Below are 57,671 nucleotides of genomic sequence, written 5' to 3'. Positions count from 1 at the left end.
TTGGTGAATAACTCCTTTTCTTGTTGCGAATAATGAAAAGGCTCAAAAGCTTGCTCATGGAAATACAATTGAGACATGGTGGTAACAACAGGGATTTGCGTTTCTACTAATCGCATTCTAGTCTCTTGACTGATAGCGTATCCGTGTTCAATAACATCTACATTTCCATCTATCGCTAAGTTCACTGCGTCTTCTCCAATACAATGTGCACTTACCTTCACATGATTAAAATGTGCTTCTTCCGTTATAACTTTGGTTTCCTCCAAACTATATGCTGGTAAGTTTGTATAAGGATCATCTCCCCATGAGACATTCAGGTCACCTAAAGCTCCTTTGGATAATCCTATCTTTATCACATCTGCTCCTTGGCTGATTCGTTGTCTCACTCGTTTTCGTACTTCTTCTTTTCCATCGGCAAATTCATGCGCCGGTGTAATATCATCCCACGTCCCACTAGTTGAAATAATAAAATTTCCAGCTGCCACCATTCGCGGACCGGGAGTCAATCCTTCATTAATAGCTCGCCGTATGGTTGGTGTGACATTAGAACCAAGGCATCTTGCCGCTGTAATCCCTGCCTGCAACATCTTTCCTGCTTCTTCCGCTCCTCGAATCGCTCGATATTCTGTAGATTCGGTATGCATTTTATATAATTCATGACTAGGTATGGCAAAGAAATGCATATGCGCATCTACTAATCCCGGAAGGACTGTTTTATCTCCTAAATCAATGATTTCCGCATGATCTGGTATATGGACACTTGTTAATGTTCCGATTTCGATAATGGTATGATCTTGAATGACGATTGCCATATTTTCTTTTTTTGGAGCTCCCGTCCCATCTATAAGTCCTTTTGTCTTAATTACTTTGTGAACAGTCATGCTTATTACCCCCTTTTCTTCTATTGAATCGCTTTGTTGTGTCACGTTTTTGAATAAACACCTCCATCACTATTCTCTTCCATAGAGCATTCATTTCAATCGGTATGCCGTTTTCAAAGAATAATCATAGAGATTGCTTCTCTTTCTTCCATTTGATATGAAATGGTTACTACATCACACCTTCCTTTCTAAGATCTGATTATGTATGCGTCTATCCTCCTTTTCTTGGTACGCTATTGCGTACCACCAATGAAAATAGTATATGATATATTTCCATTAAAGTCAAACCCATTTTAAAGGTGACCTATGGATAAATATATAGAAGTAAAAATCAATGACCTGATCGATCAACATAATATTTCCTTGCGAGAGTTATCACGACTAACCGATATTCGTCACGCTGCTCTAAGCGAACTGGCCAACCGCAAACGTCAGAATATTAACTTTGGTCATATTATCAGAATCGCCGAAGCTTTTGACATATCGGATATTCGCGAGATTATTGATTTGAAGGATAAGGAATAAAAAAGATACTCCAAAAATTTTTATCGACTTATTCTGGATGGCATATAATCTTTGCCACCCCCTCTACTTCCAGCTATTCCTGCCAACGGTTAAACCAGATAACTGTTGGCTAATCATTAGCATGCTTCTTTCTCTACCGATGAACCCGCCTTCCTCATAATTCTGTAAAAAATGAATGGCTGATTCCGTAGCCTATTATTATTAAGACCTTCATTTCTACCTGCTTCACCAGACCCTTCCATCTCTCGTTCGTTATTTATATGCTTTGCCCTACTGCTCGTTTATTTAACTCTAATTTGAATTCGTTTCTTCTCTACCTTTGTGTTTTCTTCCTTCACTTGTTTTTTACCCAACTGAAAAGAGGTGTTCTGTTCTCTATGCAAGGTTTTGGATGGCGACTTGAAAACCTACGTGAGAACTATGGATATTCCAAAAAAGATGTAAGTTCAAAGCTTGGATTCACACAAAATGTCTATGGTTCTTACGAGCGAGAAGAAAGAAGACCATTACTAGAAACAATAATTACACTTGCAGAAATCTATCAAGTTTCACTCGATTACCTTTTACGCGGCGAAGCATTCCATTCCAATAATCAAGAGCAGGCAAATGAAGAAATCTTACGTGAGGTTATCCAAGTCTTTACCGAAAAGGAAATTAGTAATCCTTATATTCTTCAACCTGACAAATGGGCTATATTAAATAACCAAGAGATTCAAACACTGGAAAGTCATTTTGAATGGATGGTCGATAATGCGAAATCGAGAGAGGGATGAGCAAAGTTTCGTCTGCGAAATATCTGTCGAGAAATCGCATCAGAGGTGTATAGATGGAAACATTAGCTAAAAGATTAAAACAAGCGAGAAAATTAACCAGACTATCGCAAAAACAAGCTGGTGACACAGTAGGTTTAGCCAACGGTACTATATCTGGATATGAAAGAAACTATAGAGACCCTGATACACAGACTTTATTTGAACTTGCTGACTTATATGAGATTTCCATTGATTGGTTATTAGGGAGAGATTCATTCCAACAGGAAAATGCAGACCTTACTACCGAAATGAACAAACGATTGAAGCAATATGGTATGACGCAATCAAGTTTACTAGATATAGAACGATGGAAAAGAATGGGCGAGAAAGAATGGAAAGAGCTTGAGCATTACTTTAAATATATTACGGATACGGCACAGTATGGGGATGATTGAGTTCATTAAGACCAAAGAACAATTAAATTAGCATGGAAGCATAATAAAAACGAGATGAAAATATTTTCATCTCGTTTTTCGCATCTATGATATTTTCAACGGCTATCTCTCTTCATTTAAACAACTCCCGAAATGTCGCCACACCAGCCAAACCATCCACTTTCAAACCACTTCCCCGCTGAAAACTCCGCAAAGCAGCCACTGTCTTTTCCCCCAATATCCCATCCATACCTTGAGGATCAAACCCGCTGCAATAAAGCAGTGCCTGCAAAATCCATGTCAGATTTCCTCTGGCACCAGGATGTAAGGTAACAGAAGCAGCACTGGTCTTCGGTCCCCACACACCATCCACTACAAGATTTGCACCAAATTGTTTGTTCAATTCGGTTTGATAGGCTTTCAACAACGCCTGTTTCGTCTCCGGGCCAAACAAATCATCTATTTTCAGCGAAAACCCATAGCGGCTCACCAGTGTGGATTGAATGTCAGCAATAGGAGCTTTCTTACTGGCAGCACTTTCACCCAAATTAGGCTTCGCTCCATTTCGCAGTTGCACCAAACTTAATCCGTCTGTCATTTGCAGATGAGGATAATCCTTAAAGGTCTGCCAGTCGCCACCCCATTCAAAACCAAGTGATTTCGCGATCGCTGCAACACGCCGCCAATCGCTGTTGACCTGCCATAACGCCTTCTTACCATCCGGACTCAACAACACATAATCCACGGCCAGTCCATAATTATGATAGGATTGACCACCTCTGGCATTGGTGACGACCTTACCCGGCTTGGTCCTCCCTTGTGTATACAATTCATTTTGTCGGGCATGACTGCGGTATCCCTCGGTGATTCGTACAAAAATACCTTCCGCATACGCCCGCCGAATCGTCTCTAACGCCTTTTCCCTCACCATAGGATGCGTGCAGCTTCCCATTTTCTCCTTCGCCTGCTTGAGCAATGTTTGTAATGATAAATTCATGTTATCGTCCTCCTTCGATTACAGCTTCCTGCCAGAGCTGCTGCAGTTTCGGTCGTGCATTCTTGCCCCAATTCTTGACAGCATTCTCACTGACTTGGTGCTCCTCGGCAATATCCTTGACGGAGCGATCCTGACAAATATAGCCGACAAACCACCACCATTGCTTTTCAGATAAACGTCGGCGGGCCTCCCTAAGTAGCGCCTGATCCAATGGCTCATCATCTTGCGTCGTCACGTCTGCCATGGTTGTTTGCTGCTGCCAATTTTCCAGCTGCTCCCGCTCCCGATTTTCTTTTTTCATCTTATTGATCAGCCGACGGGACACACAGCTATAGGCATAGGTGGAAAATTTCGATTTGGTTTCGTCATAACTTTGGACGGCATGCCAGAGAGCAATTAGTCCTTCCTGATAAAACTCCCCTTCCACATCCCGAATCTGGTACTTGTGAATCAAGTGGTAAATGATACGTCCATGTTCTATTAATGCTTCTTCATATTGCATGTTGCTTAGCTCCTGAAGATAAGCGCTTATCAATTATTCCGCGGTGATTACAGCATAGATCATACTCTCCTCACACGCACATCACCGTATTTCGTGGCACGCCCATGAAAACAGGATTTTCGATTCAAGTTTTTTGCTTTTGTTCCTGTAAAAATCAGAAAATAGACCTACCTGCAAGAAGTTTGCATCTATTTTTTGAAACGGAGTGTGAAAAGAACATGACAAAGCGAAATTATCGAATTACCAAGGAAACACTGGCCATCCTGCCAAAGTATGATATGGAGTATTCGGCGACGATTATTGAACAAAATGGGGATGTTGACCGACAAGAAAAACCACTGGATATTATCAAAGAGAATTGCCTGCATTATGGAGCAAGTTATCAAGGGAGAAAAGAGTCTGTGACCTATCGACTGGGCTATAAGCAGAAGGTACCTATACCGATTAGCCCAGAGCGTGGGATTTATGCTTTTCCGACAAAATCGGCTACAGCAGAGGGATGTTGCTGGTTGTTTTTACATGCGATTGTTGCGGTGGAAGTGGTGAATAATGAGGTGGTGGTTTGGTTGGTTAATGGGGAGAAACTGGTTAGTGATGTGTCAAGGTATGTGTTGGGGGAGCAGATGAGGAAGGCTGGGGCTTGTGGGGTGGTGATAAAGTGACTAAATATATATTATAGGCATTATAAATTAAAGTGGAAAAAACACTATTTTTGTCGAACGAATAGGAATATTGACTTATTGATTGTATAATTATATTATTAGCCACAATGAGGATATAAATTATCTTTTTCCACTAAGCATAGAACAAAAATTGTTTAGAATTCTTTATGCGAATCTCATTCCTTGGGACAAAGTGGAAAACGCTTATCTTCATTACTTAAAGGATGTCACGCAAGGAAATAAGGCATTGCCTGTGCAAAAAGCGCTAGGATCCCTCTTGATCAAAGAACGGATGAACTGGAGTAACGAAGAAGCTGTGGAAAAAATCAAGGAAAACCCTTATTTGCAGTACTTCATAGGTCTGTCTGCTTTTCAAGAAAAGGTACCATTTGTTTCTTTCTTGATAACCCATTTCTGCAAACAGCTAGATGAATGCATCCATCATTCATCAGGTAAATAAATGGATGGTGGAAACCCAAGCACAGGAAGAGGGGGGCTAACGATCAAGATAACGATGATGATCCTCCCCAGGAAGGATCAACGCTTGAAATACCTACGAGTTCACACGAAGATCTTGCAGAAAAACCATCCCATCAAGGAAAGGTGTTGATCGATGCCACTTGTGCGCCAGCGGGTATTGCTTATCCCAAGGATCTCCAGTTGTTGAATCATACCCATGAGAAACTGGAAGAGATGATCGATACGCTGCATCTTCCTTTTCGGGGGAAAGCAGCCCAAGCTGCGTACCTACCGAAAGAAAGCACTCAAAGCTTATTCGTCAGTGGCCAAGCAACGGAATCCCAGACGCAGAACCCTGCACAAGGTGATCGGGAAACAACTAATTTTCATCCGACGTGACCTCTAGCATGTAACCATACTTGCTAAACAAAGTGTACTAGAGCTTTTGAGCAGTCGGCAATATCATCAGCTGTCGGTGATTCAAGAACTGTATTGGCAACAGCAAATAATATATGAAACCAAGACGCACCGGATCGATGACTGGATTGTCAGCATCTGACAGCCACACATATGGCCCATTTTGCGTGGGAAAGCACATGCAAATGTAGAATTTGGAGCCAAGTTTTCCGTCAGCATGGTGAACGGTTTTGCCTTCTTGGACAAAATAGACTGGAATGCCTATCATGAAGGGAATTACCTTCAAGCATCGATCACGTCCTACCACGACCGATATGTCGTCTATCCGAAAGCTGTCCTCGTTGATCAAATCTACCGGACACGATAGAATCGCGCATACTGCAAGCGGCTTGGCATCCGGCTTAGTGGTCTAAAGCTGAAGCGTCCTTCTAAAGATACAGAGGTGATTGCCGCCGTAAAACAGATCGCCTATCAGGATGCTGTGGATCGAAATCCCATGGAAGGGAAATTTAGTGAAGGCAAACGCGAGTATTGTCTTGACCGTATTGTCGCACGCTTTCAAGAGACCAGTGAAACGGTTATCTCTCTACAACTTCTGGTAATGAATCTTGAAAAGGTCCTCTGGGATACCTTTTTGTCCATTTTCTCGATGTGGATGAGACCATTACGTTTACAAGATGCAAGCCAGTCGATCATGATTTTTACAGAAATAATGGTTGTTCAGGAAACTCTAGTTAACTTTTTATAGCATATTTTTGGTATATTTTGGACAATTTTTACCCTTTTTGGGGGCTAACCATATTATAAATACTGAAAAATTTTCAAGGAGGCAACAAAAGAGTATGTACATAAGCAAAGTAAGAATAAATAACTTTAGAAATTTTGACGAAACCGAAGTTGAATTAAAAAAACAAATAGTCATTGTCGGAGAAAATAAAATTGGAAAATCTAATTTTCTACAGGCACTAAGATTAATTTTAGATCCATCGTTATCCGATTCAAGACGGTTATTGCAGCTTTCCGATTTTTGGGATGGATTACCCCATCCTTTAAATGATGAAGAAATTAGAATAGATGTTGAGCTTACTGACTTTGAACAAGATGTAAAGTTAAAATCTGTTCTTTCTGATTATTTAGTGCAAGATTCACCATTAACTGCAGGATTAACATATAGATTTTTCCCTGAAGATGAAGAAGGAAATAAAATTTACAATTTTAAAGTTTTTGGAACAAAGACAGGTAATATTTTTAGTTATGAACAAAGAAAATGGTTGCCGTTTGAGGTACTGTCGGCACTAAGAGATACAGAAAATGATTTATCAAATTGGAGGAAGTCACCTTTGAGACCGTTAATTGAAAGGGCGGTCGAGATAACTGATAAGGACGAACTAAATAGTGTTGCTGAGGAAATTACTCAATCAACAGACTCTTTAAAAGAGCTAGATGAAATTGAAGCTTTAGCTGAAAAAATAAATACCCAACTAGAAAACATTGTAGGAAACAGACATGCTCTGGAAACCAGTTTGGGCTTCTCTCCTGCTGATGCTACAAAATTATATAGAGCAATAAAGATGTTTATTGATGATGGAAATAGAGGAATTAATGAGGCAAGTCTGGGATCTTCAAATTTACTCTATCTAGTATTGAAACTTCTTTCTTTAGAACAATATGTAGTTGAAAATGAACGTGCTCATACTTTTTTAGCTATTGAAGAACCAGAGGCACATTTGCACCCTCATTTACAAAGGTTGCTTTACAAGTATTTATTGAATCATGATCAGGTGGTAGTTGAAACTTCTCAAAATCATAATCAAATTTATAGTGTTTCTAACATTTTAACAACTCATTCACCTCATATTGCAAGCGTTGCTCCATTAAGATCTATTGTTTTGTTAAAAGAAGCACACGAAGAAGATAAATCTACAAAAGTGGTTTCTACTGCAAATGTTGATTTAGGTGATAAAGATGTGAAAGATTTAGAACGTTATATTAATGTTACTAGAGGGGAAATTTTGTTTGCTAAAGGTGTTATATTGGTTGAAGGAGATGCTGAAGAATTTCTACTATCTTCCTTTGCAGGATTACATGGAATTGATCTTGATAAACTTGGGATTACTGTATGCTCAGTTTCGGGTACTAATTTTCTTCCATATATAAAACTTTTAGGGAGTAAAGGGTTAGATATTCCTTTTGCAATACTTACAGATTATGATCCGCAGGAAGGCCTACCTTTAATTCATAATCGCTTAATTAAGTTACTAAGTTCTATGGATAATGAACATGCAGAACAATACAATAGTCTAAGCACTAACAAACTAATTTTATGTGGGGAGCAATTTGGCATTTTCGCTAATAGACATACTTTAGAAGTAGATTTATTTGATACAATGTATGTTGAGATTACAATGACATTAATTGAATTGACATCAAATCAAAATGCAAAAACTAGAGCTGAATCATGGAAATCATTTGAAAGTATTGATGAAGAGGAAAAAATATATCTAGCTGACATAGGAAATATAGGGAAAGGAAGGTTTGCTCAAAGATTAGCAACAAATCTTACCGATTCTTCAGTTGTTCCTAATTATGTGAAAGGGGCTTTAGACTATGTCGTCAGTAGAATTTGATAAGACACTGTATAGAGAAGTCTCCAAAGATTTAGCAAATAACAAAGAGCAACTAAAGGTTTATAATTCTACAGGGAATTGTGTCGTACTCGCAGGTCCAGGTAGCGGAAAGTCTAAAGTTCTTACATTAAAATTAGCTAGAATTTGGAATGAAGATATAGAACCACCTCAAGGGATTGCGTGTTTAACTTATAATAAACAGGGTGCGAAAGAACTACAAGAGAAGCTGTATAAATTAGGAGTTCTTGAATCATCTTCAATTTTTGTCGATACTGTTCATTCTTTTTGTTTAAATCATGTAATTAAACCATATAAACATTTAGTAAAGACAAATTTACCTGAGCAAATTAAGGTAGCCACTTCTAGAGAAATATCGGAATCTAAACTTCAAGCTTTTCGCTTAATATTTGGAATGAACGAACGGTATACGAATGAATTATTACAAGCATTTGATGTTTATAGAAGAACATTTACAAAGAGAAATTCTTTTGAATGGGAAAACAATGATAGCGAAATAGCAGCATGGATTATTAACTATGAAAATTTATTAAGGAGCAAAGGGTTAATAGATTATGACGATATGGTTTTAAATGGATTATGGATGATTGAAGAAAATCACTGGATTCAAAAATTGTTACAAGCTAAGTTTCCCGTTATCGCAGTTGACGAGTACCAAGATTTAGGTGTACCGTTAGATGAAATAATAAGAGTGCTTTGTATAGAAAATGAAACTCGTCTTCTAGCAGTTGGAGATCCGGATCAATCAATATATGGATTTACAGGAGCCAACCCTAGTTTATTAAATGATCTTGCTCATCAATCAAATGTTCTAAAAATAAGACTTAAAAAAAATTACAGATCAAAAGGAAATATTGTTAAAGCTTCGATTGCTACATTATTGGAGGAAAGAGAATTTTTCTCAACCAGAGAAGAAAGTGGAAATATTAATTTTTATGGCATTAAGGAAGGGATCGATGCACAATGTGATTACATCTGTACAAATCTGATTCCTAAAATTCTTACTTTAGATTCCTCCAATACGCTTGGGGATATCGGAATATTGTATATTGATAAAAATGATGGAAACAAAATAGCTGATAAAGTGGCACTAGAAGGTTTCCAATATGTTAGAGTGGATGGAAATGCACCGTATAATAAAAACCAATTAACCGTATGGATAGAAAAATGTGCAATGTGGTGCTCCGGAGGATGGTTGAAGGGTAACCCAAGATTTTCTGATATTCAGCGTATTTTCAGTTCGTTTTTATCAAAAACAAATATTTCAAAGGCAAAACTAGAAAGTAAAAAATTAAACTTATTTAATTTTTTATTTCGGAATAGAGATATCGACTTAAAATTAAGTGACTGGCTTAAGGATTTTAATGATAATATTATTTATGAATTATTAGATTGTTTTATAGAAGTACCAGAAATAATAAAAGAATATAATAAATTAATTGAGTCTGCAAAAAAAGGGCAACTAAAAGATTTTAAAGTATCATCTTTATCTCGACAATTGGGATCTAAAACTCACTTGAATTTATATACATTGCACAGTTCTAAAGGATTAGAGTTTAAGTATGTTATTATGCTTGGTTTAGAACAAGGTAGGATACCTTGGCTAAATGTTAGTATTGAGAAAGAAGCTGAATTCAGAAGGCTTTTTTATGTAGGACTAACAAGAGCAAAAGATGAGGTTCATCTGTTGTGTTCAGGATGGTACTTTGATTATTATGATAATGTGAGGCGTTATGGTGCTTCTCAATATGTAATAGAACTTAAAGAATTTGCGGATAAGAATTTCCTGTAACTTAGCAAGCTGATATTCCCATAGAATAAAAGTTACACGCAACATTTTATAAAATTTGCCACATTGTGCACATAGCGTTTCAGTAAAGCCATAAAATCGCGGTTACCTGAGCCAGGTGAATCGCGATTTTATGAACCAGTTTGGTCGGAACTATTTGAGCCATTTTTCATTCTTAGAGAGTCTCCATAAACATAGAAAAGACAAGGATTGGAAACTGTACGATCTAGTATTGCATCTGCTATCGCTCCACCGCCTAGCTTTTTATGTCATTCCCCCTGTTTCCATTTGAGAAGAAATAATGATAAGTGAACGACCTCCGCTTCTTAACTCAATAACTTTCATTTAAATATTTCTGCTCATGTTCGGTTATAGCAATCAATAGAAAATAATCAATTTATTGGTTCTCAGTTTCAACATTCACTTCCCTCCCCACATCAATAAAAATAATCAAACATAAAATAAACACAGATTAAATACACCACCGGAATGATTGTAGACACAATCGTAAGCGTCATATAATACACACCTTCTTTACTCATTCAATGCGTGAGATAATGTCATTACATTAAATCTTGTAGGAGGTTAAGCCATGACATTATCGGACAAAAGAATAGAATGGGAAGCTCGCATGAAGGAATGGAAAGAGAGTGGACGAAACGTAGCCCAATGGTGTAGAGAACATGATGTCAATGTTCATCAAATGTACTACTGGAAGCAAAGGCTTCAAAAGGAAAATGCGGACACCAAAGAGACAGCCAATTGGCTGCCCGTGCAGGTTACAGAAGGTTCACCTGTCATAAATAGTAGTCCTATTTTTATTCATGTACATGATTATGCAGTGGAAGTTCCTGTTGGTGCGGAATCCCGTTCAAGTAGCTGAAATCCTTCGTGTTATCTCCTAATCATGCTACATAACAGAAGTTATGACCGGGTATACTTAGCGCAAGGAAATACCGATCTGCGAAAATCAATAGATGGATTAGCTGTCATTGTTCAAGAGAGTTTTGAACTCGATCCCTTTTCCCCTTGTCTATTTGTGTTCTGTAACCGCAAACGCGATAAATTAAAAGTATTAGAATGGGAACATAATGGTTTTTGGTTGCATTACCGACGACTAGAACGTGGAAAATTCCACTGGCCTTCAGGTGATAAAACTGAGGCTGTGTCTATTAGTCATCGCCAACTTCGTTGGCTCTTGGATGGTTTGCCCATTCATCAACAACATGCACATCGAGAAGTAAAAGCACGTACTATTTTATAAAATAATTATAAAAATGATGAGGATCCGACTAGTCAATTCGGATTCTTTTTCGTATACTTATGGTATGAAAAATTCATCCACTAACCCAGAATCAATTGAATATTTTAAAGAGCGTGCCGAAAAGCTTGAAATGGAAAAGGAAGAGTTGGAGGCAAAAGTGAAATGGTATGAGGAACAGTTCCGATTAAGCCAACAACGCAGGTTTGGTGCTTCTAGTGAGAAAAGTAATCCAGATCAACTATCTCTTTTCAATGAAGCAGAAGATACATCCAATAAAACAGTGGATGAACCAACTGTCGAAACGATTACATATAAACGTAAAAAGCAAAAAGGTCAACGTGAAGCGAAACTGGAAAACCTGCCTACGGAAACGGTGGAATATCGTTTATCCGAAAAGGAACAGGTTTGTTCATGTTGCGGTGGAAATTTACATGAGATGAATCAACAAGTAAGAAAAGAATTAAAAGTAATTCCAGCGCAAGTAAAAGTAGTGGAGCACGTTAATCACATCTATAGTTGCCGCCATTGTGAAAAGCATGAGATAGAGATGCCGATCGTCTCAGCACCTATGCCACAATCGGTATTCCCAGGAAGTTTAGCCTCGCCATCGGCGATGGCCTATATAATGTCACAAAAGTATGTGGAAGGATTGCCACTCTACCGACAAGAGAAAAACCTTGAACGATTCGGCGTTTTTATTCCACGACAGACACTAAGTAATTGGATTTTACATGGGGCTCATACCTGGCTGGAACAGATTTATGATGAAATGCACAACCAACTATTGCAACACGATGTTGCACATGCGGATGAAACAACCTTACAGGTTTTATCTGAACCAGAGAGGCCAGCGAAATCCAATTCGTACATGTGGTTATACCGATCTGGTCATACCGATAATCCTATTATTTTATATGATTATCAACAAACCAGAGCCGCCAAACATCCACGACGTTTTCTGGATGGGTTTCAAGGATTACTACATGTTGATGGGTATCCAGGTTATAATGGATTACCCAATGTCACATTGGTTGGATGCTGGTCGCATGCTCGTCGAAATTTCCGGGAAGCATTGACAGCATTACCAGAAACAGCGACTACCACCAATACGAAAGCACAAGAAGGATTAGCCTTCTGTAATAAACTTTTTGATATAGAACGTGAATTAAAGGACACAAGTCCAGAAGAACGGTATGAAAAACGTTTAGAACGCAGTCAGCCAGTACTGGATGCTTTTTCAGCATGGCTTCGTGAACAAACACCACGTGTGTTGCCAAAAAGTGCATTAGGAAAAGCAATCAAATATTGTCGTAATCAATGGGAACGTTTAGAAGCTTTTCTGATAGACGGACGTTTGGAGATAGATAATAATCGTGCGGAGAGATCTATCAAACCATTCGTGATAGGCCGCAAGGCCTGGCTTTTCAGCAATACCATAAAAGGTGCAAAAGCTAGTGCCATTACTTACAGCGTTGTGGAGACAGCGAAGGAAAATGGATTAAATCCATTTCATTATTTGCGCTATCTTTTTGAAGTTCTTCCCAATATGGATACAACAAATAAAGATCAAGTAGCTATTCTCCTACCTTGGTCCAAGACTTTGCCGCAAGAGTGCTACGTTCCTAATGAAACTAAATAAAGCATACAATAAGTCCACATCTAATTTCTAGGTGTGGACTATCTTACGCTTACCCTTGTTCTTGAGATTTCCTCACATACTCTTCATGAAGTAATGTTAAGGTAACATGTGGTTTGGCCAACTCTTGATGCAGGTAATCAAAATCAATCATATATCTGCCGGAAGCTTCTAGTTTTTTCTCAGGATAGAGAAAATCTTCAATCCAAGCATCCGTCATTTCTTCATCTAACGGACACTTCAATCCTCTTTTTTCCGCTAGCCGTATGACTTCTGTTACTTTTTGACGTGAATGCCGCGTCATCGCTGCGATATTTCGTAAACTCCTTTCCTCATCATATAATTTCAGCATCTGTCGATAGGGGAACATAAAAAACCTCCTGTATTCCTAATGTCATGCTGCTTGGCATGCATATTAAGTATACAGGAGGCGTTGAACTGGTAAAGCCTTCCGCAAAAGGTGGTAAAACTCTCCGCATTTGGTGGTAAAAAAGATTGCAAGGCTGGTACATTCTGAATGCAATATTCACTCTAGCTGCAGCTTATCTGTAGAAGCATAGGTTGCCGGTACATCACCTAGCTTGATGAGTTCGAATTGTTTTTTGAATGTCATTTCTTTGACTAGTGATTTACTCATGCATTTCTCTAATGTTTCGATAAATGTGTTTCTCTATTTGATATTATCAATGTTGTATACCTCGTGTCTCATTACTGAATATTGACTTCTAGGATGTTGTAGAAACCGTTTATATTGCTTTAAAATTGTAAGTATATCTATACAACTACTTACTCACTGGAGCTGGCCGTCCAATAGAATAATATTCTACCTCATTATCAGCCATCTCTTGTACGTCATATATATTTCTACCATCATATACTAGTGAAGAGCGCATCAGATTTTTGTATTGATCTGGTGTGATGGCTTTTACTTCATCCCATTCTGTAAAAACAAAACATATACTTGCGTCTGCTAATGCTTCTTCTGGGCTGGTAACATAAGTAATACTGCCTTTACCATGTTCTCCTTCTGGATAGAATTTCTGAAAGTTATCTGCCCCCACCGGATCATAGGCATAAATGTCTGAGCCTTCTTTTAAAAGCAATGGGATATTCTCTAATGAAGGAGCCTCGCGCAGGTCGTCTGTATTTGGTTTAAAGGTTAAGCCAAGGACAGCCACTTTAATACCGGCAAAAGTAATAACCCGGTGCCTCGCCTTCTCATATAATTTAATTTTTTGCTCTTCATTCACATCAATGGTTGCATTCACTGTTCGCATATTGTAACCATGTTGCCTGGCGATATATTCTAAGGCGCTGGTATCCTTTGGAAAGCATGACCCACCATAACCAATACCGGCATTTAAAAATTTATTACCAATACGGTCGTCATAACTCATTCCTTTTGCCACGTCTTGAATATCGGCACCAACTAATTCACATAGGTTAGCAATATCATTCATATAAGAAATCTTTAACGCCAGAAAATCATTCGAGGCATACTTAATCATCTCAGCTGAACGACGATTGACAGATACAATCGGAAGGCCAAATGGTGTATAGATACTTGTCAATATCTCCTCCGCCCACTCAGACTCTGTACCAATCACAATACGATTTGCTTCCAATGTATTCCGGACTGCTGATCCTTGTGCCAAAAACTCCGGATTGGACGCAACCTCCACCCTTACATCATGGACGAGAAAGTCATTGATAAATTGCTGTACCTTATCGTTAGTTCCAATAGGCACTGTCGATTTCACCACAACAAGGCAGTCATGCTCAACGGATTCCGCCACTTGTCTGGCCACTATTGCAATATATTTTAAATCCGCAGAACCATCTTCTCTCTCTGGCGTACCTACACCAATGAAAATAGCGTCCGCTTCCTTATACGCAGTTTGATAATCAGTAGTAAAGTGCAATCTGTCTGCAGCGATATTCTTTTGCATTAATTCTTCTAATCCATCTTCAAAGATTGGAGAAATACCCTGACTCATTATTTGAACCTTTTGCTCGTCAATATCTACACAAGTTACGTTATGACCATTTTCCGCCATGCATACACCGGTTACGAGGCCGACGTAGCCAGTGCCTGCTATTGCTATTTGCACAATAAAAATCCCCTTTAAGAACATTAATTTTCATGCATTAAATTATATGGCTTGTAAGTTAGAAATATAATTGTAGTTTACAAATGTTTTGATAATTTGATTAAACTACAACCCTTACTCTGCATTATAATGTTCTTTTATTAAGGGAATAATAAATTGATGTAAATTTTGATTTTAAATTAATAATGAATAATATGGGGATAGCTGGTGTGCCAGAGCTTTTTGGAGAGCTTCTAACACAAAATCCAGTTCCAACGTCTAATCCAGCTCCCAACTCACCACATAACGAGAATACCAGTCTATCAAGGTAAGCAGATACATCCATCCACGTTCCAGTCGAATATAGATGATATCGGATTCCCCATACTTGTTTCGTGTGAGTGATATTCAGCCCTCTTAGAAGATAGGGATACGTGCGATGCGCTAGGTTCCGCTTACTGAGATTGGGACCAGGACAAATACCTGCAATCCCCATCTCCCTCATATGCCGCTGAACCGCTTTTCGATTAATCGGTACACCACTTTGATTCAGTACCACGGTGATTCGTCTCGACCCGTAGAAGGGGCATTTCATATACATCTCATCAATGTGATGTTTGATCCATATTTCTTCCGCAGACGGTTCCACCGGCTTATAAATAGTACATGCTGGGCCGATTAATCCCGAGTAAGTCTGCTTCCGTCTTGATGGACAGCTCTCTATCTTCCCAATCCACCATTTGTATGCGTTCTTCTCTACTCCTTAAAGCCAGATTTTTTTGAGCCATGACAATTGCGTGGTTAGACGGCCAACTTCTGCGTAGCGATTTTCAATCTGTTTTTCATAATCCTCCTTCATTTGGTTGGCTTGCTTCTTTTCTCTCGTGAAGACGGATAGCATCTGTTCTAAAAATGCTTTCCGTCATTGACGAATCTGATTGATATGGATACCATGTTCCGAAGCTATTTCATTCATGGACCTTTCTTCTTTCAAGAATTCTAGCACGATTTGAGATTTAAATTCTGGTGTGTATCATTTTCTTTTCATATACCTACTTTAACATCTCCAACATCTCTTTTTTTCGTGTCTAGTTTCTTGGGTCCATTATATTTTTAATTCCCACAAAGAAAAGAATTTCACTTTAGGAATTTGCTTGAAATAAAAAGAAGACAGGGACACTCCTTGGTGCATTAACGGACAGGGAGCTACCTCTTCCTATCTGTTTCTAAGATGTCATACAATAAAACGGAATTCAAGAAAATGAGGAACATTTGTTTCGATTGAATTTTCAGATCGACACTGAATTTTTTAATTTTTGACTAATGCACAATATCTTCCATGTTGGACATTACTAATATCCAACATGGCATTGCCAGGATCACCTCGATTTCTATTTTATCAAATAGTATAGCCCTTGTTGTTTTGGAAGTTGCCATAGGAATCTACTCCATCTGTCATTACCTTCAATTAATAATGGCCCTTTTTCCGTTATCGCAACATCCCACCCTACACATCTAATATCTGGTACCTCAAGTGCTGCTTTCTTGCAAATTCCAACAACTTCTTCCCAAAATGGTATAGGAAAATCCATTAAAGTATGATTTGTGATTGGGTGTTTTTCATATCTTATTCCACCATTTGTGTATGCAGTACTGTTTATTTTACCATTTGAAATATCAACTGATACATATATTCCACCATTATCTACATAATTTCCATTTCCCATCCTTAAGCTTGCTCCCAATAATTTAACATTATTATTTTCAACTAGTGTTATAAATCTAACCGTGTTTATGGAGTCTGGATACAGTTCATTCATAGCAGGATGTTGTACTATAGCTTCTTCTATAATATCAAGACCGTTATTTAAACAGTATTGAATAGTCTCGTTAACATCCTCTACAATTAACCTAGTTACGCTTCTCCCTTGTACTCCATTACTAGGTTTTGCGAATACAATTCTCATATTTTCTAACCATATTTTACCTTCTTCTGCATTCCTACCGTTTAAATCTAACTTGAATAATTTTCTACCTAGATATTCTGAAAAAACATTAGCAAATTGATTTTTATCTTTAAAAATATCTGCCTTATCCTTATTATTAACATTGTCAAAGAACTTGTGTAACTTTCTTCCTGTTACATATGATTTTCTTTCTTTATAATTTTTATTATAAAATTCAAACAAAAGATAATCTTGTAAAGTAGTGCCATGAATCATAATTGAAGAAAAAAAGTCTAAATATTGTATAACTTTTGGTCTTTTTGCTAACAAATGACTTTTTTTCATTTCTGGATGGTTTAACCAATCTTTTACAACCATAATTTTAGACTTCATTTTCTGTATTCCAGATCCATATACAATTTTATTATAATTTTTACCCGTACTTGTCTCCACCATCTATTCTCCCCTAACATTCCTAATTTAATATCGTTATACTCAATATATACTTTTTTAAAATGCATTTCAATATTACATTGGGGATAATATTATATCTTTTCTAAAACGTATTTGTACCATACTGACCAATTCCCGTTCTCGTCGGAATGTCTAAAATATTTTTGGGGCTTTAAAGTAATATAATGGTGTAAATTCATTTATTTCAGGGGTATTATCGACTAAGCCCCACTGCTCCTTCATACTCTAGAAGGCTGTGTAAGTGTTCATACATCTGCCTATAAATATTTCTGTCTTTATCATATTCCAGATGGTGAAGCAAGCCCGTGATAGATTGTTTGTTTTCTCTGTATGTTTTCTTGTTTAACCAGACTCCCAACGTGCAACTAATCTCATCATCGTTTCCTGAAAAGTTTACAATACTTAGATATGCAATCGGCACAACCAGACCACTTTCCAATGTTACATCGCACTGCATTGGCATTTTATTTCCACCTCCCGATTGCTAATAAATAAACAAGTGATGATTTGTTAGAAGAAATTGGGAAAAATATATTAAATCTACAAGATCGTGTGCTATGCTGCTCTGTTACATCTCCCCATCTATTTGCAGTAGAAACGGATACAGACACGACCAGATCACTGGTATTTATTCTCGTGGAAAATGCCATGTTTCTGATTGCGGACCCTTCATATGGCTCCTGACACCATATCCAGTGTCAGGTTATTTCGAATAATTGTATACCTACAAATCATTGTCCCGTCATCGTATTTTACCCAATATCCACCTGAGCCGCCACCGGAAGTATACATCCCTCTTGTACTTGAATAAAATACTTCGATATCTGTTATCTCTTCTAGATCGTCTCCGACATCAAACTGCTGGTAAACTAAAAATTCTGATGGAATAAATGCGTTTATAGCTTCAAAAAAGATATGGACAAACAACTCTCTGTCACTATACAGATACAGTCCTTCGGTCCCATCATCAAGTTCCTTTGCATAAAATTAAAAGTTTGAACTATACTTGTCAATACCTGTAACGCGTTTTTTATCGTCTTATCACCTTTTATGTTACTATTCACAGCCGCCTTACTTCAGCCCATGCCAAATAAACTGATGAGCGCCTCCTTTTCATCGGTTTATTTGGTTTACCAATATTTCTTTTAATGTATATGGATTCCCCTCCATCGTTTTTTTCAAAACGTCCACGATATTCCAATCATGTCGTTTACAGGTTTCCACATGCGTACGAATGGTTGCGTAGTTTTGCGCCGAGATAATCGTCTGAAATTGTCCCTCTATTTTCATTTTGGACTTTATCCCTCGTAAACTGCGCTCACTCGTATTGTTTGAAAAAGGAACGTCGAAGTAGAACACCCAATTAAAGTACGCTAGTCGGTACTTCATAAGCCGGTTGAGTAAAGCTCGTTCTTTCTTTGCGCCATAAAGGTTCTGTAAATCTTAATAAATTAAAATCCGGTACTAGTGCTATATTTGTACCAATGAACCAACCGTTGAAATCATCTGCTGAATTCAATTTATTGATAATTAATTAACTCACCTAATAAACTGCACGCCTATCGAAACGCCAAGTCGATCATTTTGGATCTGGATTCCACCCATGCGGATACCTATGGTGAGCAGGAAGATGCCACGTTTAACACGCACTATGGAACGATCGGTTTTCATCCTTTAGTGGCTTTTGACGGTATCACGGGCGATTTTTTGAAAGCCAAACTGCGCCCAGGCCATATCTATACGTCCAACGGCGTGGTGGATTTTATCCAGCCAGTCATCCAACATGATAATGAGCAGTTTCCAGAATCCATCCCCTTCTTGCGCGGGGACAGTGTTTTCGCCGTACCAGCACTCTATGAGTTATGCGAGAAGGAATCCGTTTATTATGTGATTCGGTTGAGATCCAATTCGAAATTACAGCGACTGGCCCGTGAGCTCCATCCCTCTACCCCTCCAAAAGATGTGACGAAAACGGAAACGTACTATGAAGAAACCGTGTATCAAGCGACTTCATGGTCCAAGCCAAGAAAAGTATCATCCAGTCCGTTCGTCCAGCTGGGGAATTGTTTTTTACGCATGCATTCTTTGTCACCAATCTAACGGATGTCTTCTCTCCACAAGCCGTTGTCCGTTCCTACCAAAAAAAGAGGAACGATGGAAAACTATATCAAGGAATCGAAAAATGGGTTCCATCTGGACCGCATGAGTAGCCATCATTTTGCCTGTAATGAAGTGCGCATGATGCTGAGTCTGTTAGCGTATAACCTGACCAATTGGCTGCGTACGCTTTGTTTTCCAAAAGAGCAGAAAAACATGCAAATTCAAACGATTCGAACAAGAATCATTAAAGTCGCCAGTAAGTTGGTAAGGTCTGGACGCTCGCTTTACTTTAAATTGGCTTCCAGTTTTGTATATGCCACTTTTTTCTGGGATGTGTTACAGCGCATTCAGCGATTACAAATAGAGTGACGTCGCCTGGAACGAAGTCTACCCATTTTTTCACATGCCATCGTAAGACCAAGGGAGTCGTATGTCCAAAAAACGAATAGGCATAGATAAATTTGGCAAAGCTCCATCATTACTCGCCTATTTTTTCCTTATTTTAAGAAATTTGTTCAGATATCAACTTCATTTATATGGTTGTCGATTGGTGTGAATAATTCAGGAATAAAAATATGCTAGTAGATCCAATAGTTAGTGAAGAACATGAATTTATAAAACATTGTCATACTTAGACTTCATTATCCAAGGTTTTGCGGATAAAGTTTTTTCAAAATAAATGTTGAATATAAAAACATGGCTAGATAATCCTGCCGTGAAAAATAAGATTGTTTTTGCAAAAGATAAAGTTGGACAAATGTTAAGAACAGAAAGAGAATTATCAAATATAGCTATTAAGAGCTTAAAAATAGTCTTATAAAAAGATAATAAAAAACAGCTGCAATCCATGTTTGTTCCAGGAAGGACTCAAGACTTGCTTTGGAGAGATTTTGATCTTGCAAATGATAATGAACTGAAAGATTGGTCCACCTTTGAAAATGAAACCGTCGATAATTTAGAGGCTGTTGCGTTTAACACTCTATAGAATTACGATTTGTTATGACGAACTAATAATTTGATATTTTTCACTCCATTTGATGAAATGATTAATGTGATTGCAATCATTGAGTATGGCATTTAATATGTAACAGTCTTGCAATCTTTTTTTACCACTAAATGCGGATAAATTCACCACCTGTTGCGAACGGCTTTACCATTTCTAATCATATACAGTATTCCAAAGTCTCACCTACATCCATGGTGATCCATTATACTGGAGAATAAGCATTTATCAACCATAATGTTAACTGTCCCCCCTCCCATCCGCCAATAAAAAAACTACCACGAGCACAAACAAGTTCAAGGGGGTGGAATCATTGCTATAGCATGAGTGGAACGATTGATTCAACTTCAGTATTTTATTTTTTTAAAGTGTGATAAAGGGCAAGGCCTTCGCAATTAGTGGTACCTCTCCCTGCAAAAGGTGGTAAAAATAATCCGTCGTACTTACAAGCAGCAATGAATCCATAGACTAAAATAAGAAGTAGCTTCCTCTCTCTCAAAGATTTCTAAAAATCTGCATCTTCCTCAAATACTAATTTTCACGTTTTTACCATATCATACTTTATTGACAAGATAATTATGGTAACATAGTAAATATACTTAAAAACAAAGAGGAGCTACTATCATGGAAAAGAGAGAAACGCTACAGAAAACACTAAAGCCACATTGGGTCTGGGCAATCGCATTAGGCTCCGCTATTGGGTGGGGTGCCTTTGTGCAACCCGTTAACTGGATGTCTACAGCTGGGCCATTAGGGGTCATTCTCGGTTTCTTCATTGGTGCCTTATTAATGATTCTTATTGCCGTCAGCTATGGATTCTTGATTAAAAGTTTTCCGGTTTCTGGTGGGGAATTTGCTTATGCTTACGTTAGTCTGGGTCGTACACATGCCTTCATTTCAGGTTGGTTCCTAACGTTAGGATACATATGTATTGTGGCATTGAATGCCTCTGCCTTTGCACTGATGATTAAATTTATTTTCCCTAGGATTATTGAGAAAATTCCCTTGTATCAAATTGCTGGCTGGGATATTTATTTAACCGAAATTATCGTTGCATCGATCCTATTGATTATTTTTGGATTTTTTAACATTCGAGGCTCGAGTCTGTCAGGTAGAATGCAGTTTATTTTCTGTATGGTAATGGTAGGCGCCATTCTAGTCTTAACCGCACTGGTGGGTGGACATGACGGTGCAGGCCTATCAAATATGACGCCATTGTTCCCAACAGATACCACGATGCTTGCCGCTATTCTTTCGATTGTAGCCATTGCACCTTGGGCTTATGTTGGATTTGATAATATTCCACAAACAGCAGAAGAATTTGACTTCCCATCTCGGAAAGCATTTAAGCTAATTGTTTTTGCTATCTTAGCTGCCGCTACTTTATACAGCCTGATGATTCTCGCTACGTCTATGGTTCAACCATGGGAAGGAGTCGTTGCTGCCAATCATATCTGGGGAACAGGGTTTGTCATTGAGGAACTACTAGGACCGCTTGGCTTGGCTATTCTTGCGATTGCGCTAACGATGGGCATTTTCACCGGATTAAATGGTTTTATTATTTCATCCAGCCGTCTATTATTTGCGATGTCGCGTGCCAAGATTATCCCGACCTTCTTTTCAAAGCTTCATCCTAAATACAATACACCATACTGGGGTGTCATCTTTGCCGTCATCATCGCTATGCTATCCCCTTGGTTTGGTCGAGAAGCGTTATTATGGGTCGTTGATATGTCATCGGTAGGTGTCACTATTGCTTATTTTTATACTTGTTATGCCGCCTTTTCTCTATTTAAAATGAAAAGAGACTCCGACTTTAATGAGAAAAAGCATCTGGAAGCACCCGGAAAGAAAATCGTCGCCATTCTTGGTATGATTGCAAGTGTTATCTTTCTGATCTTGTTATTATTCCCAGGTTCGCCAGCCTTCCTTGGTATTGAATCCCGGATAGCGCTTGGGGCTTGGATTGTATTAGGGATCATCTTTTATTTAATCAAACGTAAAGACTTTAAAGATATCCCGAAAAAGGAATTGAACTATTATATTTTAGGAAGTAAAGAAGTGGAGCTAAAACAAACAGAAGACTAGAGTGTTTTGCAACGGCGGGGGGCAGAAGCTATGAATTCCCGCTGTTGGATTACTCCACTTGTAAAATTACTCATAGAAGCAATTACTAGAGATATCATTTAGTAATTTGTGTATATGCTGCCAAAGCAGACACCATCTTCTCTTCTAGTATTCCATCAATACCTTGTCCACTGCAATAAAGCAAAAAAAACGATAAATAATTTAGCGAGATTGGTAAAAAACTAGTGGTCGTGGCTATCCGCTATAAATTCACCACCACGGACACAAACAAGGTCAAGGGTGGTGAAATTGTTGCAGTACCAAGGTTGATACTGCAGTGGGTCACTTATGGCAGAAGTGGGTCAAAAAGATGGCATACCTGGGTCTCCTCCATGGCAATACTCGATCCAAAATATAAAAATCATTCAACCGTCATTATAAACATAATATATGATCATATATTCATATAACAATCAAGAAAGCAGCCGAACCCAAACATTCAGCTGCTTTCTTTACTTACTTCTCCACCCCATAATACCTCACATACCAATCCGTAAATTGCTGCAACCCTTCCTCAATCGAAGTCTGCGGCTTAAAGTCAATAGCTGACTGTAGCTTATCTGTAGAAGCATAGGTTGCCGGTACATCACCTGGCTTAATGGGTTCAAATTGTTTTTCGAATGTCATTTCTTTGCCTAATGAGTTACTCATGCATTTCTCTAATGTTTCGATAAATGTCATTAGCTTCTCTGGTTGAGTATTGCCGATGTTGTATACCTCGTGTTTTACTTCTCCGGTTGGGGGGGGCGTGATTAAACGCTCGATCCCCTCAACGATATCGTCAATATAGGTGAAATCACGATAGAGATCATTATCGAAGTCGCCATTATTATAGATTTGGATTGGCTCATTATTCACAAATTTATTGGTGAAACCATAATAGGCCATGTCTGGTCTGCCCATCGGACCATAGACGGTGAAAAAGCGCAAGCCGGGTTGCTGGAATATCATATAGGTGGCTAAAGGTATGAGCCATTAATTCATTCGATTTCTTCGTGGACGCATATAAGGATATTGGATTGTCCACGAAGTCTGTTTCTTCAAATGATATCTTCTTGTTTATATTGCAGTTTTAATCATTAATGCTAATAACCTTATGTATCCTTCACTATAAACTCCAATAAGTAAATCCTACGTTCTCCATCTCCTGTCTACTATAGGTACCCTTAATATCAATAAATACTTTTTCGTCTGTACGGTACATGGATACGAAATCTCTCGCTTGATAAGCTTTATACTCTTCATGTGGCACCGATAAAACCACGGCATCCATATCTTTTAGTGCACTATCTGCTGTCAATTCAAATCCAAATACTTCTTTCACTTCTTTTGCATCTGCTTTTGGGTCATGAACAAAGACTTGTACACCATACTCTGTAAGTTCATCCACAATATCATTAACTTTCGTATTGCGTACATCAGCAACATTTTCTTTGAATGTCAGTCCCAATATCGCCACACGTGCGCCATCAATTTGGACTTTTGACTTAATCATCTTTTTGATAATATTGCTAGCGATATATCTTCCCATATCGTCATTGATTTTTCTTCCTGCTAATATAATTTGAGAATGATAACCCAATTGTTCAGCCTTATAGGTGAAATAATAAGGGTCCACTCCAATACAATGGCCACCCACTAACCCTGGAGTGAATTTTAAGAAATTCCATTTTGTCCCGGCAGCTTCAAGGACTGCTTTTGTGTCAATATCCATTTTGTTAAACACGATTGAAAGCTCATTCATAAAAGCAATATTGATATCTCGTTGAGAATTTTCAATAACCTTTGCCGCTTCTGCTACCTTAATTGATTCTGCCTCAAAGATACCTGCTTCAATAATGGAACCATATAAGGCAGAAACAGTTTGTAATGCATCCTTATCAGAACCAGATACTATCTTTTGAATGGTAACTAATGTGTTAACTTTATCTCCCGGATTGATCCGTTCTGGTGAGTATCCTACTTTAAAGTCTTTCTCAAATGTAAGCCCAGACATCTCTTCTAAAATAGGAATGCAGATTTCTTCGGTTGTGCCTGGATACACAGTCGATTCATAAACAACTAACGCTCCTTCAGCAAGATTTTGCCCTACAATTTCACTTGCTGAAATAACAGGGTTTAAATTAGGAGTTTTATCAGCATTAATCGGTGTAGGAACCGCTATAATATGAAATTGGCATTCATAGATATCGCTAGGCGTACTAGTAAAACGCAAAGTAGTTTCTTGAAGTGCCTTGCTACCTACCTCTTCGGTAACATCGTTTCCTTGCATATATTGCTGAACCTTGGATTCGTTTAAGTCAAAACCAATCACATCATATTTTTTTGCTAGTTCAATCGCAAGAGGTAATCCTACATAACCAAGCCCAATCACAGATATTTTTGCTTGTTTATCTTGAATTTGTTGAAATAAGTTCATTTGTTTAGCCTACCTTTTCAAATGTAATTTGATATAGGAATCTTTCGTAGAAATCTAATTAGTTATCAAAGCTTAAAATTCAATGCTGAATTTTCGATACAATAGTTTTTTAACTATTTCTCGTTATTATGATACAAGGAGTCAAAGTATATTGGGATTTTATTTTCATATGATAATCAGTTGCACTTGAAACTTTAACCAATAATTGAAGTTCTTGTTTTTAATCACTGCAAGTCCTTTTCTGATTATCTTTAAATGTATATTTATACTGCATCAACGAATAAACTTAGTAAGTGCAATTTTAATAAGCCAGCAGTGAAAACAATCCTACTTCGTTTTTTTCAAAATATAACTTTTTTTATTATAGATGAATTTCAAAGCACTACATGAATTCTCTTTTAGCATGATTCCTAATATAAAAAACAAACTATAGGATTAGTGCATATTCATATGATAGCTGTTTCATTTTGTAAAACACGACCAATAGAAATAGAAAAAGTAAGTCTAATTTAAGTATTTTAAAGTGTTTTTCCCTTATAAACATGGTCAAGTACTTTCTCAGTATATTCACCAAAAATTGGACCAATATTAATTTGGTGAAAATCAATTTGTCCAGTTGGGATATTTGCTTCTATCAATACTGGATCCCCATTCTTATCAATAGCATAATCCCAAGAAACCATTTTAAAGTAGGGGATCCTACAATGTTGTCTAAAAGCATCTTTTATTAATTTTTTAGGCTCTTCACCAAAATCTATGGTTGACCATTATGCAATTCCCTGCATGTAATTCCAGTTGCATTCGACCAAAATCCGATTGTCGTATACCGTCCGGTTGCGTGTGAAATAATGCCTGCGCTGTATTGCTTTGAGCTTATTGTGTCGACCTTCCACCACTGCATTGGTGAACCGTAAGCGATGATAGTTGATGATGTCTGTCTCCCAATTCTGTATCGTTTGGATAGCGGATTCCACGGCTTTATGCTGGATATGGTGCCCTTGTTGATACCAATGTTCCAGCGTATTCTTCGCTTGATCCGCGTTGGCGCTTCGATCATACCAGTCAATAAAAGCTTCTTTCCAACGGTAGGCAGCTTTTAACTGTTGATCATAGGTTAACAGCCTTTGAACGGTTGCTTGATCTGGAGTGGATAAGTCCTCATAGCGTCTTTTTAATAGGCGATGGTTCCGTTTTAACTGTTTTTTGGCATGTCTAGGAAGGTTTTTTTGTACCTCCTTGCGTACCTCGTGCATGGCGTCCGTCACATAGCGATTCACATGGAAACGGTCCGCGATACGAATAGCCTGCGGAAAGGTCTCTTGGATGAATCGATGATACGTATAGCTTAAGTCCATGACCACAGCAACAGGGTTTAAGGCATGCAGATAGGAATGATTTTCTCGAAAGGCTTGTAAATCTTCTTTTTTACGCCCTGGGAAAATGTCCAACATGCTCCCTCCTTTTAAATCGTGAATGCCCGTGTTATACGTATGGCCTTTTCGGATGGCCACATCATCGATCCCGAGTACGAGTTGTTCTCGATCGATGGCATCTTGAATACAAGTCATCTGGGTGTGTTCTCTTTCTACTTGAAGTCCTTGTTTAAAATATCTTTCCGCTGTTGTATAGGGCACCCCTTGGAAGTGAGACAATGCTTGGACCGGAATACCTTGGCCTTGTTCGGTTAAGTGCTCCTGAAAAGCTTTGGTATACTGTTTTTTTGGTGGCGCAAATCCATACTGCCAAACAAAATGGCCCGTGCATTGTTGGCATTTCTGATTAACCGATGGAACCTGAAGAATGGTTTTCCAACTCACCAATGGTAAATGTCGAATATGGCGGGGGTAACATACACCATCTCTATGGACATCATCACTCCCACAATAAGGACATGGTTGAACCTTTTGCACGGGGGCAACACGAAGGTAAACCGTGTGCTGGTTATCATCAAACGTCATATTTTTAATCTCTACTTCTGGTAATTGAATCCATTTATTGATATAGTGAAAATACACCTGTAACACCTCGCTATTTTGGTTGTTGGTACTTTCACTATAGCAGGGTTACGGGTGTTTTTGCATTTAACTGGGCTTATTACCATATTTGCCCTTGGTTGACACCCATAGATTTTGGTGAAGACCCATTTTTTATACGAAGGAATTTTTTTATCCTTAAAAATAAATCCACTATCATGCTGCTTTCTAATAGTTTGGTCTAATTGTACTGCAGATTCTTCCAAAAATCCACTTGTGTTCACAACTGCAATAACTCCCCCAGTTGAAACTCCATCTAACCTACTACCCTCTTTCCCCATTCTCAATAATGTGGATAAAAGCACAGGTTCTCCTTCAACTAACAATGTTACTACTCTTAGGGTATTAATTGTAGACGTTGTTATATTTTTCATAAATTGATGAGATTCCACAACCTCTTGAGCGATTACTTGATCAAAAGAAGTCAGAATATCTTTTAAAATGCTTTCTTGGTCCCCGGCCTTCCAAAACATAATACCTTTACCACCGTACGTACCCGTAGAAGGTTTTATAATAACTTCTTTTTCTTCTTTGCATAACTGTATTGCATAATCTAATGAGATGGGGTTATGTTCCCTATCAGATATAAAATTATTTATTTTCCTAACAATTGTTTTTGGTTGTTTTGAATCAAACAGTTGCTCTTGTACATTTTTGTGATGTAATCCCCCCATTCCTTGAACATACAACTTTTGAGCTATTTCTCCATAGTACAAACTTTCAGGTATATATCGGGGGTCAAAATAATCATTTCCAAAGGAAAAGTAAGCTGTCCAATTAGGATTAACTCTTTTCCCATATTTTTTCCAGAAATCCTTTATATCATGTTTTTGATTTCTATTAAGTTGTTTTAATTTGACCCCATTTTTCTTTTTCTTATACAATCTAAGATTCCAGCCGTTCACTAAAATAAATCTTTCAAATGGTTTGTTAAATTCTTTTGCGAATTTTAAAATTTTATTAGCCAAAGGATGCCCTCCGTTTAAAAATGTTATTTACACAGTGTTAAATAAAAAAGTTGATTTTATTCAACAAAAAAACATTACAGTATACATTATTTTAAGGTTAACAACTCTTGTCTATTTTTGTAAACTGTACAAGATTTTAGACCATAACGAAATAACTTATTTTTTTGATTTACTCTTCAATCTTAGTGGACAATACATTCATTTTTTTACTCTTATATTTTCAACATTAAAAATTAGCGTTTGTAAAAAATTAACTTTTTGTAATGGTGTAAGCTCACTATCCTTTATTACTTTAGTTACTTCATTTATTTTTGATAGGTGAAGCAAAATCTCCATACCAGAATGATACTTATCAGCAGAATATGTGAATTCTTTTTTCTGGACTAAATTGCTCCATTCCACCCATGGACCTTGATTTCCCTTTTGAATTTTTAGTTTCTTACTAACTTTCCTACTCGTATATATGATTGGATAAAAAATACTCTTAGATACCCACGAATAGTATGGGTACCATCCATCACCGTGCATTAACCACTTTGTCGGCTTCAACAATGGTTTCGACATTTTATGAAATAAAATTCGGTTCAATTTCCATTTTTGAGGGGTTACAGCTGCGATTTTTACTATATCTTTTGACATAAAAGGTTCATAACTTCTGAATAGCCGACGATTAGCACTTAGATTAGGAATATTCACATTCATTGAACTTGGCCATAATTCAAACCACTCTTCCGCTGATTCATTTCGAAAAGTTTGTATATATTTTAGATGATTTTTCCTTCTCTCAGATATTTTTTCTAAGGACTTACTACAAAATAGTGAATTTTCAATTAGTTCATCATTTGTAAATTCTTCATCTTTTAATTCGGGTATAAAAGGTAATTTCCCAGTTCTTTTTTTTCTTTTTATACGTGCCCCTTTTAAAAGTGCGTCAGAAAATAAACCTCCAAAAATTGCCGAATACGAGTTAAAATTACAACTTTCATGGAAACCATATGTGTGAGCATGAAGGTATTGGGATCCACTTCCTATCAGTAGTGAACAATCTTTAATTATATTTAAGTAATGTAACTCACTTCTTGTAGATATTTTGAGTTTTGCTCCATAAATATCCGCTACTTTTTGCGCGGTTCTCCCCTCTCTATTCATTTGGTCTAAGAATATAAATCCATCCCTTGTAATATTTTGTAATAACGAAGAAAGTACTCTTGAATCTTCTCCGCCACTTATAAATTGTGCTATATTGGTAGATTGTGAAGTAACTTGATTAATGTAAGCTTCTAATCCTTCTCTTGTTTTTGTAGCTAGTTCATTTAAATTCAACTCACTCTTTACTTCTTTAGGTATCCAGTAACTATTAATTTGAATTTCAGTACTATGATTTGGTAATTTGTGAATTGAAGCAGGCTGAATTTGATTAATCTTTTTGTAAAAAGTATAAGGGTACGTCACTGTTCCATTTAATATAAAGTCCAATTGTGAAATTTTATCTATATTATGACATTGGTTCGAGGTATTGGCAAGAATATCAACATGCGTTGAAAACATGCAACTGACGGAATCATTCAACGCATATACAGGTATAAATGACATTAAATCAGTAACACAAGTAACCTCTTCTATTTGTTTATTTATAAAAATTATAGCGAACGGGCCACTTAAGTCTTCATCCCATTTAATTTCACTACTTAACCATCTTTTAAAAATAGCAATAGTACCTTCACAACTATCAGCTTCATCCAAAAAAGTATTACTTTGAAACATTAAGATTGGACCGCCAATTACTCCAACAATATATTCATCATTCTCATATACATCAAAACCATTATAAAGGTTTTTACTAATTCCAAAGGAACCCCAATTTCCATGAAACTCCCTAACTTTAGGCGAATTACTAGTTATGTATATCGATTGTATTTCTCTTTCTATTTTTTTTAACTGTAATCTTTTTCGTGAAAACAAAAAATCACTCACTGATATCCCACATTTCTTATCTTTTTTTACTTATACCAAGCGTAGCTATTATTAATACTACATTTAATAAGGCACCTGCTATACTATACAATGCAACTGCGATTAAATCATTTGAAAATAGGAAATAACCAATTGCTAAAGCAATAAATCTTAAAATCAACATAATTATTGTATAAATTAAGTGAAACTTTTGAGCATTTAATACAGGAAGAGCACGAACGCTCGGTCTATTAATAAATCCACAGAACGACCATAAGGCAATCCAACGTGCATATTCACCAGCTATAACCCAATCACTTCCAAATACAAAACTAAATAAATACGGTCCGAATATAATGATTATAGCAAATGGAAGTATCCCTACTCCCATTAGCGCTAATGTAGCTTTCTTTATAAGAAAATATGTATCTTCATTTTTATGTTTCGCTTCAGCAATGCGTGGATAAAACACATCACCCACTGATTTTCCAATAAGTAAAGTGGGCAAGTTTAATACTGTTTTACCTATAGAATAAAACCCTGCAGAAGCAGGACCAAAAAAAACTGAAAGAAGCAAAACAGGTAAACCTTGGGATATTGCATTTATGAACATTTCAGGAGCTCTATATGCAGGGAAGTCATAATACTTTTTAGCCAACTCATTTAATTTTTTCTTGTCCGATGTTTGTGATCTATCGTTATTTAATTTATCTTTTCTAGAGAACATAAATAACATCAACGCTCTTATTCCATTTGCAAATGAAGTTATAACTACCAATATAGAAGCTATCGGATAAAAGAAACCTAAGCAAATTTTACCTCCATTTGTAATCAAAGACTGAAAAAATGTTACTTTAGCATTGATTGAAAATTGTTTTTTTCTAATAAGCCATTGTTCCATAATTTGTACACAACCAGAAAAAATGACTATCAAAGGAATTAAGAATAAGAAATTTGAAATTTCACTAATATTAAATATATTTACTATCTGATTATTAAATAGAAGTAGCAACAACAGAGCTATTAAAGTACTAAAAACTGTAACTATTAAAGATATTTTAACAAGCTGTTTGGCCTCTTGATCTTTTTTAGGTAGTACAATAGCTATTGGATAAGCTAATGCTGAGATCGGCAATATAATATTAATTAAGGCGTTAAAGGTTCCCATAATACCAAAAGCTTCAGGTCCATACATTCTTGTTATAACTGGTGATGCTGCCATTGTAATTATTTGAGCAGCTATTGTTCCGGAAGCTAAAATAAAAACATTACGAACAAAAGATTTTTTTAAAAGATTTTTTAATCTATTTTGCATATACTCATTCTCTCTTCTGTTTAAACAAGCTTATTTAATATATTTTTGCATGTACTTGTGTTAATAGCTTACTTGTTAGTTTTAATTATCATTTCTACTTAACCACTAGTGTAGAATCATAATGACAAGATTAATACCCTGTATAACTCATTGATTTAGCCCCTTTTGTAAATATTCTACATCTACTGATAAGTTACCAACAAATCTTTTTTCACTCTTACTTCAAATATAATTCTGTCACTAAAATCCAACATAACGTGAAATACCAAGCAATAAACACCTGTTACTCAATCATTTTTAAATTTATTTTTATCTATTATATAATTTATGTTATAAGCAAAAGTCATTAATAAAAATAAATAATTCATTTTATAGGCTTCTGCTATACCTCCTATTAGGATTGCAAATAATCCAATAAGAATTAATGTACTCATCATTTGCTCTTTATTACAATGTAGCTTAACCCCTGCTATAAGAAAAGGAATTATAAATAACATAAATCCAATAATTCCTGAATCCAAAAGCAGCTGAAGTATCATATTATGTGCTGCAAAATCCGTCACAACTCCAGCTAAAACTTTACTGTTGATACCAAAACCATACCATAAAGACTGAGGGAGTGTTTCAAATATTTCAGCCCATATTCTTGTTCTTCCAGTTAACGTCAAGTCTTTTCCTAAAATATCTGTAATAATTGCTTGGAAAGAATCTAAAGAATTAAAACGAACTACAATTAACCAAATAATAATATAAAAAAGCAAAAATAAGAAGAAAGTATACACTAATTGTATTCTTTTTTGTCTAACTAATATGGATGAAATAATCACAAAAAACACAGCTACTACTGCCGTTGCCGACCAAATCATTCCAACTGTAATAACCGCAATAAGAATTTTTAACCATGCTATAATTGAAATTGTATTGTACCTATACCAAGAATTTAACATAATAAAAGTAATACCTGGCACTATAAACAAAGCAAACTGATTTTCAATGCCGAAAAGCCATGCACTTGAATATCCATCTGTTACATACAGCCCTTGAGGAAACATTAACAACGCAAAGAAATTTAATACAATATACGCACTGAATAAAAAATCAGTTGCACTTAGTGTAGATTTGGGATATTTTTTAATAAAAATATTTACCAAAAGTATTAATGAGGCTATTCTAGTACTATTCACCAAATCCATTACTCCATCAGAAAAGTAGTAACTTGAGACAGAACGCCAAATTAAAAAAATCAAACTAGTAATTACAAATATATTCAATTGTTTTTTAGTTACCGTGAAATAAACTAGAAATAAAAATATAGTAGCCGTTATAAAATCAATAAAGAAACTTAAGTAACCTAATCGTTGAAAAAAATCCGATTGAACTAAAGGTATTAGTAATAAAAATATTACTACACTTAAACTTAAACGACCTCGCGTTTGAATACCTAGATCCACAGATGCTCCCCTCTATTCTATACTATTACATTTAATTTAAAAGTTTTTTATAAATACCATATATTTCTTTAGCATTTATTTCAGCTGTGAAAGATTCATGCGCATGTTTTTGACTTATTAATGCTGTTTCTTTCATTTCCTTTTTATGATTAAGTGCGTAATCAATTTGGTTAGCTAAAGACAGATAATTACCTTGTTCATAAGTTAAACCATATTTATCAGCTATTAACTCTTCTGTTCCTTCAGTATTAGCACCGATAACCAATACTCCTGACATCATTGCTTCTACAGTAACTCTTCCAAAAGCCTCAGCTTTAGAAGAAACTATAGCGATATCTGTTTCATTCCAAATATCTTGCATATTCGATTTATGACCTAAAAAAATGATTTGATTTTCAAGCCCAAAATCTTGGACTAATTTTTTTATATAAGTTGCAAAACTTTTTTCTCCATCTCCACCTACAAATTGAACTACAATATCTTTATAGCCCTTTTCAATCAAAAATTTAACTGCATAAATCACTTCTTCATGCCCTTTAGAAGCAACAATTCTACCTGCTAGAGTTAAAGTTATTTTATTCTCTTCAAAAATAAAATTTGGTTTCATAGAATATTCATTCGTATCAATGCCATTATATACACGCATAAATAAATCATCACTAATAACATTACTGTATTTGTTCTTAACGCTATCTGATATTGCAATAACTCTATTTGAACTATTTAAACATTTATAAGCTTTATTTTCATCCCAAAATTTTTTACCTAAACCTTGTTCTAAGATTTCTCTTATGTGCCAAATTATTTTTGTTTCATTTTTTTTGGCTGCTATATATCCACTTGAGGCTGTTATCGCATTTATATGAACTATATCTATATTATTATTTTTTATTACTGAAGAAATCCTAATTTCTTGAAATATATTTATAAGTTGTTTTATTCTCCATTTTATTTTTTCTTTGATTAGAGTTGATTTTTCAATTTTGATCACCCAAGGATATATTTTTAATTTTTTGTATGGTATATTTTCTTCAATTAATATGTTTTCTAGCGGCCCATCGCCTGGTAAAATAACTATTGCGTTAATTTGGTACGTCTTAAGATACTTAACCATTGAAATTAAAGAGTGGCTCGCTCCCGAAATCCCTGAATATGTAGCTATAAATAATACATTCATAAATTTATCTCATCCAAAATCCAAAACATGTTGAACGTCCCCTTTTTTAATCAAGTTCGGTATCATTGTAAATATTAATTAATTCTTTCGCAATAGATTTTTCACTAAAGATTTTCTGTGCTAAATTTGATATTTTTTTACCCGTATAATATTTTCTATCATTATATACTTTTCTTAAAACACTTGTCATCTCCTTTAAATTATCTTTCTCAACCAAAACTCCATTATGCTCATTAATATAAACATCAATTGGACCATTTTCTACACCAATAACGGGTTTTCCACAAGCCATAGCTTCAATAAATGGGACTCCAAAAGTCTCTAAAATACTTGCAGAGAAAAACACATCCGCATTTTGTAAAATTTCAGCTGTTTTTTCACGAGATAAAAAACCATGCATTATTATTCTATCTTTCATACCATAATCTATTATTTGTTTTTTTAATTTATCAAATAACGGGCCATCACCTACAATATGCATTCTTAATCTATCGTCGTTCTTAAATGCTTTTGTAAAAGCTTCGATTGCTAAGCCAAACCTTTTCACCTCGACTAGTCTGCCAACTGTAATAAAGTCAAAAGTTTTTTTGTCTTTTATTGTTTCTTGATAATAAAAGTTAGGCTTAACCATATTAGGTACAACTTTTATTTCTTTATTTGTTCCCGTTAAATCAACAACACTTTTTCTTAATGGCTCCCCTACACAAATAAACGTATTCGTTTCCTCTACTATCTGTTTTAACAAATCAACTCTATAAGATTCAATTGATTTATTTTGAACTTTTGTCCAATGTTCAGTAACGACAATAGGTACATTTAAATTTCTCAACATTCCCCAAACCTCTTTATTTAAATTAAGAAGTGGAAAATGCACATGTATAACACTTGGTTTTCCATGATCTTTTAAGATTTGATTTAGTATTTTTTTATTGTATTGGAATTTCAAGCTATCAAATATCTTTCTTGGTGTTCCTCCAATAGGTAAATGATAACCATAAACAGGGATTTCACTTGAATCTAATTTAACATGATTAAATTTTCTCAAGGACTTAATAGAACGAGTATCACAGAAAGAATAAATGGTTTTAAATCCATACTTATTTATAGCAACCGCTTGTTCATATTCAAATATACCCATCATTCCCGTTTTTTTGTCCGGATAAGCTCTTCCTATCACCAAAGCGTACATAAGTATCCACCTATCTATTTATTCTTATAATGATCAAATAACTCTTCTATCATAAGGTTTATATCATAATGAGGTTCCCATGAAAAGTCAGTGTAAAATTTACTACTATCAATTAAATTATTAAAACTATCTTCGTTTGGATTCACTTCAACTTTTGATTCCATAATATTTCTTTTTTTTGCATTTTCTAGTACAGTTTCTACTATTTCTAAAACTGTGTTCGAATAATGGCTTCCTAAATTATATATAGGTTTCCACTTCATTGATTGTACATTCATCATAGCTATCAATGCAGATGCAGCATCTTGGACTTCTAAATAAGATACCTTTTGTTTCCCGCCATTAACTAAGATTTTTTCTCCATTTAACACTTGCTTAACAAATCTATTTGTCATCCTTACTTCAAAATCTTTTCCAGTCAAACTAGCTAAGCGTATATTGGAATAACTAATATTTTCGTTTTCACAAAGAGAACATACTATCTTTTCTCCAGCATATTTTGCCATTCCATATAAAGATTGAGGAACAATCTCCGCAGTTTCATCAGTTAATGATTTTGCTTTTTGGCTATAAACACTTTGAGAAGAGATATTAATAATACTTTTTATATTTAATTTAATAGAATTCTTTACTATTTCTTCTGTAAAATCTAATCCCTTAGCTAAAGAAGTTGGATCAGAAGAACGAGGGAAAGCGCAGTTAACTAGAATATCAATGTTATCTTGTTTATCCAGTTTGTCTGCCCAATCATCTGTACTTAATATTTTTAAATTAGAATATGTCCTGAATTCTTGCTTCAAGTTCTCTTTTTGAGAAGTAATTGCTACTACCTTATTATTCTCAAACTGTACTAATTGATAAACTAACTCTTTCCCTAAAAAACCAGATGCTCCACTTACCAATACTGTTTTTTGAACTTCTTGACTCAAAATAATACATCCTCCTTAAGTTCTTTAGTATCGAATCCTTCAAGTAACATGTTTTCACCCTCATTTGAAGTAACTTTCAGGGTATTATATATTGTATCAAGCAATTCTGTTAATTCATTTTTATTTTCAGCAGTTGCGAATACTCTTAATACTATTTGTTTCAAAGTGCCTCTTGCCGAATTTGGTATTTCCTCCCCTTCTTCATGGGCTAATACTGCATCTAAGACATTTGGTATAGCTTTTATTTCATCTAAACCTTCAATTTTTTTTATAACTCCTGGCTTTATTAAGAAGGATACATTAAAACCAATTTCTTTCCAATATGATGTTGCTTTTTCTTTCAATTTCATTTCTGTATTCACACCAGTTAATGAATGCTCAATCATCATTTGAAGAGGGTTATATCCACATACTTGTTCTAATAGTTTATATTCTAATGTTCCAGTAAGCCTATAACCAATATCATATATGATACAGTTATCATCCTCTACCAAGCATTGCATAAAAACCATACCATTTTGCATTCCTAATGATTTAAACATGTCCTTAACTTTAGGATCTGTATTTTCAACATAACTTTTTGTATATACCGATGGGAAAGTATACGCTACTGGCAGTGGAATTACATCATCTTGATTATGCTTTACATGCCTGTCTCCAATTCCTGATAGATAGATTTCTCCATCTTGTAAAGTGTAAAATACAGTTACTTCTTCCCCAGTAATATACCGTTCAACAAGAATTTCGTTTTTTTGCGAAAATTTTAATGCCTTGTTATAATTAGTGATCAATTCTTCTTTGTTATTGCATATTGAAATTCCTCTAGCGCCACTATTATCTGCTGGTTTAACAAGAACAGGGTATGTTATATGATCTAGCTTATCAGTATTCAAATCTTCTTCACTAATTTGATATTCATCTACCACTGGTACATCAAAGACCTTACATAACTTTTTATAAGTATTTTTATTTGTTAATGCTTCAAATTGTTCCCTGGTTCCATAACATGGAATCCCAGCCTCTTCGCATATCTCTGCATAATAAGGTAAAACAGAATCAGTAAAGCCAGTAATTACACCATCTATTTTTTTACTTTTTATTAAGTTTACCATTGCAGGTATATCAGCAGTGCTAGTCATAAAATATTCATCAGCAAGTTGTTTAGCTGGAGATTTTTCTAAGGGATACCAATCTGTAACCATTGTATAGATGCCCATTTCTTGTGCTTTTCTCACGATTTCACAAGAAATACGTGAACCTCCTAATATTAATAATCGTTTATCTTTTAAATGATTCATATAATTCACCTGTACTTTCAGTATCTTTAGTTCCCAATCATGCTTTCGACCTATAGGCAGGGAAAAAATCGCTATTATTATCTGCATTACTCATTTCACACAGTTGTTTATATACATTTTTATTCCATATTTTTTTACCAATAAAAAAATTAAATTCCGTATTTTTACTAAATCTTTTTTTGAATTTATATAACGAGTCATTTGGATCGTTACTTCTTCCGCCGCCATGATGAATTACCTTATATCCTTTTTCTTTACCCCATTGAGTTAAAGCATATCTTAATATATACGCTGGCGATAAGTGTAAATAATCACTTATCGTTCCAGAAAGATGGGTATGTATAAAATCTCCATATATAAAGTAAAAACCCATTGCAATTACTTCCCCCTCAAATATAGCTTCAACTAATAACAAATTATCCTTAAAATATTCTAAACATAGATTAAAGTAATCCTCAGCAAAATAGTAATACTCGGAGGCTTTGTTTCGGTCCATAGTTGAATAATATATATCTTTGAATTGGCTAACATCTTCTGGATTTTCAGTTATTCGATAGGTTACTCCAGCTTTCAAAGATTGCCTAATATTCTTTCTGCAAGACTTTGAAAATTCTGTTTGGAAAGGATCGTCATATTCATTTAGACTTGTTCCTAGAGTATTTCTAATTTGAGAAACATCATAGTATTTCATAAAATCATAAGCATTTTCTATTAAAGGGTGGAAACGAACAAATTCACTTACAATATTTTGTTTCGTACAAAAATCATCTAAACCAGCCATAAAGTTTTGAACTAGTTCATCTCTTTTATTTTCATCAACAGGCTCAATAGATGGCCCCCCATAACCGTAAGGTGTAACTATATCATAGTAAATATTTTCATCTATGGAAAAAGGAATCTCTCTTTTAATAAACATATGGTGAGCTTTTCCTAAGTCATCTTCATAATTATAAACCATTGAAGTTCCATTTTCTATTTGCTCATAGAGTTTCCCGTAATTCTCTTCAAAATATATATCTCTCATAATTCCTCACTAACTTTCGAAATATTATAGTGGTCTTTTATATTGTCTCTATAATTTATTGCAATTTTTGATTCCCACTGTTTCATTAAATTAATAATACGATGCATGTCTGTACTAGAATACCTCTGGTCACAAATTAATGATAATTCATGTTTCCAAATATCTGAGTCTATAATCCCTTCTGCTGGCCAATGCACTGGACAATAAACGTTATTTTGTATTAAGAAATTTCTCAAACCATCTCTTTTATTACCCGAAACCATTACAGGTACAAATAGAGGACACTTCCCCCCTAAATCTGGCTTTGGTATTAAAGGTTTTATATATTCAAGTTCATTTATCTTTGCATACAATATTTCCGCATTACTTCGTCTAGATTTCCGTATAGATTCTATATTAACTCTTTGAATACAATTAAATGAAGTACTATCAATTTCATAACTCCAATCAATATCCTTCAAAGTTTGTTCATAACTATTAAACTTATCCATAAATTCATTTTTATCAATACCTTGACCTTTTACGTATTGGTACTTTTCTTGCATCGCTTTTATTTTATTATGTATAAACTCCTCACTGCATTTAAATGGTTTATTTTTGAATGTACCATTTTTCTTAGTTGCATATCCCCCTGTAGGGATTCCAAACCATTTACGAAGACTAGCTATTGTATAATCGGTTTTCGTTGAATATGAGATATCGCATAATAACCTATGAGTAATGTCTTCTATCACAATAGTACTTTGGTTATTTATTTCCTCAATTAAATTGTCACAATTAAATTCCTCTAACCCAAAGTAACTCATAGCAAAGAAAATATCGCATTCTACTTTAGGATTGTAATCATATATAATACCTTTGCCAGCAACAAAGCGTACATTATAAAAAAATACATTTATATTCTTTTTCAAAAAAGGTTCTATCATAGAGCTACAACAATAAGCAGGTATATACACACTCTTAACTCTTTTTGTCTCACTTATATCATTTAATACTAAATCAATCGCAGATCTTCCTGAAAAGGTAAAACTAGCATCTTGCATTTTCGGTAACCAGTCGTTATTTTTTTCATTAGTATCTCTGATATATGTATCATCATATTCGAAGTGACTACCAATTTCATTAAGCACACTATAGTCCTCCCATTTAATTGTTTAATATCACAAAATGGATCGAATTAACATGAAACTTTCGGCATTTTGAACCACAATGGTTGAACCTCGAAATTTCGACAATGATTCAATAGCTTCTAACGAACGAGGGTGGGGAAAATCATGTAATTGCGACTTAAAACATTTCATAGCCTCGACTTTCTTATCAAATGTACTTGTAATATCTGTCCACACATTGGGTACAAATATATTATCAATAGATGGTATATTCCATTCCGTTTCAGACAATGTTTCATATGCATAGATTGCTTTCAATTGTGGATTACTAGCTGGTCTTAAGGCAACCATCGCGCTCTCAGCTACCATAGTATGGTCAATATGCATATCACCTTTGTGTGGAATATATGCTATATCAGGCTTGATTTGTTTTACTATATCAAAGAATGCTTTATTTAACTCTTTTGTAGGTATATCAGATAAGCCTACTACTGGTAAGTCCAAAAAGAATGTCTCCTTTACTCCTAGAACCTTATGAGCATTTAACGCTTCATTTTGGATATTACTTAATCTTTCTTTATCTTTGCCACTTGTAACTTCACAAATATAAACATCATGTCCTTTAGCAGCATACTTTGCAATTGTGCCTCCTACACCTAAGACTTCATCATCATTATGTGGAGCAAAAACTAATATTTTCATTTAATCGACCTCTATCTTTTCATTGGTTTTGCAGGATTACCTATTACTGTTTGCCCTGCTTCTACATCTTTAATTACAACTGCCCCTAAACCAAGTACAGCGTTATTTCCAATTGTACATTGATTTCTAATTACACTTGCTGCCACGTGGCAATTATTCCCTATAAAAACACTTCCACCAACGAAAACTGGAGAAGTGAACACAGTATTTTCACCGACAACTACATTATGAGCTAGAATTACCTGTTTATTCAGTTTAACACCTTTGTTTATTATAGTATCTTCAATTGTTCCTCTACTAATATTACAAGAATCTCCTATATGAACATCATCTTTAATAACTACCCCACCGTAATGTTTAATCATATTTCTTTTGTTTTCATCAGCTTTTAAAGGGTTGAATCCTGTCTCTCCTATTATCGTCCCAGAAAGTATTGAACAATTACTGCCAATAGTTACATTTCTTCTAACAACTACATTATGATGTATCACTGTATCATTACCAATAACAACACCCTCTTCTATGACACATCCAACACCAATTTTTACATTATTCCCTATTATTGCTTGGCTTGAGACGTAGGAATTGTTTTCATAAAATTCTTTTTCAGTACTAATTAAAGTATTATTGTTTTCTGAACTAAAAAAGTAGTCTAATATTGTAAAAAAAGTCATTTTAGGCTTTTCTATTTTTATGACATTCTTAAAACAATTATAAGTGTTTTCAGATGAGTCTACAATTACTAATTGAAGTTTTTGTTCCTCAAATAAATTACTGTAATCACTAAATCTATTTAATGAAGATACAAAAGTTAAAGTATTCTCCCGATAGTTAAAGAGAGTAGAAAAACCATCTATTTTATCTTTTTTATTACCTTTAAAATCAAATTTCAAGTTTTGTTTTTCTAAAAAGTTAATTATTTCTTCAATGGAAATCTCTTTGGTCATTTCTTAACCTCACCATTTAATTAAATTGATTTTTCCTTTTTGTCTTCACTATCATTCCCCATGAATTTCCCTCTATTACTATTGATATTTTCTCTTTTAAAAACTGTCACTACAGTTTTTAAAAGAATTTTAATATCTAGTAAAAAATTAATATTTTTAACATACCAAACATCCATTTTAAGTTTTTCATCCCAAGACAAACTTGCACGTCCATTTACTGCTGTTAAACTTGTAAGTCCAGGTCTCACATTGTGTCGTTTCTTTTGTTCATCGTTATACCTAGGTAAATATTCTACTAAAAGAGGCCTAGGACCAATGAAACTCATATTTCCCTTTAAAATATTAATTAGTTCTGGTAATTCATCCATAGATGTTGATCTTAACACTTTACCAAATTTGGTTAATCTTTTATTATTAGGTAACAAGTTTCCTTTATTATCTACTGCATTTGTCATACTTCTAAATTTATATAATTTAAATATAGCCCCATTTAGCCCTACCCTTTCTTGAGTGAAAATGAATGGGCTACCCAAATTAATTCTCACTAAAAGAGAAATTATCAACATAAAAGGAACCAATATAACAATAAGTATAGCCGAAGCAATAATATCAAATATTCTTTTAAAAATTTTATTATACAATGATAGTTCCCTCCGAATTAAACCAGAATTTTAAAAAGTTCCATAATCCATTTTAAAACATTGCTTTATAATATCTACAACCAATTTCAACTCATTATCCGTCATCTTCGTATCACTAGGCAAACAAACCCCATCCTCAAACAACTTCTCAGAAACACCCTTACCCACAAAATCATACGCTTTGAAGAAAGGCTGCATATGCATTGGCTTCCACACAGGTCTTGACTCAATATTTTCTTTTTCCAATGCTTCAAAGATATCGATTGGCCTTATTTTACCGGTCAATTGTAACGAACTCAACCAATAATTCGGACTATCCCATTCGTTCACAGGCATAAATTCCACACCATCTAAATGACCTAATTCACGTTTATAATATTCAAAAATGTATTTTTTCTTTTCTACTCGCTGTTTCAATACTCTCAGTTGTCCTCTACCAATACCTGCTGTTACATTGCTCATTCGATAATTATAACCTAGTTCACTATGTTGATAGTGTCGAGCTTGGTCTCGTGATTGGGTTGCCCAAAAGCGTGCTTTTGCAACCTTCTCTTCGTTGTTGGATACAAGCATGCCTCCGCCAGAGGTTGTGATAATCTTATTTCCATTGAAAGAAAAAATACCATAGTCGCCAAACGTACCTGTATGCTGTCCTTTGTAATAACCGCCTAAGGATTCTGCTGCGTCTTCAATCACTGTTACGTTATATTGATTACATATCTCCATTATGCGATCCATATCGGCAGATAGACCATAAAGATGAACAAGTAATACTGCCTTTACTTCTGGATATTTTTTAAAGGCTTCTTCTAAAGCATCTGGATCCATATTCCATGTCTTTTCATCACTATCAATAAATACGGGAGTCGCATTCTGATAAATAATTGGGTTCGCTGTAGCCGAGAAAGTTAAGCTTGAACAAAATACGATATCTCCTGCTCCGACTCCTGCCGCTTTTAGAGCGAGATGAATGGCTGCCGTTCCTGAAGATAGGGCAGCTGCTGCTTTTGAACCTACCATCTCTGCTAATTCTTTTTCAAATTCATTGACATTGGTACCTAATGGGGCAATCCAATTGGTGTCAAATGCTTCTTGTACATATTGTTGTTCATATCCTTCTTCACTCATATGCGGCGAAGACAGGAAGATACGTTCCGCCATAGTTCTAAGACTTCCTTCCAAGATGTTAGTTTAATAGTTCATGAGACTAATTTGCTGATTGTGCCTTCTTTTCTGTATCTAAATAGACGATACTCATCAAAGTTTCTTTCAATTGTGTATTTTCATAGTTCGAAAATTGATTAATCAACATTTGAAGTGGTTCTCGATCCACATCCACCGTCTTCCCAATATAAATCTTCTCAAAAATAGCTTCAGGGTGAACTTCATCCTCCCCAAGCAGTTCTTCGTACATCTTCTCACCAGGTCGGATACCGGAAAATTCGATCGGTATTTCATCTTCTGTGAAACCAGATAACTTGATTAAATTTCTGGCTAAGTCAACAATTTTCACTGGTTCTCCCATATCCAATACAAAGATTTCGCCGCCTCTTGCCAGTGTTCCAGCTTGAATCACTAGCCGTGAAGCCTCTGGAATCGTCATAAAATACCTCGTCATATCCGGATGGGTAACCGTAACTGGACCACCGTCTTCAATTTGTTTGCGAAATAATGGGATTACACTCCCTCGGCTACCTAACACATTGCCAAAGCGTACCGCCACATACTTTGTCTTGCTTTGTTTTGCCAAATCTTGAATCACCATCTCAGCAATTCGTTTGGTTGCTCCCATAACGTTGGTAGGGTTCACAGCCTTATCGGTAGAAACTAAGACAAAGGTATGAATGCCGTATGTGTCAGCTGCTTCAGCTACGTTACGGGTGCCAATCACGTTGTTCTTCACTGCTTCGTGTGGGTTATACTCCATCAATGGTACATGTTTATGAGCTGCTGCATGATAGATAATTCTTGGCTGGTGTTGACTGACAATCTCGAATATGCGCTCTCGATCTTGAACATCTGCAATAATTGGTATAATTTCGGTTTCTGAATCAACAATCTTTCGCAATTCCATATCAATCGAATAAATGCTAAATTCTCCATGTCCAACTAATAGAATTTTAGACGGAGAAAATCGCATGAGCTGCCGGCATATCTCGGAACCTATTGAGCCTCCTGCACCTGTAACCATCACAGTGTTTCCCGTGACATACTCAGAAATGGAATTGATATCTAATTCAACTGGATCGCGCCCTAGCACATCTTCGACATCTACGTTTTTCAAGTTGCTTACGGATATTTTGCCAGAGACAATATCCTCGATCTTCGGCACCATCTGTACCTTGACATTGGTGCTGTTACAAATAGCGACAATTTCGGATAGTTCACTGTTAGATAAAGACGGAATCGCAATAACAATCTGTTCAATTTCCATATCCTTGACCAGTTCAGGAATTGCTTTAATATTGCCCGCTACCGGAAGATCATATAACTGCATTTTATGCTTAGCCATATCGTCATCTGCAAAAGCTACGGGCAATAAATCGGTTTGGCTGTGTTCATTTTTCAACTGGCGGGCAATCATCGCACCTGCTGCTCCTGCGCCGACAATTAAGGTACGTTTCTTTTCGATATTATCTTTCATATACCGATCGCGATAGATTCGCCAAACAAAGCGTGATCCGCCGATCAGAATAATATGTAACAGCCAAGTTACCAATAAGGCTCGCCGTAGTAAGCCAAAATCATTAACAAAGAACTGCACAACAGCTGTGGCAATAATCGTAAGCGTAATCGCCTTGACGATCGCCATCAGTTCTCCAATACTTGCATAAGACCATACCTTGTGGTAAAGCCGATAAATAAAGGCAAAGAGATGGTGAAACAAGAGCAAGGCGATCGCTGTGATGATCATTACCCTTGAATCACTATCATAATTGGGATAGACGATCCATGTAGCGATAAAGATAGCCGTACTGACAATCACCGAATCTAGTAATACCAGCAAGCCTATTCGTTGTTTGTATCCCATCTGGGCCATCCCTCTCGTTAGTTTTGTTTTTGTTTCAAGTCTTCTGCCAGCTTTGTGATAATCGCTTGCACATCTGGACCGATTTCTTCGTTTTCTAGCGCAAATTCAATCGTCGTCTGAATAAAGCCAATCTTCTCACCGACGTCATATCGTTTGCCTTCAAAATCATAAGCAAATACGCTTTGTGTTTCATTAAGTCGTTGAATCGCGTCGGTTAATTGAACCTCTCCCCCAGCACCTAGTTCTTGATCTTCTAAATATGGGAAGATCTTTGGTGATAGGACATAACGTCCCATAATAGCAAGATTAGACGGTGCTGTACCAGCCTCTGGTTTCTCTACAAATTGATTGACGGAATAGCTGTTTCCCTTTTGCTCGTTTGGATCGACAATACCATAGCGATGTGTTTGATCATAAGGAACCTGCTGCACACCGATCACGGAACCGCCTGTTTCTTCATAGTGATCGATTAATTGCTTTAGACATGGCTTTTCTGCTTGGACAATATCGTCTCCCAAAAGAACAGCAAATGGCTCTTCCCCAATAAATTTGCGTGCACACCAAACGGCATGACCTAGTCCGAGTGGCTCCTTTTGACGTATGTAATGAAGGGTGACCTTTGACGATTGCTTCGTTTTCTCTAACAGCTCAAATTTGCCTTTCTTCATTAAATTGTCTTCTAATTCGTAGTTGTGATCGAAATGATCCTCGATTGCTCGTTTCCCTTTACCCGTTACAATAATAATGTCCTCAATACCCGAATCGATGGCTTCTTCGACGATATATTGAATCGTTGGCTTATCGACAATCGGCAGCATTTCTTTCGGCATCGCCTTGGTGACTGGTAAAAACCTTGTACCCAATCCGGCAGCAGGTATGATGGCCTTCCGTACACGTTTCATCGTAAAACTCCAATCTTCACATGATGATTTTTTATCCTTAATATGGCAACATGCACAAATCCCTTTTTATTTGAAAAAGGGTTTTGTTACATGATTTATTTTCATTTTCAATACATTCGACATTGTATCATTGGTAGTAGTTCCATACAACTAGAAAATACCGAATCTTTTCTTTGATCTGATTCGTTCAGGTGGCTCGCCAATGACCAGTTCACCATCGATCATATACTGGGCATTCTCCATAAACCAATATACGGCGGAAGCACCATATTTATGCTTAATCACACTATAAGCTTCTTGCATCACAAAACCTCTTGACGTAATATTATGGGCGTCGGAAGCAATAAAATGGGTAAGATTTGATTCGATAAGCTGGAGGCTGAATTTCTTAATTTTTTTACCGAAGTTTCCATTTACGCTTGCGGCCGTCACCTGCGTCAAGGTGCCATTACTGACTAGGTCATATAATATATTCGGGTTTTCGATTAATTCGCGGTTACGCTCGGGATGTACAATAATCGGTTTTATATCCTTCATTTGCAAATCAAATAGTAATTGTTCCGTATAACGTGGAACCTGTCCAGAAGGAAGCTCCACGAATAAATAGCCACTTGTTTCATTCAAAGGCAGGAGGTCCCCATTTTCTAAGTCGGTTACCATGTCTCCATAAATACGTATCTCTTGCCCGGAAAGAATGGTAAGTGGGATATTTTCTGCTTGTAAGGCCTCGTTTAACTGCTGTACTCCTGCGATAATATCGGTTTTATAATTATTATAGGTACCATTCATATGATGTGGTGTAGCAATAATAGTATTAATACCTTGCGATACCGCACTCTGAGCCATGCTGATACTATCAGCCATATGCTTAGCTCCATCATCGATACCCGGTAGAATATGACAATGAATGTCGATCATACTGCGACACCTTCCTTTCTATATAGACTGTTCTGTTTATCTAGCTGCTTTTAGACCGTCTATTCAAACTAATTATAACAAGGTAATGGGTTGACAACAATAGGTAATAGGTGTAAAACCACTTGTTTCTTTAGTATCCATTTCGTCTACATTTCCTGTGTTATTTAGCCTACATACAGAAAAAAAGCCTTTTAGCTTGAACTGTTTATCACCAAAAGACTCTTCCCGACTGACTACGTACCGTAATAATAATAATGTCCCTTTTTCTGTTCCCGATCATTCAGGACCACACCTAATAGCTTGGCATGACCCACTTCTAATAATTCCTTCGCTTTCTGCGCGGCATCATATTCGGTTTGTTTACTACGCACCACCATAATCGCACCATCACACATATTGGCAAGAATTTGCGCATCGGTCACGGCCAATACTGGCGGGGTATCAAATAGTATCACGTCATATTCCAACTGAGCATTGGCAATCATTGTTTCCATCGCCCTGGAGCCTAATAACTCAGACGGATTAGGAGGAATCGGACCACATGTTAATAAATCCAAACCACCTACATCACTGCTAGTTACGGCATCCTTTAAGCTTGTTTCCGCTACTAACACACTGCTTAAACCCCGGCGATTATCCGCGCGAAAGGTATAATGCAGAGTTGGTTTCCGCATATCAGCGTCAACAAGCAGAACTCTTTTTCCTTGTTGAGCAAACACAATCGCCAAATTGGCTGTTGTAGATGACTTCCCTTCGGACGGACCGGAGGAAGTAACTAGCATGGTTTTCAATTCGGTATCTACCGATGAAAACTGCAGATTGGTTCGAATCGTCTTGAACTGTTCTGAAATCGGAGAACGCGGGTTCAGTTTCGTAATCAAAGGTCTGATATTCTTGTTACTGAGCTGTTTTTTTCCTTTGCGCATGAGCCGCTCCTCCTTTCTGCTGTCTGTTCTGGTTGGCCATCTGTCCCATTAATACATCCTTTTCTTCCATATGGGATACGGCACCAAGGATTGGTAAACCAAGCTTATTTTCTACATCTTGTTCTGTTTTAATGGTGTTATCTAAGTACTCTAGCAAGAAGGCTAGCCCTACGCCAATCATCCCGCCAAGTACGATGGCAATGGCGATGTTTAACATTGTGTTGGGACTAACGGGTGATGGATTCTCGCCGACTTCTGCTTCTGTTAATACATTGACATTATTGACATTCATCAGTCCCGGCAATTCTTCCTGAAAGATATTCACCGTTGAGTTCGCAATATCTGTAGCGACCTGTGGATCATAGTCGGTAACGGTTAAGGTAACCACTTGGGAATTCTCCGAGCTGGAAAGCGATACTTTATCTGCTAATACTCCTGGTGAGATAGTTAGATTCAATTCATCAATTACTTGGTTCAAAATACGATTACTTTCAATGACATCGTTGTATGTATTAATAATCTCTACATTTGATCGGATATCATTTAATTCAATGTTGCTATTCTCTTCGTTTGTTTCTTGGCTAACAATAAATTGTGCGCTAGATTCATAGGTTGGTGTTAAGATAAAGATACTAATAATGGCGCTAATCGCAGCAGCACCAACGACTAATAATAGAATTAATAGAAATCGTTTTTTGATAACCTCGAAGATCTCTTTCAGTGATATCGTTTCTTCCATTCTATAGCTACCTCCGCATATTTGTAATCATAAAAATAGCATGATATGGGAATTGTCCATACCATGCCAAATATTATAACACACTATTTTTCGAATTGTTAGCCAATTTTGTAGATTTTAGAATTTTTTACGCGATTGTTGATGGATTTTTGGGTGATAGCGTTTTCACTTATGGTGGGTTCTAGTTAAAGTTTATACTTGAATTGAAGTGATTTTTTCGTTCTAACTTAAAGTGAGTGTTATTTTATTTTTTGAAGTTCGGATCTATCGAAAACTCGTTTACATCTATCTCGTGCTTAGTTATTTTTTTGATCAGTTGTTTCTCCGAGACCAAAAAATATTTCAAACACAAAAGCCACCAACCTGACATGGATTACCTTATGTCAGATCGGTGGTCTCTTAATTAGAAATGTTTCATCTTTATATTAAGGAAAGATATTCTTCAGGTCTAATGAATCTTACACCTTCATATTCTGCTAAATCAGTTAGACCAGATTTCATATCTTTCGTCAAACAGTAATCTGCTTTTCCTCATATGGCACATTCGATAAACATTTGATCATATTCATCTCTACTTAAATTAGGTACGCTATCTTTATTCATTGTATTGATGGAATGAGAATGATAGAAAATATCCATTAAATGCGAAAGAAAAATAATTACGATATTCCTCTGAATGAAATGTATGCCTTGCAAAATTTTTAGTTATGTAAATCAATTCTCCGATTGTTTCTTGAGAGAACAAAAGTAAAATACGCCTATCATAAATAGGTTGCATTATTTCTTGACAGGCGTAATCATTATCAAACCATGCATCGATAAATATATTTGTATCTATTACGATTTTATCTCTCATACCTCTTAATTCCCACTTTTTTTCTTAGTTCATCAGCAGTTATATTATTATTTTTCATAGACGTTTGTGCCATATCACGCATTTCCAATATTGACTTTAATTTTTTTCTTTTTCTACTTGTGGAGTTGCCATTTCGTCATCCTCCTTATGATCACACATACCGTTATCTACCTCCAATTATCATAAATAGTAATAGTATATGCGACTTTACACTTAAATTTTATACATCAAAAATATAAAATTGTAAACCAGTTCAAATCGCTTCTCAGGCATTCATTCCAAACTAATTCTGCTTTTATACTTGAGGAGCAGATAAGGAAAATCCAGAAAGTGACTTTTGACTTAAACTTACATTATAATTCTCATTCATAGTTCTCAAGGGATTAAAATAGTACATCTTCAAAATGGGCATAAACCTTGAATTTCACAGCATATATGACAGTTTTTTTTCAATGATTAAATCGTAATATTACCTTGATATAATCATAAAATCTCAGTATATTTGAATTACATAAAATGTGGGAGGGATTGATTCGAGTGGAAGATACAGGAGAAAAAAGGAAATGGAACAAGAAAGTCATTATTCTATCTGTTATCGCTTTATTGTGTATGGTTGGAATTTATGTTCTTGGTAATTACATCGGTGATCGAAATGCTACGGTGGAACTAGAAGGTGAGAAAAAATCAAGAGAAGAGATGCTGAGTGAAGTAGCTAAAATGGAAGGGCAACTTATGGTAATTGAAGATGAACTGACGGAAATCAAAAAAGAACAAGAAACTAAAACAACGGAATTAGAAGCATTACAAGAAGAATACGATGAAACCCAGTCCATTATTGATCAAAAGAGTGATTTAGAAAATGAGTTGACAACACTAAATTCAAATAAAGAAGAAATAGAAGATAATATTTCTCAATTAACTACGGAATTATCAGATACCCAAACTGACTTAGAATCCAAAATAGCGGATGCTGAAGCACAATTACAAAAATTAGAGAATGGCATTGTCGCCAAAAAAGCAGAGCCAAAAAATTTACCGGCTGGTTTCTTTGAAGTAGGAAATGATATTCCTGAAGGCAGATATAAAGTACAAACCAATGGCGGTTTTGGCAATTTCTTTGTCAATGAGGGGAGCAAGGCAAATATTTTATTGGATACCGTAGATGATCTGGGCGTTAGTGAATATATTATCAAACTAGTTGAGGGAGATGATATTGAGACGACCATTCCAACGAAATATACGCTTGTGGAAGAATAGAAAAGAGGTTTTTCTTGAAAAAATAATCGTGTTAAACCTCTAACCATTTATGATAGTAGACTCTGGTGCAAAGATTAACAAAGTATGTTATCCATATCGACTGATTTTCCTTACCCAAATGCCATTCAACAAGGACACTTATCTATAAAAGTGTCCTTGTTTGTTTTAGAGTCGTGTAAAATGTTTGAAACCTAACTACTCTACCCTTTCACCGACCCAGCCAAAAGCCCACGCACAAAATATTTCCCTAACAAAATATACACCAACAAGGTCGGCAGTGCAGCAAGGAGGGCTCCGGCCATTTGCACATTCCACTGGACGATTTGACTGCCGGAGAGGTTCTGCAGGGCAACCATCACTGGTTGGGCATTGTTATTGGTAATCGTCACAGCAAAAAGAAATTCATTCCAGATATTGGTGAATTGCCAAATCGCCACGACAACAAATCCAGTGATCGACAATGGAATGATAATCCGCCGAAAAATCCCTAAAAAGCTAGCGCCATCTACTTGGGCTGCTTCGATCATGGTATCCGGAATATTGGCATAAAAATTACGGAACATTAGCGTCGTAATCGGCAAACCATAGACAACATGAGTAAAGATAAGACCGCCAATCGAATTATATAACCCGATTTCATTAAGAAATTGGATTAACGGGATCAGAATACTCTGATAAGGAATAAACATTCCAAAAAGAATCATGGTAAAAACGATTTCCGATCCTTTAAAACGCCACTTCGACAATACATAACCATTCATTGCTCCGAGAATGGCTGATAGGAATGTGGCCGGAATCACCAAGTAAAAGCTGTTCATTAAATTCGGTGCCAATTCGGAAAAGGCATGGGTATAGCTGGATATATCTATCGCGGTGGGCAAGGTCCACATCTGAGCAAGGGATACTTCATCCAATGGTTTCACACTGGTAATCAACATAACATACACCGGTGTGAGAAAGAATAGGGCAACTAGTGTTAAGACAATGTATTTGATACTTCTTCTGATTACCATTAGGATGCCCCCCTTCGACTATTAATGAGATAAGGTACAATAAAGATGGCGACAAGCAGCAGCATAATAATGGCGATCGCTGCACCGTTGGCATAATAATTGCCGCGGAAGGTCGTTTCAAACATATACACCCCAGGCACATCGGTGACAAAATTGGCACCCGGGCCTGTCATCGCATAGATAAGATCAAATATTTTCAATGAAATATGAGCCATGATAATGACCACACTCATCGTAATCGGCGTCAGTATTGGTAAAATCACCTTGCGATAGATCTGCCATTCCGATGCCCCATCTATTCGAGCCGCTTCCCTTAATTCATCTGGTATCCCTGTCAAACCAGCTACATACATTGCCAGCGAAAAACCAGTCATCTGCCAGACAGCCGCAATGACGACGGCAATAATCGCCACTGGCAAACCGAATTCAATACTACCCCATTGGAAACCGGCTAAGATATTGGTGTCGGTATACCATTTTGGCTCGATACCAAAGATACCAAGAAATTGGTTGAAGCCTGTAGACGGGTTCAGCAGCCATTGCCAGACTACCCCGGTGACAACAAACGATAACGCCATCGGAAATAAGAAGATATTCCGGAAAAAGGCATTGGCCCTTTTCGTTTGGTCGAGTAAAATGGCGAGGCTGAGACCAAGCACAATTACACCGCCAATAAAGAAAATCGTGAAAAAAATGGTGTTACGCAAGTCCGATTGGAACCGATAATCGGCGAATAAGTACAGGTAATTCTTTAATCCAGCAAAGGACATATCGGGCACTAAGGAGTTCCAGTTACTCATGGAAACCCAGCCAGTCCAACCAATAAATCCATAAACAAAGACAATGATTAACAAGAAAGAAGGGGCCAGAAATAAGCCAGCCATTAGTCTATCTTTTGTTATTTTCACGGTGGGATCCTCCTCTCTTTTGTTCTTTATATTCTTCTTAGCAGAATGACCCGCACAACGCGGGCCATTCTCTATTATTTACAGCTCGCCTTCTGCTTGTTTTAATTTCTCAATAAATTGGTCCACGTCTTGCTGGGTGACAAAAATATTCACCTCTTGGTTTATTTTGGTCAGGAAACCTTCCGATGCTGCTGAGCCATGGGCAAGACTTGGCGTCAGGTTACTATTCTGAAAATCTTCCATCGTATCTGTGCCATACTCATCATATTTGGAAGTGTCGGCGTCTACGCGTGCCGGTATTGACCCTTTTAGTGGATTAAAGGCATCTTGACCCTCCACAGAGGCAAGTACGGATAAGAATTCCTTGACCGTATCAGGATTCTCTACGCCGTCCGGCAAACCAAACGTATCGGTAATCACCATAAAATCTTCCGTTGTACCTGGAAAGGCAAAATAACCGAAGTCTTGATTAGTTTCCAGGTCTAAGTCATTGGAGAAATAGCCCTTGGCCCAATCCCCCATATTAGTCATAGCTGCTTCCTTGCCACCAACCAATTGGGCGGCATCTTGCCAGTTTCTGGAGGCATGATCCTCGTTTACATAGCCAATAATCGTTTGGAAATATTCCGCTGCTTCTACCACACGAGGATCATCAAAGCTAACATCTCCCGCCCATAAGCCGCGGTAATCATTCGGTCCTAACGTCGCCAATAGCAGATTCTCAAAGATTTGTGTTGCTGGCCATGATTCTTTATCACCTAAGGCCAATGGCACCACACCAGCACTATCCAACTGTTCCAATACATCGACAAACTCATCTAATGTCGTAGGTACCTCGATATCATTTTCTTCGAATAGTTCCATGTTATAAAACAAGACATTACCACGGTGAATATTGACTGGAACGGAGTAAATATCGCCATCCTTACTGACCAAGTCAAGCAATTCTTCTGGGAATTTATCCGTCAGTTCATTTTCTTCATAGAAATCGTTCAATGGTGTCATTTTGTCGGCTGCTACCCAACTTTCATTTAATTCTGCCCCGCCATGTACCTGGAAGGTAGAAGGTGGATCATTCCCTTGCATTCGTGTGGCAAGAACGGCCTTGGCATTGGTACCCGCTCCGCCAGCTACCGCTGCATTCTCCACCGTAATATCAGGGTGCTTTTCCTCAAACAGGTCAATCAATGCCAGCAAACCATCTTCTTCCCCAGCACCCGTCCACCAGCTAAAGATTTCAACGGTATCTTCATCACCGCTGCCGGAATCGCCTCCGTCATCGGTGCTTCCACCTGTATCTTGATCATCTCCACCACATGCCGCTAACAGTAACAACATGAATAAAAAGAGAAGTGCCAGACTTTTTTTCCACATTCCTAATACCCCCTATATAAATAATATGAGCGCTTTCATTTATGATTATATAAGGAAAGCGCTCTCTTGATCGGTCTTGTTTTCTGTATATTTTTACGAAAATCTTCACTATTTTACGATCTGCTGCTGATATTGCTTAGGTGACATGCCGACATGCTTTTTAAAGACACGACTGAAATAATTGGGATCTTTATAACCGATATCAATACTGATTTCCTTCAAACTGGCGGAATGTTTCTGTAGTCGTTCCTTTGCTTGTTGAATGCGGATTTCGGTCAGATAATCAATAAAGGTGTGTCCGGTCACCTCATGAAACAAATTGGAAAAATAATTGGTGCTTAGTTCGGCATAAACTGCCATATCCACTAGGCTGAGTGACTGATGGTAATGTCCGTCGATATACTGCCTTGCTTTCTCGATTTTTTCCTGTGATTGAAAATAAGATTTCATCTCTTGAACGACCCACTGGATAAAGTCTCGCCAATCCGCTTCAGTAAGCAGATCTTCTCGCCTAATAGGCAGCTGGATACCTTTTGCTTCAGTAATTTGTTTGACCTGTACGAAGAGTTCGACATCGGCAACTGGAAGAATAGCCTCAATCTGCAATTGCATCCGCTGTTCGTCCCCATCGCGTATGGCCTCTAAAAAAGCAGGCACGGGCGACGTCTCTTCTGCTATTCTGCTAGCAAAACCATAATGTCTTGCCCCTGCAGTGATCAGTTGTCGCAGGGCTTGCTTTGCTTGATGATATGATTGTGTTAATGAAGAAAGTACGTGATACTGCTTGCCAATTCCAATAAAATAACGATCTCCCAAGCTTAATTGCAGCTGCCGTACCTGTGTTAAGATAGCCGCATTGGTTATCTCCTGATGGCCGATATATAATCCGACCTGACCTTGTATGACATAACCAGATAGTGGCGGCAAGGGATGATTAGATTGGATGAAATAACCCATTGCCATCTGTGGAAATAGTTCTCGTTGCAAGGCTGTTGCGTCTTCGCCTTTGATAGCTTTAGCAAGGAATAATTCTTGTTGGCTTTGCCTAATATGGCGAGCTTGTGCTATTTCCTCTTTTACATGTTGAATGGCTTGGAGTATCTCTTTCTTTTGGCCAGGCTTTAAGATGTACTCCCGCACCCCGAACTTCATCGCCTGTTTGGCATAGTCAAAGGTATCATAGGCCGTCACCATAATAAACTTTGTCTGCGGTAGTTCATGGTGTATGGCTGCAATTGCCTCCAGTCCATTGATACCAGGCATCTTGATATCCATCAGAATTAAATCTGGTTCTAGCTGCTGAGCTAATTCAATCGCCATTCGACCGTTTGGCGCTTCCTCGATCGGATGCATATCAGGAAAATGATCTTCCAAAAACTTTCTCATCGCCTTTCTTTCGAGATATTCATCTTCTGCAATAAGCACCTTCATGCTAATGCCCCTTTCTGGTCTGCCGCTTGCAAGTACAAACGAATCACGGTTCCTTTATTTATCGCTGTATCAATCTCTAAGACATGATCGGTTTGATAGAAATAGCGCAGTCGTTTAATCACATTGACTAAGCCAATCCCTGTCAGGTGCCCGACATGCCCATCGCTTTCTTCTGTTGATTGGATAATTTGCTGCTTTAGCTCCTGTGACATACCTATTCCATTATCGGTTATTTCTACCATCATTCCATGGGAAAAAGGCTTGAGATAGATCGCCATTTCTCCGTTTTCTTCCAGTGATTCCAAGCCATGAATAAAGGCATTTTCCACTAATGGCTGTAAAATCAATCGCGGCATGGATAGATTAAACTTGTCTGGTAACGGATCCACATGAAAATCGATTCGATCCATAAAACGAGTTTGCTGAATCGCGATATAATTCTCCGCCATTCTAAGTTCCTCTTTTAAGGTCGTCACTTTACTTAAGTCACCCAAGCTGTGACGCAACATAGCTGCCAAGGCATCGATTAATTGCGAAGTTGAACGCGCTTCTTCTAAATAAGCCATCTTAGAAACAGTATTGAGCGTGTTAAACAAAAAGTGTGGTTGGATCTGATTTTGCAAATGTTTTAATTCTAATTCCCTCATTAACTTCTCCTGTTCCGACTGATCCTTGATTTCCTTGATAAGATGACGAATATTGCCACGCATTTGATTAAAGGAATCTCCCAGTAATTTCAGTTCATCCGGCGACTGGATAGCAACTGGCTGACCGTCTAAATCGCCAGCCGCTACCCCCTTGGCAGCCTCAGAAAGTTTCTGCACTGGACGATGAATCCCGCGGGAAAAACGAATCGTAATATAGGCCCCAAGTATAACGGAGGTAATTAACAAATAGATGGTAAAATATTTAAATGCCTCATTACGCTCTCTAATATCGGTATATAAGGTTTGATATTCACTTAAGGAACTATCCAATAATTCCATGGTTGCTTCTTGAATATAGGAGGTGGTTTGCTGTACTTCTTTAAGGTGCATCGTATAATATTCCATATCGTCACGTAAGACAAACCCTGCCGTCATATCGGTTTGATAGTTTAGTGTTTCAATCAAGTTAATATAATTTTTGTACCGGATGGCATGCTCTTCTTCTAGAATGGGTGCTGTTTCTTGTTTGAAATGGGTTCTAGCTTGATAAAAGGCATTCAAATCTTGTTCTTCACCACTCAAAACATAGGTCTTGGTCTGATCCGACAATTGCTGAGCCGCTTGAGAAATCGAATTAAGGCTTAACAGGTTTTCAAATTCCTGATGGTATTCCTCCATTAATTTGGTTGAACTAACATAAATCGATATCGTAACTACATTAAAGAGAATAATAATTCCAGTAAAAAGCAGCGTCAATTTGGAGGGAATTGTCTGACCTTTCAACAAATGCTTGATCCGTCTCATCTACTGCTCCTCCTTTGGAATAATTTCCCCATTCAGGATATCTTCCTGCTTGATAATGCCTGTTTCGGTATGTTGAATGCTGTCTGGTTGTTGATTTTGATACCATTGGACCATTTGTTCAACAGCTTGCTGGCCCATTTCTTGCGGATACTGGGCAACGGTTGCCTGAATCTTATCATTCTCTATAAGGGAAAGTGTTTCTGGTAGGAGGTCAAAGGCTAACACATACGGTCGACTGGTCGGATTTATCTCTTCAATGGCTTGCACAATGCCAATACCATCTAATGCACTAACCCCAAAAAAGGCGGTAATATTCCCATGATTTTTTAAAAGCTGATAGGTGCCGTCCGCAGCACCTACTTCGGTAATGCGAGATTCCGATACACCGATTAATTCCATTCGATCGACATCCTCGATGGCCTTCTCAAATCCGGCCAAGCGATCTAGCTGATTCTGCGCCTCTTTCAGTCCAATAATAACGGCAATCTTCTGCTTTCCTTCTGTCTCCTTGATTAATGTCCGACCAGCTAAATAACCGGCTTGGAAATTATCGGTGCCCACGTAGAAGTCACGATTGCTGGTTGGATTGTCCGTATCAATCGTCGCAACGGGAATCTTGCGGTCCTTTGCTTTCTTGACCAGTTGAGGAAAGCGTTCATCATTCATCCCTTTGACAATAATACCGTCCACATCAGCAGCGATCATACGGTCGAAAGTCTCCAGCCTTTCTTCATCGTCAGCAAGCTTAGGACCAATATACTCTAAATAAACATCGTTCTCCTCTGCTGCTTGCTTTGCCCCTTTTTCAATCAAGCGCCAATATTCATTGCCCACTTCTTCGGTAATTAATGCAAAATGATAATCATGACTCATCTCTGTAGAAGCTTTTTGATCAATATAAAACGTTTCTTTACCATAATAGATCATGAAACTAAATGATATTATAAATAAAATGAGAAAGCCTATTTTACGCAACAATCATAGCACCCCTCTTCATTTGAGTTGTT

Annotated in this window: 52 protein-coding genes and 5 pseudogenes (1 of these 57 cut by a window edge); 15 read left to right on the top strand and 42 right to left on the bottom strand. The window is 36.7% G+C overall.

The genetic code is table 11. The features are described from left to right. Nucleotides 1-881, bottom strand: the 5' portion of a protein-coding gene (locus tag BN6556_RS10585) for an amidohydrolase family protein (RefSeq protein WP_066190821.1). Its footprint begins 388 nt before the window's first position; only the first 881 of its 1,269 coding nucleotides appear in the window; the start codon lies at nucleotides 879-881; the stop codon falls past the left edge of the window. Nucleotides 882-1,187: 306 nt separating this feature from the next. Here BN6556_RS10585 and BN6556_RS10580 point away from each other — a divergent pair, with 306 nt between their 5' ends. The 3 genes from BN6556_RS10580 (at nucleotide 1,188) to BN6556_RS10570 (ending at nucleotide 2,613) form a co-directional block, all read left to right on the top strand. Further along, nucleotides 1,188-1,406 carry a helix-turn-helix domain-containing protein gene (locus BN6556_RS10580; protein ID WP_066190816.1) on the top strand — a complete coding sequence of 73 codons (219 nt, stop codon included), beginning with the start codon at nucleotides 1,188-1,190 and terminating at the stop codon, nucleotides 1,404-1,406. 377 nt (nucleotides 1,407-1,783) lie between these two features. Beyond that, the gene (locus BN6556_RS10575) at nucleotides 1,784-2,179 is read left to right on the top strand and encodes a helix-turn-helix domain-containing protein (protein WP_066190810.1); all 396 of its coding nucleotides are present in this window, start codon (nucleotides 1,784-1,786) and stop codon (nucleotides 2,177-2,179) included. A gap of 53 nt (nucleotides 2,180-2,232) precedes the next feature. Continuing rightward, nucleotides 2,233-2,613 (top strand): helix-turn-helix domain-containing protein, encoded by a 381-nt coding sequence (locus BN6556_RS10570; protein WP_066190808.1) that lies wholly within the window; start codon nucleotides 2,233-2,235, stop codon nucleotides 2,611-2,613. A 112-nt stretch (nucleotides 2,614-2,725) separates the two neighbouring features. Here BN6556_RS10570 and BN6556_RS22645 read toward each other — a convergent pair whose 3' ends face one another. After that, nucleotides 2,726-3,589: a peptidoglycan-binding protein gene (locus tag BN6556_RS22645; protein WP_066190805.1), complete on the bottom strand. Its 864-nt coding sequence runs from the start codon at nucleotides 3,587-3,589 to the stop codon at nucleotides 2,726-2,728. A gap of 1 nt (nucleotide 3,590) precedes the next feature. Next, nucleotides 3,591-4,091, bottom strand: a complete 501-nt coding sequence (locus BN6556_RS10560; protein ID WP_066190802.1) for a sigma-70 family RNA polymerase sigma factor — start codon at nucleotides 4,089-4,091, stop codon at nucleotides 3,591-3,593. A gap of 218 nt (nucleotides 4,092-4,309) precedes the next feature. On the opposite strand from BN6556_RS10560, the gene BN6556_RS10555 reads away from it, so the two are divergent. From BN6556_RS10555 to tnpC, 9 genes and pseudogenes are all read left to right on the top strand, one after another. Then, nucleotides 4,310-4,753 (top strand): competence protein ComK, encoded by a 444-nt coding sequence (locus BN6556_RS10555; RefSeq protein WP_066190799.1) that lies wholly within the window; start codon nucleotides 4,310-4,312, stop codon nucleotides 4,751-4,753. Nucleotides 4,754-4,904: 151 nt separating this feature from the next. After that, nucleotides 4,905-5,213, top strand: coding sequence for a transposase (locus BN6556_RS10550; protein ID WP_161485692.1), 309 nt, complete (start codon nucleotides 4,905-4,907; stop codon nucleotides 5,211-5,213). Between the two features lie 579 nt (nucleotides 5,214-5,792). Further along, entirely contained in the window at nucleotides 5,793-5,996 is a 204-nt protein-coding gene (locus BN6556_RS21905; protein ID WP_148436738.1) for a hypothetical protein, read from the top strand. Nucleotides 5,997-6,008: 12 nt separating this feature from the next. After that, a pseudogene (locus BN6556_RS10535) lies at nucleotides 6,009-6,377 on the top strand (transposase); the annotation flags it as partial. A 94-nt stretch (nucleotides 6,378-6,471) separates the two neighbouring features. After that, entirely contained in the window at nucleotides 6,472-8,256 is a 1,785-nt protein-coding gene (locus BN6556_RS10530) for an ATP-dependent nuclease (protein ID WP_066190786.1), read from the top strand. After that, nucleotides 8,237-10,066, top strand: a complete 1,830-nt coding sequence (locus BN6556_RS10525; RefSeq protein ID WP_066190784.1) for a UvrD-helicase domain-containing protein — start codon at nucleotides 8,237-8,239, stop codon at nucleotides 10,064-10,066. The genes BN6556_RS10530 and BN6556_RS10525 overlap by 20 nt, the downstream gene beginning before the upstream one ends. 589 nt (nucleotides 10,067-10,655) lie before the next feature. After that, entirely contained in the window at nucleotides 10,656-10,946 is a 291-nt protein-coding gene (tnpA, locus tag BN6556_RS10520) for an IS66 family insertion sequence element accessory protein TnpA (RefSeq protein WP_066190782.1), read from the top strand. A gap of 24 nt (nucleotides 10,947-10,970) precedes the next feature. After that, nucleotides 10,971-11,327: an IS66 family insertion sequence element accessory protein TnpB gene (tnpB, locus tag BN6556_RS10515; RefSeq protein WP_058305993.1), complete on the top strand. Its 357-nt coding sequence runs from the start codon at nucleotides 10,971-10,973 to the stop codon at nucleotides 11,325-11,327. Nucleotides 11,328-11,391: 64 nt separating this feature from the next. After that, complete coding sequence (gene tnpC, locus BN6556_RS10510) at nucleotides 11,392-12,966, top strand: IS66 family transposase (RefSeq protein WP_066190779.1); 1,575 nt, start codon at nucleotides 11,392-11,394, stop codon at nucleotides 12,964-12,966. A 49-nt stretch (nucleotides 12,967-13,015) separates the two neighbouring features. On the opposite strand, the gene BN6556_RS10505 is transcribed toward tnpC, so the two are convergent. From BN6556_RS10505 to BN6556_RS22100, 9 genes and pseudogenes are all read right to left on the bottom strand, one after another. Next, a complete protein-coding gene (locus BN6556_RS10505) occupies nucleotides 13,016-13,333 on the bottom strand; it encodes a helix-turn-helix domain-containing protein (protein WP_066190776.1) in 318 nt (105 codons plus the stop codon). A gap of 165 nt (nucleotides 13,334-13,498) precedes the next feature. Then, nucleotides 13,499-13,624: pseudogene (locus BN6556_RS22825) on the bottom strand (NAD-dependent epimerase); the annotation flags it as partial. 121 nt (nucleotides 13,625-13,745) lie between these two features. Next, complete coding sequence (locus BN6556_RS10500; protein ID WP_066191303.1) at nucleotides 13,746-15,077, bottom strand: UDP-glucose dehydrogenase family protein; 1,332 nt, start codon at nucleotides 15,075-15,077, stop codon at nucleotides 13,746-13,748. Nucleotides 15,078-15,198: 121 nt separating this feature from the next. Continuing rightward, nucleotides 15,199-15,702: an IS3 family transposase gene (locus tag BN6556_RS21590; RefSeq protein WP_078060031.1), complete on the bottom strand. Its 504-nt coding sequence runs from the start codon at nucleotides 15,700-15,702 to the stop codon at nucleotides 15,199-15,201. Between the two features lie 273 nt (nucleotides 15,703-15,975). Then, nucleotides 15,976-16,074: pseudogene (locus tag BN6556_RS22820) on the bottom strand (hypothetical protein); the annotation flags it as partial. Between the two features lie 370 nt (nucleotides 16,075-16,444). Beyond that, the gene (locus BN6556_RS10495) at nucleotides 16,445-17,455 is read right to left on the bottom strand and encodes a sugar-transfer associated ATP-grasp domain-containing protein (protein ID WP_066190774.1); all 1,011 of its coding nucleotides are present in this window, start codon (nucleotides 17,453-17,455) and stop codon (nucleotides 16,445-16,447) included. 211 nt (nucleotides 17,456-17,666) lie between these two features. After that, on the bottom strand, nucleotides 17,667-17,936 hold the full coding sequence (locus tag BN6556_RS10490) for a hypothetical protein (protein WP_066190772.1): 270 nt from the start codon (nucleotides 17,934-17,936) through the stop codon (nucleotides 17,667-17,669). A 206-nt stretch (nucleotides 17,937-18,142) separates the two neighbouring features. Next, nucleotides 18,143-18,400 (bottom strand): hypothetical protein, encoded by a 258-nt coding sequence (locus BN6556_RS10485; protein WP_066190770.1) that lies wholly within the window; start codon nucleotides 18,398-18,400, stop codon nucleotides 18,143-18,145. A 186-nt stretch (nucleotides 18,401-18,586) separates the two neighbouring features. Then, nucleotides 18,587-18,763 carry a hypothetical protein gene (locus BN6556_RS22100; protein WP_161485690.1) on the bottom strand — a complete coding sequence of 59 codons (177 nt, stop codon included), beginning with the start codon at nucleotides 18,761-18,763 and terminating at the stop codon, nucleotides 18,587-18,589. A gap of 243 nt (nucleotides 18,764-19,006) precedes the next feature. Here BN6556_RS22100 and BN6556_RS10480 point away from each other — a divergent pair. Both BN6556_RS10480 and BN6556_RS10475 read left to right on the top strand, forming a co-directional pair. Next, a pseudogene (locus BN6556_RS10480) lies at nucleotides 19,007-19,942 on the top strand (IS1380 family transposase). 1,258 nt (nucleotides 19,943-21,200) lie between these two features. Next, nucleotides 21,201-22,664 carry an APC family permease gene (locus BN6556_RS10475; RefSeq protein ID WP_066190767.1) on the top strand — a complete coding sequence of 488 codons (1,464 nt, stop codon included), beginning with the start codon at nucleotides 21,201-21,203 and terminating at the stop codon, nucleotides 22,662-22,664. A 495-nt stretch (nucleotides 22,665-23,159) separates the two neighbouring features. Here the strand turns inward: BN6556_RS10475 and BN6556_RS10470 are convergent. The 24 genes and pseudogenes from BN6556_RS10470 to BN6556_RS10360 form a co-directional block, all read right to left on the bottom strand. After that, nucleotides 23,160-23,763 (bottom strand): annotated as a pseudogene (locus BN6556_RS10470) (NAD-dependent epimerase/dehydratase family protein); the annotation flags it as partial. A gap of 48 nt (nucleotides 23,764-23,811) precedes the next feature. Further along, the gene (locus BN6556_RS10465) at nucleotides 23,812-25,122 is read right to left on the bottom strand and encodes a nucleotide sugar dehydrogenase (RefSeq protein WP_066190763.1); all 1,311 of its coding nucleotides are present in this window, start codon (nucleotides 25,120-25,122) and stop codon (nucleotides 23,812-23,814) included. Nucleotides 25,123-25,640: 518 nt separating this feature from the next. Next, nucleotides 25,641-25,805: a hypothetical protein gene (locus BN6556_RS22095; RefSeq protein WP_161485689.1), complete on the bottom strand. Its 165-nt coding sequence runs from the start codon at nucleotides 25,803-25,805 to the stop codon at nucleotides 25,641-25,643. An 84-nt stretch (nucleotides 25,806-25,889) separates the two neighbouring features. Next, nucleotides 25,890-27,137, bottom strand: a complete 1,248-nt coding sequence (locus tag BN6556_RS10460) for an ISL3 family transposase (RefSeq protein ID WP_066190761.1) — start codon at nucleotides 27,135-27,137, stop codon at nucleotides 25,890-25,892. Continuing rightward, nucleotides 27,092-28,123 carry a sugar-transfer associated ATP-grasp domain-containing protein gene (locus BN6556_RS10455; protein ID WP_066190759.1) on the bottom strand — a complete coding sequence of 344 codons (1,032 nt, stop codon included), beginning with the start codon at nucleotides 28,121-28,123 and terminating at the stop codon, nucleotides 27,092-27,094. Before BN6556_RS10455 ends, BN6556_RS10460 begins: the two co-directional genes overlap by 46 nt. A 198-nt stretch (nucleotides 28,124-28,321) precedes the next feature. Then, on the bottom strand, nucleotides 28,322-30,097 hold the full coding sequence (locus BN6556_RS10450) for an asparagine synthetase B family protein (RefSeq protein WP_066190758.1): 1,776 nt from the start codon (nucleotides 30,095-30,097) through the stop codon (nucleotides 28,322-28,324). Nucleotides 30,098-30,113: 16 nt separating this feature from the next. Further along, the gene (locus BN6556_RS10445; protein ID WP_066190756.1) at nucleotides 30,114-31,391 is read right to left on the bottom strand and encodes a lipopolysaccharide biosynthesis protein; all 1,278 of its coding nucleotides are present in this window, start codon (nucleotides 31,389-31,391) and stop codon (nucleotides 30,114-30,116) included. Between the two features lie 287 nt (nucleotides 31,392-31,678). Further along, the gene (locus BN6556_RS10440) at nucleotides 31,679-32,842 is read right to left on the bottom strand and encodes an O-antigen ligase family protein (protein ID WP_066190754.1); all 1,164 of its coding nucleotides are present in this window, start codon (nucleotides 32,840-32,842) and stop codon (nucleotides 31,679-31,681) included. A gap of 31 nt (nucleotides 32,843-32,873) precedes the next feature. Continuing rightward, nucleotides 32,874-34,019: a glycosyltransferase family 4 protein gene (locus tag BN6556_RS10435; RefSeq protein ID WP_066190752.1), complete on the bottom strand. Its 1,146-nt coding sequence runs from the start codon at nucleotides 34,017-34,019 to the stop codon at nucleotides 32,874-32,876. A gap of 46 nt (nucleotides 34,020-34,065) precedes the next feature. Then, nucleotides 34,066-35,208, bottom strand: a complete 1,143-nt coding sequence (locus BN6556_RS10430) for a glycosyltransferase (protein ID WP_066190748.1) — start codon at nucleotides 35,206-35,208, stop codon at nucleotides 34,066-34,068. A 14-nt stretch (nucleotides 35,209-35,222) separates the two neighbouring features. After that, nucleotides 35,223-36,137 carry an NAD-dependent epimerase/dehydratase family protein gene (locus tag BN6556_RS10425; RefSeq protein WP_066190746.1) on the bottom strand — a complete coding sequence of 305 codons (915 nt, stop codon included), beginning with the start codon at nucleotides 36,135-36,137 and terminating at the stop codon, nucleotides 35,223-35,225. Continuing rightward, entirely contained in the window at nucleotides 36,134-37,435 is a 1,302-nt protein-coding gene (locus BN6556_RS10420; RefSeq protein ID WP_066190744.1) for an ATP-binding protein, read from the bottom strand. Before BN6556_RS10420 ends, BN6556_RS10425 begins: the two co-directional genes overlap by 4 nt. A 37-nt stretch (nucleotides 37,436-37,472) precedes the next feature. Next, nucleotides 37,473-38,459: a GNAT family N-acetyltransferase gene (locus BN6556_RS10415; protein ID WP_066190741.1), complete on the bottom strand. Its 987-nt coding sequence runs from the start codon at nucleotides 38,457-38,459 to the stop codon at nucleotides 37,473-37,475. Continuing rightward, complete coding sequence (locus tag BN6556_RS10410; RefSeq protein WP_066190738.1) at nucleotides 38,456-39,589, bottom strand: aspartate aminotransferase family protein; 1,134 nt, start codon at nucleotides 39,587-39,589, stop codon at nucleotides 38,456-38,458. Before BN6556_RS10410 ends, BN6556_RS10415 begins: the two co-directional genes overlap by 4 nt. Nucleotides 39,590-39,619: 30 nt before the next feature. Continuing rightward, nucleotides 39,620-40,270 carry a PIG-L deacetylase family protein gene (locus BN6556_RS10405; protein ID WP_066190736.1) on the bottom strand — a complete coding sequence of 217 codons (651 nt, stop codon included), beginning with the start codon at nucleotides 40,268-40,270 and terminating at the stop codon, nucleotides 39,620-39,622. 11 nt (nucleotides 40,271-40,281) lie between these two features. Then, complete coding sequence (locus BN6556_RS22755) at nucleotides 40,282-41,217, bottom strand: UDP-3-O-(3-hydroxymyristoyl)glucosamine N-acyltransferase (protein WP_066190734.1); 936 nt, start codon at nucleotides 41,215-41,217, stop codon at nucleotides 40,282-40,284. A gap of 20 nt (nucleotides 41,218-41,237) precedes the next feature. Next, the gene (locus BN6556_RS10395; protein ID WP_066190732.1) at nucleotides 41,238-41,858 is read right to left on the bottom strand and encodes a sugar transferase; all 621 of its coding nucleotides are present in this window, start codon (nucleotides 41,856-41,858) and stop codon (nucleotides 41,238-41,240) included. A 30-nt stretch (nucleotides 41,859-41,888) separates the two neighbouring features. Further along, on the bottom strand, nucleotides 41,889-43,019 hold the full coding sequence (locus BN6556_RS10390; protein ID WP_066190729.1) for a DegT/DnrJ/EryC1/StrS family aminotransferase: 1,131 nt from the start codon (nucleotides 43,017-43,019) through the stop codon (nucleotides 41,889-41,891). A 46-nt stretch (nucleotides 43,020-43,065) separates the two neighbouring features. Further along, a complete protein-coding gene (locus BN6556_RS10385) occupies nucleotides 43,066-44,889 on the bottom strand; it encodes a polysaccharide biosynthesis protein (protein WP_066190726.1) in 1,824 nt (607 codons plus the stop codon). 17 nt (nucleotides 44,890-44,906) lie between these two features. Next, nucleotides 44,907-45,791, bottom strand: coding sequence for a UTP--glucose-1-phosphate uridylyltransferase GalU (galU, locus tag BN6556_RS10380; RefSeq protein ID WP_066190723.1), 885 nt, complete (start codon nucleotides 45,789-45,791; stop codon nucleotides 44,907-44,909). A gap of 150 nt (nucleotides 45,792-45,941) precedes the next feature. Beyond that, nucleotides 45,942-46,709: a tyrosine-protein phosphatase gene (locus tag BN6556_RS10375; protein WP_066190720.1), complete on the bottom strand. Its 768-nt coding sequence runs from the start codon at nucleotides 46,707-46,709 to the stop codon at nucleotides 45,942-45,944. Between the two features lie 233 nt (nucleotides 46,710-46,942). Then, nucleotides 46,943-47,635, bottom strand: coding sequence for a CpsD/CapB family tyrosine-protein kinase (locus BN6556_RS10370; protein WP_066190718.1), 693 nt, complete (start codon nucleotides 47,633-47,635; stop codon nucleotides 46,943-46,945). Further along, nucleotides 47,607-48,374: a YveK family protein gene (locus BN6556_RS10365; RefSeq protein WP_066190716.1), complete on the bottom strand. Its 768-nt coding sequence runs from the start codon at nucleotides 48,372-48,374 to the stop codon at nucleotides 47,607-47,609. Before BN6556_RS10365 ends, BN6556_RS10370 begins: the two co-directional genes overlap by 29 nt. Nucleotides 48,375-48,969: 595 nt before the next feature. Continuing rightward, nucleotides 48,970-49,230, bottom strand: a complete 261-nt coding sequence (locus tag BN6556_RS10360) for a PIN domain-containing protein (protein WP_066190712.1) — start codon at nucleotides 49,228-49,230, stop codon at nucleotides 48,970-48,972. A 537-nt stretch (nucleotides 49,231-49,767) separates the two neighbouring features. Between BN6556_RS10360 and BN6556_RS10355 the strand changes: the two genes are divergently transcribed. After that, on the top strand, nucleotides 49,768-50,487 hold the full coding sequence (locus tag BN6556_RS10355) for a hypothetical protein (RefSeq protein WP_066190711.1): 720 nt from the start codon (nucleotides 49,768-49,770) through the stop codon (nucleotides 50,485-50,487). 200 nt (nucleotides 50,488-50,687) lie between these two features. Here BN6556_RS10355 and BN6556_RS10350 read toward each other — a convergent pair whose 3' ends face one another. From BN6556_RS10350 to BN6556_RS10325, 6 genes are all read right to left on the bottom strand, one after another. After that, nucleotides 50,688-51,500 carry a carbohydrate ABC transporter permease gene (locus BN6556_RS10350; protein WP_066190709.1) on the bottom strand — a complete coding sequence of 271 codons (813 nt, stop codon included), beginning with the start codon at nucleotides 51,498-51,500 and terminating at the stop codon, nucleotides 50,688-50,690. Then, on the bottom strand, nucleotides 51,500-52,384 hold the full coding sequence (locus BN6556_RS10345) for a carbohydrate ABC transporter permease (RefSeq protein ID WP_235817503.1): 885 nt from the start codon (nucleotides 52,382-52,384) through the stop codon (nucleotides 51,500-51,502). Before BN6556_RS10345 ends, BN6556_RS10350 begins: the two co-directional genes overlap by 1 nt. 102 nt (nucleotides 52,385-52,486) lie before the next feature. Next, entirely contained in the window at nucleotides 52,487-53,782 is a 1,296-nt protein-coding gene (locus BN6556_RS10340; RefSeq protein WP_066190705.1) for an ABC transporter substrate-binding protein, read from the bottom strand. Nucleotides 53,783-53,890: 108 nt separating this feature from the next. Further along, complete coding sequence (locus BN6556_RS10335; RefSeq protein WP_066190703.1) at nucleotides 53,891-55,213, bottom strand: response regulator; 1,323 nt, start codon at nucleotides 55,211-55,213, stop codon at nucleotides 53,891-53,893. Beyond that, the gene (locus BN6556_RS10330) at nucleotides 55,210-56,664 is read right to left on the bottom strand and encodes a sensor histidine kinase (protein WP_066190700.1); all 1,455 of its coding nucleotides are present in this window, start codon (nucleotides 56,662-56,664) and stop codon (nucleotides 55,210-55,212) included. The genes BN6556_RS10335 and BN6556_RS10330 overlap by 4 nt, the downstream gene beginning before the upstream one ends. Then, nucleotides 56,665-57,642 (bottom strand): substrate-binding domain-containing protein, encoded by a 978-nt coding sequence (locus BN6556_RS10325; protein ID WP_066190698.1) that lies wholly within the window; start codon nucleotides 57,640-57,642, stop codon nucleotides 56,665-56,667. Nucleotides 57,643-57,671 lie beyond the last annotated feature (29 nt).

This window comes from Gracilibacillus timonensis, assembly GCF_900086715.1.
Lineage (GTDB): Bacteria > Bacillota > Bacilli > Bacillales > Amphibacillaceae > Gracilibacillus > Gracilibacillus timonensis.
Note: the sequence above shows the minus strand (reverse complement) of the source record. Positions and strands in the feature narration are given on the sequence as shown.

Excerpts from the sequence above, each read along its gene's own strand:
- BN6556_RS10580 (WP_066190816.1), top strand. The coding sequence starts at position 1,188 with ATGGATAAATATATAGAAGTAAAAATCAATGACCTGATCGATCAACAT.
- BN6556_RS10575 (WP_066190810.1), top strand. The coding sequence starts at position 1,784 with ATGCAAGGTTTTGGATGGCGACTTGAAAACCTACGTGAGAACTATGGA.
- BN6556_RS10570 (WP_066190808.1), top strand. The coding sequence starts at position 2,233 with ATGGAAACATTAGCTAAAAGATTAAAACAAGCGAGAAAATTAACCAGA.
- BN6556_RS22645 (WP_066190805.1), bottom strand. The coding sequence starts at position 3,589 with ATGAATTTATCATTACAAACATTGCTCAAGCAGGCGAAGGAGAAAATG.
- BN6556_RS10560 (WP_066190802.1), bottom strand. The coding sequence starts at position 4,091 with ATGCAATATGAAGAAGCATTAATAGAACATGGACGTATCATTTACCAC.
- BN6556_RS10555 (WP_066190799.1), top strand. The coding sequence starts at position 4,310 with ATGACAAAGCGAAATTATCGAATTACCAAGGAAACACTGGCCATCCTG.
- BN6556_RS10530 (WP_066190786.1), top strand. The coding sequence starts at position 6,472 with ATGTACATAAGCAAAGTAAGAATAAATAACTTTAGAAATTTTGACGAA.
- BN6556_RS10525 (WP_066190784.1), top strand. The coding sequence starts at position 8,237 with ATGTCGTCAGTAGAATTTGATAAGACACTGTATAGAGAAGTCTCCAAA.
- tnpA (WP_066190782.1), top strand. The coding sequence starts at position 10,656 with ATGACATTATCGGACAAAAGAATAGAATGGGAAGCTCGCATGAAGGAA.
- tnpB (WP_058305993.1), top strand. The coding sequence starts at position 10,971 with ATGCTACATAACAGAAGTTATGACCGGGTATACTTAGCGCAAGGAAAT.
- tnpC (WP_066190779.1), top strand. The coding sequence starts at position 11,392 with ATGAAAAATTCATCCACTAACCCAGAATCAATTGAATATTTTAAAGAG.
- BN6556_RS10505 (WP_066190776.1), bottom strand. The coding sequence starts at position 13,333 with ATGTTCCCCTATCGACAGATGCTGAAATTATATGATGAGGAAAGGAGT.
- BN6556_RS10495 (WP_066190774.1), bottom strand. The coding sequence starts at position 17,455 with ATGGTGGAGACAAGTACGGGTAAAAATTATAATAAAATTGTATATGGA.
- BN6556_RS10490 (WP_066190772.1), bottom strand. The coding sequence starts at position 17,936 with ATGCCAATGCAGTGCGATGTAACATTGGAAAGTGGTCTGGTTGTGCCG.
- BN6556_RS22100 (WP_161485690.1), bottom strand. The coding sequence starts at position 18,763 with ATGAAAATAGAGGGACAATTTCAGACGATTATCTCGGCGCAAAACTAC.
- BN6556_RS10475 (WP_066190767.1), top strand. The coding sequence starts at position 21,201 with ATGGAAAAGAGAGAAACGCTACAGAAAACACTAAAGCCACATTGGGTC.
- BN6556_RS10465 (WP_066190763.1), bottom strand. The coding sequence starts at position 25,122 with ATGAACTTATTTCAACAAATTCAAGATAAACAAGCAAAAATATCTGTG.
- BN6556_RS22095 (WP_161485689.1), bottom strand. The coding sequence starts at position 25,805 with ATGGTTTCTTGGGATTATGCTATTGATAAGAATGGGGATCCAGTATTG.
- BN6556_RS10445 (WP_066190756.1), bottom strand. The coding sequence starts at position 31,391 with ATGCAAAATAGATTAAAAAATCTTTTAAAAAAATCTTTTGTTCGTAAT.
- BN6556_RS10435 (WP_066190752.1), bottom strand. The coding sequence starts at position 34,019 with ATGAATGTATTATTTATAGCTACATATTCAGGGATTTCGGGAGCGAGC.
- BN6556_RS10430 (WP_066190748.1), bottom strand. The coding sequence starts at position 35,208 with ATGTACGCTTTGGTGATAGGAAGAGCTTATCCGGACAAAAAAACGGGA.
- BN6556_RS10420 (WP_066190744.1), bottom strand. The coding sequence starts at position 37,435 with ATGAATCATTTAAAAGATAAACGATTATTAATATTAGGAGGTTCACGT.
- BN6556_RS10415 (WP_066190741.1), bottom strand. The coding sequence starts at position 38,459 with ATGAGAGATATATATTTTGAAGAGAATTACGGGAAACTCTATGAGCAA.
- BN6556_RS10405 (WP_066190736.1), bottom strand. The coding sequence starts at position 40,270 with ATGAAAATATTAGTTTTTGCTCCACATAATGATGATGAAGTCTTAGGT.
- BN6556_RS22755 (WP_066190734.1), bottom strand. The coding sequence starts at position 41,217 with ATGACCAAAGAGATTTCCATTGAAGAAATAATTAACTTTTTAGAAAAA.
- BN6556_RS10390 (WP_066190729.1), bottom strand. The coding sequence starts at position 43,019 with ATGGCGGAACGTATCTTCCTGTCTTCGCCGCATATGAGTGAAGAAGGA.
- BN6556_RS10385 (WP_066190726.1), bottom strand. The coding sequence starts at position 44,889 with ATGGGATACAAACAACGAATAGGCTTGCTGGTATTACTAGATTCGGTG.
- galU (WP_066190723.1), bottom strand. The coding sequence starts at position 45,791 with ATGAAACGTGTACGGAAGGCCATCATACCTGCTGCCGGATTGGGTACA.
- BN6556_RS10375 (WP_066190720.1), bottom strand. The coding sequence starts at position 46,709 with ATGATCGACATTCATTGTCATATTCTACCGGGTATCGATGATGGAGCT.
- BN6556_RS10370 (WP_066190718.1), bottom strand. The coding sequence starts at position 47,635 with ATGCGCAAAGGAAAAAAACAGCTCAGTAACAAGAATATCAGACCTTTG.
- BN6556_RS10365 (WP_066190716.1), bottom strand. The coding sequence starts at position 48,374 with ATGGAAGAAACGATATCACTGAAAGAGATCTTCGAGGTTATCAAAAAA.
- BN6556_RS10360 (WP_066190712.1), bottom strand. The coding sequence starts at position 49,230 with ATGAGAGATAAAATCGTAATAGATACAAATATATTTATCGATGCATGG.
- BN6556_RS10350 (WP_066190709.1), bottom strand. The coding sequence starts at position 51,500 with ATGGTAATCAGAAGAAGTATCAAATACATTGTCTTAACACTAGTTGCC.
- BN6556_RS10345 (WP_235817503.1), bottom strand. The coding sequence starts at position 52,384 with ATGGCTGGCTTATTTCTGGCCCCTTCTTTCTTGTTAATCATTGTCTTT.
- BN6556_RS10340 (WP_066190705.1), bottom strand. The coding sequence starts at position 53,782 with ATGTGGAAAAAAAGTCTGGCACTTCTCTTTTTATTCATGTTGTTACTG.
- BN6556_RS10335 (WP_066190703.1), bottom strand. The coding sequence starts at position 55,213 with ATGAAGGTGCTTATTGCAGAAGATGAATATCTCGAAAGAAAGGCGATG.
- BN6556_RS10330 (WP_066190700.1), bottom strand. The coding sequence starts at position 56,664 with ATGAGACGGATCAAGCATTTGTTGAAAGGTCAGACAATTCCCTCCAAA.